Source organism: Pseudoalteromonas sp. Z9A5 (genome assembly GCF_011378875.1).
Lineage (GTDB): Bacteria > Pseudomonadota > Gammaproteobacteria > Enterobacterales > Alteromonadaceae > Pseudoalteromonas.
This window is the reverse complement of sequence record NZ_WTLC01000009.1, coordinates 1-56,486: the sequence shown is the minus strand read 5'-3', so window position 1 is coordinate 56,486 and position 56,486 is coordinate 1. Positions and strand designations below refer to the sequence as shown.

General features: G+C 38.4%; 65 protein-coding genes, 3 tRNA genes and 1 other RNA gene (1 of these 69 running past the window's edge). 34 read left to right on the top strand and 35 right to left on the bottom strand.

Going from position 1 to position 56,486, the window contains the following annotated elements:
• On the bottom strand, window positions 1-237 hold the beginning of the coding sequence (rsmH, locus tag GQR56_RS06735; RefSeq protein ID WP_024612661.1) for a 16S rRNA (cytosine(1402)-N(4))-methyltransferase RsmH. 702 nt of this gene lie to the left of the window's left edge; the window shows 237 of its 939 coding nt (coding positions 1-237); the start codon lies at window positions 235-237; its stop codon lies beyond the left edge, outside the window.
• Window positions 238-270: 33 nt separating this feature from the next.
• Window positions 271-729 carry a division/cell wall cluster transcriptional repressor MraZ gene (gene mraZ, locus GQR56_RS06730; RefSeq protein ID WP_166109675.1) on the bottom strand — a complete coding sequence of 153 codons (459 nt, stop codon included), beginning with the start codon at window positions 727-729 and terminating at the stop codon, window positions 271-273.
• Window positions 730-1,225: 496 nt separating this feature from the next.
• On the opposite strand from mraZ, the gene GQR56_RS06725 reads away from it, so the two are divergent.
• From GQR56_RS06725 to GQR56_RS06715, 3 genes are all read left to right on the top strand, one after another.
• Window positions 1,226-1,564: a hypothetical protein gene (locus tag GQR56_RS06725; RefSeq protein ID WP_024612659.1), complete on the top strand. Its 339-nt coding sequence runs from the start codon at window positions 1,226-1,228 to the stop codon at window positions 1,562-1,564.
• Between the two features lie 6 nt (window positions 1,565-1,570).
• A complete protein-coding gene (locus GQR56_RS06720) occupies window positions 1,571-2,017 on the top strand; it encodes a threonine/serine exporter (protein ID WP_166109672.1) in 447 nt (148 codons plus the stop codon).
• Between the two features lie 313 nt (window positions 2,018-2,330).
• Complete coding sequence (locus tag GQR56_RS06715; protein ID WP_024612657.1) at window positions 2,331-2,573, top strand: hypothetical protein; 243 nt, start codon at window positions 2,331-2,333, stop codon at window positions 2,571-2,573.
• Here GQR56_RS06715 and GQR56_RS06710 read toward each other — a convergent pair.
• Together GQR56_RS06710 and GQR56_RS06705 are read right to left on the bottom strand one after the other, a co-directional pair.
• Window positions 2,570-3,550, bottom strand: coding sequence for a glutathione S-transferase family protein (locus GQR56_RS06710; protein ID WP_166109669.1), 981 nt, complete (start codon window positions 3,548-3,550; stop codon window positions 2,570-2,572). The genes GQR56_RS06715 and GQR56_RS06710 overlap by 4 nt on opposite strands.
• A 21-nt stretch (window positions 3,551-3,571) precedes the next feature.
• A complete protein-coding gene (locus GQR56_RS06705; RefSeq protein WP_166109666.1) occupies window positions 3,572-4,414 on the bottom strand; it encodes a pirin family protein in 843 nt (280 codons plus the stop codon).
• A 199-nt stretch (window positions 4,415-4,613) separates the two neighbouring features.
• Here GQR56_RS06705 and GQR56_RS06700 point away from each other — a divergent pair, with 199 nt between their 5' ends.
• Both GQR56_RS06700 and GQR56_RS06695 read left to right on the top strand, forming a co-directional pair.
• On the top strand, window positions 4,614-7,718 hold the full coding sequence (locus GQR56_RS06700) for an EAL domain-containing protein (protein ID WP_166109757.1): 3,105 nt from the start codon (window positions 4,614-4,616) through the stop codon (window positions 7,716-7,718).
• 90 nt (window positions 7,719-7,808) lie between these two features.
• On the top strand, window positions 7,809-8,690 hold the full coding sequence (locus GQR56_RS06695; RefSeq protein ID WP_166109664.1) for a LysR family transcriptional regulator: 882 nt from the start codon (window positions 7,809-7,811) through the stop codon (window positions 8,688-8,690).
• A gap of 50 nt (window positions 8,691-8,740) precedes the next feature.
• Here the strand turns inward: GQR56_RS06695 and GQR56_RS06690 are convergent, their stop codons facing one another.
• On the bottom strand, window positions 8,741-9,694 hold the full coding sequence (locus GQR56_RS06690; protein ID WP_024612653.1) for a YihY/virulence factor BrkB family protein: 954 nt from the start codon (window positions 9,692-9,694) through the stop codon (window positions 8,741-8,743).
• Between the two features lie 120 nt (window positions 9,695-9,814).
• Between GQR56_RS06690 and GQR56_RS06685 the strand changes: the two genes are divergently transcribed.
• Window positions 9,815-10,894 carry a mechanosensitive ion channel family protein gene (locus GQR56_RS06685; RefSeq protein ID WP_166109661.1) on the top strand — a complete coding sequence of 360 codons (1,080 nt, stop codon included), beginning with the start codon at window positions 9,815-9,817 and terminating at the stop codon, window positions 10,892-10,894.
• Between the two features lie 91 nt (window positions 10,895-10,985).
• Here the strand turns inward: GQR56_RS06685 and rnpB are convergent.
• Window positions 10,986-11,350, bottom strand: an RNA gene (gene rnpB, locus GQR56_RS06680) — RNase P RNA component class A.
• Between the two features lie 42 nt (window positions 11,351-11,392).
• Window positions 11,393-12,250 carry a 16S rRNA (cytidine(1402)-2'-O)-methyltransferase gene (rsmI, locus tag GQR56_RS06675; RefSeq protein WP_024609473.1) on the bottom strand — a complete coding sequence of 286 codons (858 nt, stop codon included), beginning with the start codon at window positions 12,248-12,250 and terminating at the stop codon, window positions 11,393-11,395.
• A 61-nt stretch (window positions 12,251-12,311) separates the two neighbouring features.
• Between rsmI and GQR56_RS06670 the strand changes: the two genes are divergently transcribed.
• The 4 genes from GQR56_RS06670 to dolP are packed head-to-tail and all read left to right on the top strand — an operon-like array spanning window position 12,312 to window position 15,780.
• Window positions 12,312-14,189, top strand: coding sequence for a penicillin-binding protein activator (locus tag GQR56_RS06670; protein ID WP_166109656.1), 1,878 nt, complete (start codon window positions 12,312-12,314; stop codon window positions 14,187-14,189).
• Window positions 14,190-14,202: 13 nt separating this feature from the next.
• Window positions 14,203-14,574, top strand: coding sequence for a YraN family protein (locus GQR56_RS06665; RefSeq protein WP_166109653.1), 372 nt, complete (start codon window positions 14,203-14,205; stop codon window positions 14,572-14,574).
• Between the two features lie 53 nt (window positions 14,575-14,627).
• Window positions 14,628-15,221 carry an SIS domain-containing protein gene (locus GQR56_RS06660; RefSeq protein WP_024609470.1) on the top strand — a complete coding sequence of 198 codons (594 nt, stop codon included), beginning with the start codon at window positions 14,628-14,630 and terminating at the stop codon, window positions 15,219-15,221.
• Entirely contained in the window at window positions 15,214-15,780 is a 567-nt protein-coding gene (gene dolP, locus GQR56_RS06655) for a division/outer membrane stress-associated lipid-binding lipoprotein (protein ID WP_024609469.1), read from the top strand. Before GQR56_RS06660 ends, dolP begins: the two co-directional genes overlap by 8 nt.
• Window positions 15,781-15,908: 128 nt before the next feature.
• Here dolP and GQR56_RS06650 read toward each other — a convergent pair whose 3' ends face one another.
• The 8 genes from GQR56_RS06650 to zapE all read right to left on the bottom strand — a co-directional run bounded on the left by GQR56_RS06650 (window position 15,909) and on the right by zapE (window position 22,426).
• On the bottom strand, window positions 15,909-16,346 hold the full coding sequence (locus GQR56_RS06650) for a ClpXP protease specificity-enhancing factor (protein ID WP_024609468.1): 438 nt from the start codon (window positions 16,344-16,346) through the stop codon (window positions 15,909-15,911).
• Window positions 16,346-16,972: a stringent starvation protein SspA gene (gene sspA, locus GQR56_RS06645; protein WP_008172749.1), complete on the bottom strand. Its 627-nt coding sequence runs from the start codon at window positions 16,970-16,972 to the stop codon at window positions 16,346-16,348. Before sspA ends, GQR56_RS06650 begins: the two co-directional genes overlap by 1 nt.
• An 80-nt stretch (window positions 16,973-17,052) precedes the next feature.
• A complete protein-coding gene (locus GQR56_RS06640) occupies window positions 17,053-17,802 on the bottom strand; it encodes a cytochrome c1 (protein WP_166109650.1) in 750 nt (249 codons plus the stop codon).
• Window positions 17,799-19,064, bottom strand: coding sequence for a cytochrome b N-terminal domain-containing protein (locus tag GQR56_RS06635; RefSeq protein ID WP_024609466.1), 1,266 nt, complete (start codon window positions 19,062-19,064; stop codon window positions 17,799-17,801). Before GQR56_RS06635 ends, GQR56_RS06640 begins: the two co-directional genes overlap by 4 nt.
• Window positions 19,064-19,654 carry a ubiquinol-cytochrome c reductase iron-sulfur subunit gene (petA, locus tag GQR56_RS06630; RefSeq protein ID WP_007580333.1) on the bottom strand — a complete coding sequence of 197 codons (591 nt, stop codon included), beginning with the start codon at window positions 19,652-19,654 and terminating at the stop codon, window positions 19,064-19,066. Before petA ends, GQR56_RS06635 begins: the two co-directional genes overlap by 1 nt.
• A 582-nt stretch (window positions 19,655-20,236) precedes the next feature.
• Window positions 20,237-20,629, bottom strand: coding sequence for a 30S ribosomal protein S9 (rpsI, locus tag GQR56_RS06625; RefSeq protein WP_024599268.1), 393 nt, complete (start codon window positions 20,627-20,629; stop codon window positions 20,237-20,239).
• 8 nt (window positions 20,630-20,637) lie between these two features.
• On the bottom strand, window positions 20,638-21,066 hold the full coding sequence (gene rplM / locus GQR56_RS06620) for a 50S ribosomal protein L13 (protein ID WP_007378318.1): 429 nt from the start codon (window positions 21,064-21,066) through the stop codon (window positions 20,638-20,640).
• Between the two features lie 271 nt (window positions 21,067-21,337).
• Window positions 21,338-22,426 (bottom strand): cell division protein ZapE, encoded by a 1,089-nt coding sequence (gene zapE, locus GQR56_RS06615; protein WP_024609437.1) that lies wholly within the window; start codon window positions 22,424-22,426, stop codon window positions 21,338-21,340.
• A gap of 134 nt (window positions 22,427-22,560) precedes the next feature.
• Here zapE and GQR56_RS06610 point away from each other — a divergent pair, with 134 nt between their 5' ends.
• The 3 genes from GQR56_RS06610 (at window position 22,561) to GQR56_RS06600 (ending at window position 25,677) form a co-directional block, all read left to right on the top strand.
• Entirely contained in the window at window positions 22,561-23,004 is a 444-nt protein-coding gene (locus GQR56_RS06610) for a YhcB family protein (RefSeq protein ID WP_024609438.1), read from the top strand.
• A 135-nt stretch (window positions 23,005-23,139) separates the two neighbouring features.
• On the top strand, window positions 23,140-24,492 hold the full coding sequence (locus GQR56_RS06605; RefSeq protein ID WP_166109647.1) for a Do family serine endopeptidase: 1,353 nt from the start codon (window positions 23,140-23,142) through the stop codon (window positions 24,490-24,492).
• Between the two features lie 102 nt (window positions 24,493-24,594).
• A complete protein-coding gene (locus GQR56_RS06600) occupies window positions 24,595-25,677 on the top strand; it encodes a trypsin-like peptidase domain-containing protein (protein ID WP_024609440.1) in 1,083 nt (360 codons plus the stop codon).
• 148 nt (window positions 25,678-25,825) lie between these two features.
• Here GQR56_RS06600 and murA read toward each other — a convergent pair whose 3' ends face one another.
• The 7 genes from murA to GQR56_RS06565 are packed head-to-tail and all read right to left on the bottom strand — an operon-like array spanning window position 25,826 to window position 30,490.
• Window positions 25,826-27,085 carry a UDP-N-acetylglucosamine 1-carboxyvinyltransferase gene (murA, locus tag GQR56_RS06595; RefSeq protein ID WP_166109645.1) on the bottom strand — a complete coding sequence of 420 codons (1,260 nt, stop codon included), beginning with the start codon at window positions 27,083-27,085 and terminating at the stop codon, window positions 25,826-25,828.
• Window positions 27,086-27,098: 13 nt separating this feature from the next.
• Entirely contained in the window at window positions 27,099-27,356 is a 258-nt protein-coding gene (locus tag GQR56_RS06590; RefSeq protein WP_006792109.1) for a BolA family protein, read from the bottom strand.
• 5 nt (window positions 27,357-27,361) lie between these two features.
• Window positions 27,362-27,655, bottom strand: coding sequence for an STAS domain-containing protein (locus tag GQR56_RS06585; protein ID WP_024609442.1), 294 nt, complete (start codon window positions 27,653-27,655; stop codon window positions 27,362-27,364).
• The gene (locus GQR56_RS06580) at window positions 27,648-28,328 is read right to left on the bottom strand and encodes an ABC transporter substrate-binding protein (RefSeq protein ID WP_024609443.1); all 681 of its coding nucleotides are present in this window, start codon (window positions 28,326-28,328) and stop codon (window positions 27,648-27,650) included. Before GQR56_RS06580 ends, GQR56_RS06585 begins: the two co-directional genes overlap by 8 nt.
• Window positions 28,329-28,333: 5 nt before the next feature.
• On the bottom strand, window positions 28,334-28,882 hold the full coding sequence (gene mlaD / locus GQR56_RS06575; RefSeq protein ID WP_024609444.1) for an outer membrane lipid asymmetry maintenance protein MlaD: 549 nt from the start codon (window positions 28,880-28,882) through the stop codon (window positions 28,334-28,336).
• A 13-nt stretch (window positions 28,883-28,895) separates the two neighbouring features.
• Window positions 28,896-29,675 carry a lipid asymmetry maintenance ABC transporter permease subunit MlaE gene (mlaE, locus tag GQR56_RS06570; RefSeq protein WP_166109643.1) on the bottom strand — a complete coding sequence of 260 codons (780 nt, stop codon included), beginning with the start codon at window positions 29,673-29,675 and terminating at the stop codon, window positions 28,896-28,898.
• A complete protein-coding gene (locus GQR56_RS06565; protein ID WP_033024145.1) occupies window positions 29,675-30,490 on the bottom strand; it encodes an ATP-binding cassette domain-containing protein in 816 nt (271 codons plus the stop codon). Before GQR56_RS06565 ends, mlaE begins: the two co-directional genes overlap by 1 nt.
• Before the next feature lie 267 nt (window positions 30,491-30,757).
• Here GQR56_RS06565 and GQR56_RS06560 point away from each other — a divergent pair, with 267 nt between their 5' ends.
• From GQR56_RS06560 to GQR56_RS06500, 13 genes are all read left to right on the top strand, one after another.
• Complete coding sequence (locus GQR56_RS06560; RefSeq protein WP_166109641.1) at window positions 30,758-31,726, top strand: calcium/sodium antiporter; 969 nt, start codon at window positions 30,758-30,760, stop codon at window positions 31,724-31,726.
• A 3-nt stretch (window positions 31,727-31,729) separates the two neighbouring features.
• Window positions 31,730-32,701, top strand: a complete 972-nt coding sequence (locus GQR56_RS06555) for a KpsF/GutQ family sugar-phosphate isomerase (protein ID WP_166109639.1) — start codon at window positions 31,730-31,732, stop codon at window positions 32,699-32,701.
• Window positions 32,702-33,253: a 3-deoxy-manno-octulosonate-8-phosphatase KdsC gene (gene kdsC, locus GQR56_RS06550; protein WP_024609449.1), complete on the top strand. Its 552-nt coding sequence runs from the start codon at window positions 32,702-32,704 to the stop codon at window positions 33,251-33,253.
• Window positions 33,250-33,804 carry an LPS export ABC transporter periplasmic protein LptC gene (lptC, locus tag GQR56_RS06545; protein WP_166109637.1) on the top strand — a complete coding sequence of 185 codons (555 nt, stop codon included), beginning with the start codon at window positions 33,250-33,252 and terminating at the stop codon, window positions 33,802-33,804. The genes kdsC and lptC overlap by 4 nt, the downstream gene beginning before the upstream one ends.
• Window positions 33,794-34,339, top strand: coding sequence for a lipopolysaccharide transport periplasmic protein LptA (lptA, locus tag GQR56_RS06540; protein ID WP_024609451.1), 546 nt, complete (start codon window positions 33,794-33,796; stop codon window positions 34,337-34,339). Before lptC ends, lptA begins: the two co-directional genes overlap by 11 nt.
• Window positions 34,336-35,061: an LPS export ABC transporter ATP-binding protein gene (gene lptB, locus GQR56_RS06535; RefSeq protein WP_024609452.1), complete on the top strand. Its 726-nt coding sequence runs from the start codon at window positions 34,336-34,338 to the stop codon at window positions 35,059-35,061. Before lptA ends, lptB begins: the two co-directional genes overlap by 4 nt.
• 69 nt (window positions 35,062-35,130) lie before the next feature.
• Window positions 35,131-36,630: an RNA polymerase factor sigma-54 gene (locus GQR56_RS06530; protein WP_166109635.1), complete on the top strand. Its 1,500-nt coding sequence runs from the start codon at window positions 35,131-35,133 to the stop codon at window positions 36,628-36,630.
• Between the two features lie 27 nt (window positions 36,631-36,657).
• Window positions 36,658-36,945: a ribosome hibernation promoting factor gene (hpf, locus tag GQR56_RS06525; RefSeq protein WP_024609454.1), complete on the top strand. Its 288-nt coding sequence runs from the start codon at window positions 36,658-36,660 to the stop codon at window positions 36,943-36,945.
• A gap of 4 nt (window positions 36,946-36,949) precedes the next feature.
• Window positions 36,950-37,402 carry a PTS IIA-like nitrogen regulatory protein PtsN gene (ptsN, locus tag GQR56_RS06520; protein ID WP_166109754.1) on the top strand — a complete coding sequence of 151 codons (453 nt, stop codon included), beginning with the start codon at window positions 36,950-36,952 and terminating at the stop codon, window positions 37,400-37,402.
• Between the two features lie 19 nt (window positions 37,403-37,421).
• A complete protein-coding gene (gene rapZ / locus GQR56_RS06515) occupies window positions 37,422-38,270 on the top strand; it encodes an RNase adapter RapZ (protein ID WP_024609456.1) in 849 nt (282 codons plus the stop codon).
• 38 nt (window positions 38,271-38,308) lie between these two features.
• On the top strand, window positions 38,309-38,581 hold the full coding sequence (locus GQR56_RS06510; RefSeq protein ID WP_166109633.1) for an HPr family phosphocarrier protein: 273 nt from the start codon (window positions 38,309-38,311) through the stop codon (window positions 38,579-38,581).
• A gap of 88 nt (window positions 38,582-38,669) precedes the next feature.
• Window positions 38,670-40,028 (top strand): magnesium transporter, encoded by a 1,359-nt coding sequence (mgtE, locus tag GQR56_RS06505; protein WP_024609458.1) that lies wholly within the window; start codon window positions 38,670-38,672, stop codon window positions 40,026-40,028.
• 52 nt (window positions 40,029-40,080) lie between these two features.
• Window positions 40,081-40,410: a redoxin domain-containing protein gene (locus tag GQR56_RS06500; RefSeq protein WP_240920916.1), complete on the top strand. Its 330-nt coding sequence runs from the start codon at window positions 40,081-40,083 to the stop codon at window positions 40,408-40,410.
• A gap of 133 nt (window positions 40,411-40,543) precedes the next feature.
• Here GQR56_RS06500 and GQR56_RS06495 read toward each other — a convergent pair whose 3' ends face one another.
• A complete protein-coding gene (locus GQR56_RS06495) occupies window positions 40,544-42,721 on the bottom strand; it encodes a YgiQ family radical SAM protein (RefSeq protein WP_024609460.1) in 2,178 nt (725 codons plus the stop codon).
• A gap of 389 nt (window positions 42,722-43,110) precedes the next feature.
• Here GQR56_RS06495 and GQR56_RS06490 point away from each other — a divergent pair, with 389 nt between their 5' ends.
• Together GQR56_RS06490 and GQR56_RS06485 are read left to right on the top strand one after the other, a co-directional pair.
• Window positions 43,111-43,692: an SRPBCC family protein gene (locus GQR56_RS06490; protein WP_024609461.1), complete on the top strand. Its 582-nt coding sequence runs from the start codon at window positions 43,111-43,113 to the stop codon at window positions 43,690-43,692.
• A complete protein-coding gene (locus tag GQR56_RS06485) occupies window positions 43,661-44,548 on the top strand; it encodes a TIGR03899 family protein (RefSeq protein ID WP_166109631.1) in 888 nt (295 codons plus the stop codon). Before GQR56_RS06490 ends, GQR56_RS06485 begins: the two co-directional genes overlap by 32 nt.
• Before the next feature lie 37 nt (window positions 44,549-44,585).
• On the opposite strand, the gene GQR56_RS06480 is transcribed toward GQR56_RS06485, so the two are convergent.
• The 8 genes from GQR56_RS06480 to GQR56_RS06445 all read right to left on the bottom strand — a co-directional run bounded on the left by GQR56_RS06480 (window position 44,586) and on the right by GQR56_RS06445 (window position 50,195).
• Window positions 44,586-45,356: a TIGR04219 family outer membrane beta-barrel protein gene (locus GQR56_RS06480; protein WP_166109629.1), complete on the bottom strand. Its 771-nt coding sequence runs from the start codon at window positions 45,354-45,356 to the stop codon at window positions 44,586-44,588.
• 3 nt (window positions 45,357-45,359) lie between these two features.
• A complete protein-coding gene (locus GQR56_RS06475) occupies window positions 45,360-46,346 on the bottom strand; it encodes a DUF2333 family protein (RefSeq protein WP_024610640.1) in 987 nt (328 codons plus the stop codon).
• Window positions 46,347-46,354: 8 nt separating this feature from the next.
• Window positions 46,355-46,867: a copper chaperone PCu(A)C gene (locus GQR56_RS06470; RefSeq protein WP_166109627.1), complete on the bottom strand. Its 513-nt coding sequence runs from the start codon at window positions 46,865-46,867 to the stop codon at window positions 46,355-46,357.
• A 76-nt stretch (window positions 46,868-46,943) separates the two neighbouring features.
• A complete protein-coding gene (locus GQR56_RS06465) occupies window positions 46,944-47,213 on the bottom strand; it encodes a hypothetical protein (RefSeq protein WP_240920915.1) in 270 nt (89 codons plus the stop codon).
• 166 nt (window positions 47,214-47,379) lie between these two features.
• The gene (locus GQR56_RS06460) at window positions 47,380-47,586 is read right to left on the bottom strand and encodes a PspC domain-containing protein (protein WP_024610643.1); all 207 of its coding nucleotides are present in this window, start codon (window positions 47,584-47,586) and stop codon (window positions 47,380-47,382) included.
• Between the two features lie 9 nt (window positions 47,587-47,595).
• The gene (locus tag GQR56_RS06455) at window positions 47,596-48,276 is read right to left on the bottom strand and encodes a PspA/IM30 family protein (RefSeq protein WP_166109625.1); all 681 of its coding nucleotides are present in this window, start codon (window positions 48,274-48,276) and stop codon (window positions 47,596-47,598) included.
• A gap of 242 nt (window positions 48,277-48,518) precedes the next feature.
• Window positions 48,519-49,451 carry a tRNA dihydrouridine(20/20a) synthase DusA gene (gene dusA, locus GQR56_RS06450; protein WP_231613260.1) on the bottom strand — a complete coding sequence of 311 codons (933 nt, stop codon included), beginning with the start codon at window positions 49,449-49,451 and terminating at the stop codon, window positions 48,519-48,521.
• A 123-nt stretch (window positions 49,452-49,574) separates the two neighbouring features.
• Complete coding sequence (locus GQR56_RS06445; protein ID WP_024613046.1) at window positions 49,575-50,195, bottom strand: MarC family protein; 621 nt, start codon at window positions 50,193-50,195, stop codon at window positions 49,575-49,577.
• 94 nt (window positions 50,196-50,289) lie between these two features.
• On the opposite strand from GQR56_RS06445, the gene GQR56_RS06440 reads away from it, so the two are divergent.
• The 4 genes from GQR56_RS06440 to GQR56_RS06425 all read left to right on the top strand — a co-directional run bounded on the left by GQR56_RS06440 (window position 50,290) and on the right by GQR56_RS06425 (window position 52,762).
• Window positions 50,290-50,727, top strand: coding sequence for a transcriptional repressor (locus tag GQR56_RS06440; protein WP_024599240.1), 438 nt, complete (start codon window positions 50,290-50,292; stop codon window positions 50,725-50,727).
• A 75-nt stretch (window positions 50,728-50,802) separates the two neighbouring features.
• On the top strand, window positions 50,803-51,270 hold the full coding sequence (locus GQR56_RS06435) for a chemotaxis protein CheX (protein WP_024613047.1): 468 nt from the start codon (window positions 50,803-50,805) through the stop codon (window positions 51,268-51,270).
• A complete protein-coding gene (locus GQR56_RS06430; protein WP_166109621.1) occupies window positions 51,267-51,695 on the top strand; it encodes a secondary thiamine-phosphate synthase enzyme YjbQ in 429 nt (142 codons plus the stop codon). The genes GQR56_RS06435 and GQR56_RS06430 overlap by 4 nt, the downstream gene beginning before the upstream one ends.
• Before the next feature lie 359 nt (window positions 51,696-52,054).
• A complete protein-coding gene (locus tag GQR56_RS06425) occupies window positions 52,055-52,762 on the top strand; it encodes a metallophosphoesterase (RefSeq protein WP_166109619.1) in 708 nt (235 codons plus the stop codon).
• 154 nt (window positions 52,763-52,916) lie between these two features.
• Here GQR56_RS06425 and GQR56_RS06420 read toward each other — a convergent pair.
• The 4 genes from GQR56_RS06420 to orn form a co-directional block, all read right to left on the bottom strand.
• Window positions 52,917-52,992 (bottom strand) — tRNA-Gly (locus tag GQR56_RS06420).
• A gap of 51 nt (window positions 52,993-53,043) precedes the next feature.
• Window positions 53,044-53,119: transfer RNA gene (locus GQR56_RS06415), tRNA-Gly, on the bottom strand.
• 197 nt (window positions 53,120-53,316) lie between these two features.
• Window positions 53,317-53,392, bottom strand: a tRNA-Gly gene (locus GQR56_RS06410).
• Between the two features lie 259 nt (window positions 53,393-53,651).
• Window positions 53,652-54,197 carry an oligoribonuclease gene (orn, locus tag GQR56_RS06405; protein WP_024613049.1) on the bottom strand — a complete coding sequence of 182 codons (546 nt, stop codon included), beginning with the start codon at window positions 54,195-54,197 and terminating at the stop codon, window positions 53,652-53,654.
• 121 nt (window positions 54,198-54,318) lie between these two features.
• Here orn and rsgA point away from each other — a divergent pair, with 121 nt between their 5' ends.
• Both rsgA and asd read left to right on the top strand, forming a co-directional pair.
• Window positions 54,319-55,377 (top strand): small ribosomal subunit biogenesis GTPase RsgA, encoded by a 1,059-nt coding sequence (gene rsgA, locus GQR56_RS06400; RefSeq protein WP_024613050.1) that lies wholly within the window; start codon window positions 54,319-54,321, stop codon window positions 55,375-55,377.
• 14 nt (window positions 55,378-55,391) lie between these two features.
• Window positions 55,392-56,258, top strand: a complete 867-nt coding sequence (asd, locus tag GQR56_RS06395) for an archaetidylserine decarboxylase (RefSeq protein ID WP_346775749.1) — start codon at window positions 55,392-55,394, stop codon at window positions 56,256-56,258.
• Window positions 56,259-56,486: the final 228 nt, after the last annotated feature.

Below are 56,486 nucleotides of genomic sequence, written 5' to 3'. Positions count from 1 at the left end.
GCGAGAGTGTGCAATTGCAAAACGCGGGTCATCAGCAAACTTTTCAGCTGATTGAATAGCTTGTGGATCCTGATCTATTGCTTGCAGGCGTCCTTCGTCACCAAGGCGCGCTAAAATTTGGCCTGAATGACCACCACGTCCAAAAGTGCCATCCATGTATATGCCGTCTGGCTTAATTGCAAGGGCATCTATGGTCTCGTCCATCAAAACGGATACGTGTTCAAATTGCGCTGTCATTAGCTATTATTTGCCTTTTTATTGTGCTGTTAGTTAAAGTGTAAAGTTATCTAAAATTGGGTTTGGCTCAAAAGCACCAAGTCTTTCTAGCTCAGTATCTTGACGCATCTGTTCGCTCCAACGCGCCTCGTCCCATATTTCAAATTTATTCATCAAACCAACCAGCATGATTTTTTTGCCAAGTTCTGCATGTGCGCGCAATGAAGGCGCTAACAAAATTCGACCATTTTTATCAAGTTGATATTCAGTAGCATTCCCGAGCAACATACGCTGCATTCGACGGGCTCGTGGATCCATATTAGAAATTTTAGCTAAGCGATTCTCTATTTCTTGCCACTCAGCTAGTGGATATAACCATAAACAGGGCTCATTTAATGCAACGGTACAGATCACTGTTCCCTGATCTTCAGATAACAAGGATTCTCGGTACTTAGTGGGTACCGCAAAGCGTCCTTTATCATCCAAACTCAGCGAACTTGCGCCACGAAACATAAAAAGCCTATTTTAAAATTATTTTAATCAACATTCGATTAATTTGATCCAATTTGATCCACTAAAAACCACTTTTCACCACAGTGCTCCAGTTTATGGCTTGACAAGCCTTTTTGTCAAGTAAGCTGACCAGCTTTAACAAGTCCCAAAGCTAGAAAAAATAAGGGTTTAAGCAAAGCGATTGAATTACGTGGGAAAAAGTGGAATAACAACGCAGAAAAAACTTTTCTCGCTTTTGATAACTTCTTGTTTACAAGCTCTGCTTACTGAATAAACAGTGAATATTTATAAATTTTTAACCCTTTTTCACTATTTTGTAAAATTTACCCAGATAGGTAGTAATAGTTACGATTTATTTTTAATTACAAAATATAAAAAACGGGAAGTAAAAATAAAAACTAATATAATCAATAAACTAAAATTAAAAACATATTTGGATCAGTCATTGCATATCTAAAATCACTATTTAAATATTTTAATTTATTAAGGATTGATTATGGCTACTGCAACAAATACTAAATCGACTGTACCTACAGATGCGAAGTCTGAGATTAAGCAAACAAATAGTGAAGCACCTTTGACCGATAAGGCCACATCAGCTGCACACGATGCAGTGGATGCTCTATCTGGAAAAGCTGCAACAGCAGAAAGTAGTATGAGAAAAGGGGCGTCTAGTTCAGCTGAAGCATTAAGCGAAAAGCAACTTATTGCTCGTGAAAAGCTAAGTGAGTGTACAGCAAAAACACGCGCCTTTGCCTCTGAAAATCCATTAGCAACTGCAGGTATCGCCTTTGCTGCGGGCATGCTTATTACATCGTTATTTCGCCGTAAGTAACTTGTGATGGATAACTCGCAAACAAACGCAACCAAGGATGGTAACGCGCAAAACCAAACCACTGATCATGAAAGCCAAAAGGACGATTGGCAAGATCACATTGCAAAGCTTTTAGAATATTCAAAGCAACTCAAGGACGATTACCAAACTCAAGGAAAGATCACCCACCAGCTTGCTAAAGCTGAATGGAGGTTATCGCTTAGATCGCTTGCATTGATCACCATATTTTTGGGCTGTTTTGCCAGTGGTTTAGTTTTGTTGTGGGCGGGAGTTTTAGGTGCTGTTGGATATGGTATATACGATTTATTTGGATCGGTATGGCTTGGTATCGCAACAGCCACTTTATTGCAAGTCGCTTGCTTAGCATGGCTTTGGAAAAACACTGTTTATTTAAGTAACAAGATTGGTTTTAGTAAAACGCTAAAAAGCTTAAAGCAGCTACTTAATTTGTGAGAAGACTTGGATCTGTTGACCTCCCATGATTAAAATTCGTTCTCTCTAGAGGCAGTTTAATTGCGGCGCGAGGTTGTAACCTAGTGGGCTCGGTAACTCCTCTTGCGTTACCCTACTGGCTTTCATCCATGTAAGAACAAGTGAAAACCGAGTAAGTAACAAAGAGTAAATTGCCCAAAGGGCAGCGCACGTCTTGCCCTTATGCTGCGTTACTACCTATTTATGGGGAGCAACCACACTACATAGGCTCTGCCTTGCTTAATAACCAAACATGCTACTGTAAATTTAACCTCAAAAGATAAACGGGCCTATTGTGTTAGTAAATCATTTAATTAAAGCACCTAATGAGAATGTTCAACTTTTAAGTAAACAAATGGATGTGCGCAGCGAATTGAAACGACAGCATCATGCTGCATTTCAATATAGGCTAAAGCGTTTCGCTGCAACTAAAGTAGGATTAACCAGTGCATTTTTAGCTGGTGTAGCAGTTCAAGCGGGTAAAAACGAAACGGGGCTAGTCAAAAAATATGGCTGGCTTGTTAGGCTACTCGCTTAAAAGTAAATATTTCTACCGTGATCAGATAAATAATTTATTTCAGGACCACTCGGCACTACCTGCGTTGGGTTGATCATTGTGTGGCTAAAGTAGTAATGACGTTTAATATGATAAAAATCAACCGTTTCCGCTATCCCTTTAACCTGATATAACTCTCTAAGGTATCCGCTTAGTGCAGGGTAACTTTCAATCGTGCGCAAATTACATTTAAAATGACCAACGTACACGCTATCAAACCGAATTAGAGTAGTGAATAGTCGCCAATCTGCCTCTGTGAGTTCATTTGCGGCTAAATAACGCTGCTTACTCAGTATGTTTTCTATTTTATCGAGTGCTTTAAATACATCGTTAAATGCCTCTTCATAAGCATTCTGGGTTGTTGCGAAGCCCGTACGATAAACTCCATTATTGATATTTGGATAAATCAGCGCGTTTAATTCATCAATTTTTGGTTTTAATACATCAGGATAATAATCATCTTTGTTACCTGTTAATTCATCAAACGCACTGTTAAACATGCGTATGATGTCAGCAGACTCATTGCTCACAATTTTATTGAGCTTTTTATCCCACAATACAGGAACTGTCACTCGCCCTGAATACTCAGCATTATTTTTTGTATAAACCTGATGTAAGTAATTACTGTTAAATAAAGTATCGCCAGTACTGTTATTTTGAGTGTCAAACGCCCAACCACTATCAAGCATGTCAGGGCTAACAACCGACACGGTAATCAACTCTTCTAGTCCTTTTAATGTTCTAAATATAAGCGTTCTGTGCGCCCAAGGACATGCCAGCGATACGTATAAGTGGTATCTGTTAGCTTGGGCTTTAAACCCAGCATCACCAGTAACACCGGTTCTGCCATCCGCCGTTATCCAATTGCGTAACTGCGCAGCTTCACGTTCAAATTTACCATTACTTGAATCTGTGTCGTACCACTTATCTTGCCATTTGCCGTTAACTAATAATCCCATAAAATTCTCCTAAAAATATTGTTAAATATTACCAAAATCACCATTTTTATAATCGCGTACTGCTTGCTGTATTTCAGCTTGAGTAGTCATTACAAATGGACCCATATGAGCAATAGGCTGATTTAGTGGGTCACCTGCTAAAACCAAAATACCGGCACCTTGTAAAGAACTAATATTAATATCGCTGCCAGGTTCTAAAATAAGTAACTTACCTGCTGGTATTGTTTGATTATCGGCTGTGATCAACGAGCCACTGTGAATATAGATCATTACTTTTTGCTGGCTCAGAGATGCTAAATACATGCTTTTTTCTGCAGGTAATGTGATATCTGCAAGTGCAGCGTTAGCAGCTAAACTTTGCAAACTACTTGTAAGTATCTCATTTTCTAACTGCCACGATCCTGCAAGTGCTTTGAACGTCACGCCTTGTGTGTTTGTAAAGCTCGGGGCTGGATTTTGTGTAGTGTCTTGATAACGTGGATCACGCATTTTATCCAAACTTGGCATATTGATCCAAATTTGAAATCCATGCAGACCATCTAAAGTGTCTGCAAGTGGCATTTCACTGTGCATTACCCCCCTACCTGTACTCATCCATTGTACATCGCCTGATCTAATCGCTTTCTTGTTACCCATTTGATCTCGATGTTCAAAGCCTCCTTTTAGAATATAAGTAAATGTTTCAATTCCTCGGTGAGGATGCTCAGGAAAGCCTCCTATGTAATCTTTTTTATTATCTGATTTAAGTTCATCAATCATTAAAAACGGATCTAAATACTTTCCATCAAACCCTGGTATTCGACTAATATTTACCCCATCGCCATCTTGAGTTGCATAGGCTGTAAGTACTTTTAATATTTTCATTTTTAACTCACTTTAAAGAATAAGTTGATGGAGTTATTAAATCATCCATTAAACAAAACAACTATGTCTTTAAATCGAGCTTAACATTCTAAAAAATAGACTATAATGCTTTATTGGTTATATTTTCAACCTTATAATTACTATGGTTATTTGGAGCTAATTTAGTTACAATTCTTATTGCAAAATACAAAACTAAGGAATAGTTATTTTTACTTATTCTCTCAAACATCAGCTTTATCGCTTGTTAATATTACTTAGCATTCCGGGCACCGCTTTGATTGTTTTTACATTGCTGTTTGAACGTGCTCATTCAATAGAGCAAAGTGAAGACAAGGTAACAAGTATTGCAAAGCACTTCATTTCTCAGCAAAAAAACTTAATTGATGATATTGATCGTTTAGCTAGTTATTTAGCTAAAGAGGAAAGTAATAAAAATAACTTAGCAACAACCTGCCCAAACTACTTTAATCAATTTAGAGCTATTTATCCGCACGTTGCAAATATTGGTATTGTTAATCAACATGGCGTTGTTATTTGCACAACAAATGGATTAGCTAAAGCGATAAATGTTGCAGATCGCCCATACTTTCAAAATGCTTTAAAGAGTAACCAGTTATCTGTAGGTTACTTTCAACACGATAGAAGCCTAGAAAAAAACACGCTTAACTTTGCCCTGCCCATCACTAATAAAAATAATATAACCCAAGGTGTTATTGTTATAGTGGTAGCACTTGATTGGTGGAACAATGCTTTTAATGATATTGAACTACCAGTAGGCTCTATTGCAGCAATTGCTGATGCAAACGGTAAAATTTTAGCCCGCTATCCGCCAGATTCTGCTGCAGTGGGAGAAAATATTACCCAAACTTTACTGGCAACCGATTTCTCTGTAGATAATACAACATCAACAATAATAAATTCTAATGGTGGTGAAACTCGTATATTTCATCACTCTGTAATTTATAGCGATCCGAGTAATAATAGTTTAAACATACATATTGCACTCCCTATAACTAATGCTTTAAATCAGATAAATAATAATTTTTTTATAGCACTCGGTATATTTATTTTGTCATTGTTGGCAATGACCCTAATTGCACGTAAATTACTTAAAACCAGTATTATTGACCCTATTAACAACCTAACGAATGCAACCGATGTGTTAGCTAAAGGCGCAATGCCCGAGCAGCAAGTTCAGCCTAATAGCCCAGAACTAAACACACTTTATCAACGTTTTAAATCAATGGCGCAAACTCGACTCACCGCAGAGGCTAACTTAAAAAATAAGCACGATGAACTAACGAGCTTACTTAATACGCTACCAGATAGTTACGTTAAGATTAATAGTCAGGGTGATATTCTTAATATTACGGGTCAATTCAAGCCTCAAGTAAATCCAAACAGTATTGAAGTTCCTCACTTAACATCAATACTCTCACAAGCTAATGTTCACCTTTTATTGGCGCAGTTGCCTAAACTAGATGTGTCGAATAATTTAGAGTTTACGCTCGAAAAATCAGATCCAAAGCGTAGTTTTGAAGCACGTATTAGTGCAATGCAAAACAATAATGAGTACGTGGTTGTACTTCGCGATATAACACAGCGAAAAGCAAATGAAGAGGCGCTCCATCTTGCCTCATTAGTTTATAACAACAGCAGTGAAGGTATGGCAATAACCGATGCTAATGGCATTATTTACGATGTTAACCCTGCTTTTTGCAAAGCTACTTTATATAATAGAGAAGAAGTTGTTGGTCAATCGTCTGCTATTCTTTCATCGGGAAAACACGATAAGAGTTTTTATAATAAAATGTGGTCTGAACTAAAACAGACTGGTCGCTGGCAAGGCGAAGTTATTAACCGTAAAAAAAGCGGTAAGCTGTATACAGAATTACTCACTATCGATACGATTTACGATCAAAACAACATAGCAATTCGTCGTATCGCTATATTTACAGATCTAACAGAAAAAAAACAAGCTAACGAAACTATTTGGCGACAGGCACATTTTGATCATTTAACCGATCTACCTAACCGATTAGAATTAAAAGAGCGATTAAACAAACAACTTTTAAATGTAGATAGCAGTAATAACCAACTCGTTATTATGCTTTTAGATATTGATCACTTTAAAGATATTAATGACACTTTAGGTCATCATTACGGTGACAACTTACTAAAGTTAGTATCGCAGCGCATTGTGCAGTCGGCAAAAAATGCTGAATTTGTAGCGCGTATTGGTGGCGATGAATTTGTTATTGTGTTTAACCACATTAAAAGTACACGCCATATAAATCAAATAGCCAGTAACATTTTACTTAGCTTATCTTCAGCTTTACATATTGAAAAAGAAGAGTTTTTTATTAGTGCAAGTATAGGTATTGCATGTGCGCCTAACGATGGTGAAAATACCGAGCAACTTTTAAAAGCCGCCGATCAGGCAATGTATAAAGCAAAAAGCAACGGGCGTAACGGTTTTGAATTTTTCTCTGCTGATATGCGCGAACATGCACAAGCCCGTATGTTGCTATTAAAAGATTTAAGAAGTGCAATTGAGCAAGAGCAGTTTGAGTTATTTTACCAACCCATTGTTGCTTTAAATAACCTACAAATTCACAAAGCAGAGGGATTGATTCGTTGGCAACACCCAAACAAAGTCTTAATCAGCCCTATTGCTTTTATTCCACTTGCTGAGGAAACCAGACAAATAAATGCAATTGGTCAATTTGTGTTTGCTCAAGCCTTACAAACATTAAATGACATAAAAAAACTCACAGATAATACTTTTCAAATAAGTGTAAACGTATCTCCCGTACAACTATCAACCCCCGATAGCGGTATAGATGACTGGTACGCAATGCTAAAAGCAGCAAAACTACCCGCCTCTTCAATTGTGGCTGAAATAACCGAAGGTTTAATGGTTAACCCTGAAGCGTTAACGCAAAGACGCCTAAAAGAAATAGTAAAATCAGGAATGCAACTTGCTCTTGATGACTTTGGTACAGGGTACTCATCGCTTGCTTACTTACAAGAAATGGATACCGACTACTTAAAAATAGACAAGCGCTTTGTTGATAATATTCAAGTTGGTAGTCAAGAACTCGCGCTTTGTGAAGCAATTATAGTAATGGCGCATCAACTAGGTTTAAAAGTAATTGCTGAAGGTATTGAAACCAAATTACAAATGCAATTATTACTCGATGCAGGATGCGACTATGGTCAAGGTTACTTATTTTCTAAGCCTCTAAATAAAAGTGACTTTATGACACTTTTAACTGATAAAAAAGTTATTCGTTCTAAATAATTAGACAAAAAAAACACTGTTACGCAATAAATAGTCCATCTATGCGGTCAAGTAATGCAATCAGATAGAAAGTAGTGACAGGATTTTGAAATGGCAAAAGCAACATTAGAGCAATGGCGAATGTTTAAAGCGGTTGTAGACCACGGTGGGTTTGCAGGTGCAAGCGCTGCAGTACATAAAAGCCAATCAACCGTGCATCATGCTGTGCAAAAGCTCGAAGGCGCCTTGCAAGTAAAGTTGCTTGAAGTAAAAGGTCGTAAAGCATTTTTAACCGATAATGGTAAGCTCATTTTACGCCGTGCAGAGTTTTTAATTGAAGAAGCAAGTAAAATAGAGTCAGTAGCAAGTACCTTAAGTGAAGGTATTGAAAGCACATTAAAAATTGCGGTTGATGAAGTATTTCCGCATTCTATTTTATACCAAGCACTTGCTAAAACGAGCGAGCTTTATCCGCTGCTAAAAATTGATTTAATCGAAAGTGTGCTAACCGGTGCAAACGAGTTACTAAACAATGCTGTAGTTGACTTAGCTATCTCATCTATCCCTGTTTATGGCATTAGTTGCACCAAACTTTGTGATATTGAGTTTGTTGCCGTAGCTCATAAAGATCATCCATTGCACCAACGAGTGGAGCAATTAAATTTTCATGATTTAAAACTTCACAGGCAAATAGTAGTTAGAGATTCAGCAACTTACACCAGCCACAATGAAGGATGGCTTGGTGCCGATATGCGCTGGACAGTTAGCCACTTACGTAACTCTATTGATATGGTAAGCCAAAACTTAGGTTATGCATGGCTCCCCTATACACAAATATCGCACCTAATAGAAGATCAAACATTAAAAACGCTAAATTTAGAGCAAGGCACAACTCGCACTCTTAATTTATATTTAATGTGTAACGATATAGATAGACTAGGTCCTGCTGCCCAAGAGTTTAAAGAGCAATTAATTGCTTTAACTAATTCGTAATTAATACGCTAATTTAAATTAGCGTATTTTTTTACCTAATACGCTTTAAATTAATTATTTTTAACATCGAGATGATCGGCAACGTAAGCGCCTCTATGACCTCTTTCTTTAGATGGACCAATTGTGCTATCTATTGCAGTTTGCTGCTCTGTAGCAGCATTAGTAGAAGCACCTAGAATAACAATATAAGCACTTATATAAAGCCACATAAGCATAATAACAACACCACCTAGCGATCCGTAGGTTTCGTTGTAACTTGAAAAACGCGACACGTAAAATGAAAAACCAATCGAAGCAACAATCCAAAGCACGGTTGCAATAGACGATCCCATCGTGATCCAGCGCCACTTAGCTGGTTTACGATGTGGTGCATATCTGTATAAAAGTACTAATGCAAAATTAAAAGTAAATGCCAGCAATGGCCATGAAATAAGCTTTATAAGTAAATCAACTTCTTCTTGTAAACCTACCAAGTTGAGAACAATCGGTAAAATACCAATAATCAATAACGCAAAAATAGACACAACAATAGCGCCTACCGAAAACAAAAATCGAACCAATTGCGCTTGAAAAAAAGATCGCTTTTCATATTCACGGTAACTAATGTTACACGCAGTAATTAATGCTTGGCTTCCCTTTGAGCTACTCCAAATAGTTAATACTAATGTACCCAAAGCACTCATACTTAAGCTTGCGTTTGAACTTTGGGCAAGGCTCGAAACTTGCGATAAAATAAGCTCTCGTGTGCTATCGGGTAATAACGTAACAAATTGACTTAAGTGCTCATTTATATCAATAGGAGATGCAAAATAGGCATAAACTGATACTAATGCAGCAATTGCCGGAAAAATAGCAAGTAGAGCATAAAATGCCACACCTGCAGCAACAAGCGATAAATTGTCTTCATCCATTTGTTTAAAAATACGTTTAGCAATATCCCACCAACCCACAGCAGGAATACTTATAGGTTGTGTAGCTTGCTGCCCTCGCTTAGCTTCTTTCATTCTAAACCTCAAAATTTGTATTATGTTATTACAGCAAAATATTTGCCAAGTTAAATAAAGCGTTTGGTATCAAACTTGCTAACATTTAACTATAAGTGACTCTAACACGGAAGATAAGCCATGCTCACTACTCTACAAAGCAGCCTAGCACTAAATAATACAGCACCAACAACTGAAATAATTAGAGTTGACACACTTTCGTGGAATTTCTTTTATGATCAAGGCGTGCAATTACTTCACGCAATAGCGCAAATTTTACCCACACTTTTACTTGGTATAATACTTTTAGTACTCAGTTACTTAATTGCAGGACCACTTTCTCGATTACTTATTAAACCCATTGATTACATGACCGACAGTAAACTTGTTCATCTCGTTATAAGGCGCAGCATAAGCACCTTAATTATTTTATTAGGAGTGTATTTATTTTTACGTTTAGCAGGGCTTACTCAATTTGCTGTTGCCATTATGAGTGGGACTGGGTTAATCGGTTTAATACTCGGCTTTGCTTTTAGAGACATAGCAGAGAACTTCATCGCCAGTTTATTATTGAGTGTACAAAGACCTTTTAAAATTGACGATGTCATTGAAGTAGATGGCCGATTAGGTATTGTTAAAAAAGTAACCGCAAGAGCAACCACGCTTGTTGATTACGATGGCAATCATATTCAAATTCCTAACGCGACTGTGTATAAAAATACCATTAAAAACCTAACTGCCAATCCAAAAATGCGCGGTAAAGTAGTAATTGGTATAGGCTACGATAACGACATACGCAGCGCACAAACTCTCGCCCTCGATATTGCGAATCAACAAAACGCGGTGCTTATCGACCCGCCGGCACAAGTACTAATAAAAAACTTAGGCTCCTCAACAATTAACTTTGTTTTGTATTTTTGGGTTAATAGTGAACAGCACAGCCCATTAAAGGTAGGCTCACAACTTATGCGAGAGCTTGTGAATGAGTTTACAAAACAAAATATTAGTATGCCTGATGACGCACGAGAAAGAATTATACTCACAGCCCCTAACGACAGTATTTCTAGTTCAGAGCAAAAACAGCCATCTCAGAGCAAAAACAAAAAGAGTGAAACAATTGATCAAACTAAAACGCTTGATGATGTAAGCAGCGACACCGATGAAATACGCGAACAAGCAGAGCAATCACGCGATCCAGAACAAGGAAAAAATATTATTTAAGGATGGCTTAGATTATATATAACTAAAATTTAGACACAAAAATTTAGACACAAAAAAGCCCGCAGCGTTAACTGCGGGCTTTTTATTGAATGAGTGAGTCAGCCGTATAAGCCGGGTTTTGTCCTTTCCGAAGAAAGTGATAATCATTCGTCTAGGCCATAAATCGCTCTATGGCTCAAGCAACCTACCCGGTTCCAACGTGGGCCACGCCATAAGGAACCCTATTTGGTCTTGCTCCGAGTGGAGTTTACCTTGCAACCGACTATTACTAGCGGCCCGGTGCGCTCTTACCGCACCCTTTCACCCTTACCAATCCGAAGATTGGCGGTCTCCTCTCTGCTGCACTTGTCGTGGGCTCACGCCCCCCAGCCGTTAGCTGGCACTCTGCCCTATGGAGCCCGGACTTTCCTCCCCCTGATCATTTTCGTCACAGGCAGCGATCATCTTGGCTGACTCGGCGCGCAGTATACATGAGGCAAATGCCAAGCGCAGTAAGATTTACTCTTTTTCTTCAATAATTGTTTTATACAGGGCGTTTTTCTTCATTCCAAAGTAATCTGCAACAATACCGCAGGCTTTTTTCATTGGCATTTCGCTTTCAAGTAGCGTCAGCATTTTGCGTGCTTCAGGCGGTACATCATCGACTAACTTTGGTTTACCAGGCAACATGAGTACTATTTCACCGCGTTGCTTAGTCGGATCATTAGTTAAAAACTGCTTTAACTCACTGACACTGCCATTAAAAAATGTTTCAAAGGTTTTAGTTAGCTCTTTAGCAAACACAACTTGTTGATCGTCACCGAGTGCATTAGCTAAATCGTCAAGGCTTGCCATAATGCGATGCGTACTTTCGTACATAATACTCGTCATACTTGAATTAACGGCTTCAATAAAAAAGTCTTGGCGAGCTTTACTTTTAGCGGGTGTAAAACCTAAAAATTGAAAACGGTCAGTTGGTAAGCCAGAGCAACATACTGCAGTAATTGCAGCGCACGCACCAGGTACAGGAGTTACATGGGCACCTTGTTCGCGGCACAGGTTTACAACTGCATAACCAGGGTCACTAATTAATGGTGTACCAGCATCTGAAACCAAAGCAATATTTAAACCCTGATTGAGCTGATCAATAATTTGTTGTGCTTTTTGCTTCTCATTGTGGTCATGTAATGCAAAGGTTTTAGCCTTAATACCAAAATGGCTAAGTAGCTTGCCGGTATGGCGAGTATCTTCAGCAGCTATTAAGTCAACTTGCGATAATGTCGCGATTGCTCGCTGACTTAAGTCGTCATAATTGCCAATTGGGGTGGCTACAATGTAAAGAGTGCCAATTTTCTGTGAATTCTCCTCATTTAACATTGAGGTCTCCTGCGTCAGTCAGTAATATAAGCAAATCGCGTTAACGTATTGGGAAATCATTGTGCGACTTAAACTAGTTAGTCTATTAATTATATTGTCAGGGTTATCGGCTTGTAGCACAACCGAAAAACCAACTAAAAACAGCGATAACTTCAGTAACAGCGCTAATGCACTAAAAAATCAGGCAACCAGTGCAGAATCTATTTACTTATTAGCTCAAAATCGCCAAGGTGCCGATAAAATACAGTTATTGTATAGCGCACGTGATGCAGCTATAACAGAGCAAAACTGGTCATTATTAGAGCAGATAGGTAGTGAACTTGAGCTAACGGCAAGTGTTGATCAAATTCAAAACCGCCTTTATATTGCATTTGCACAAAAACAACAAAACAAAAATGACCAAGCATTAGTTATTTTGCAATCTTTAGATGGTCAACTTACTCAACCTGAACATTTTGCTTGGCACCAGTTTTTAACAGCAAGCATTTATGCATCACAAAATTTTCCGAAGAAAGCTGCGCCTTATTTTTTTAGAGCCTCTGAAACAGCAACTAAAAACAATATGGAAATACCACAACTTAATCAAAGTTTGTGGGACAACTTAAAGCAATTATCATCTTATGCACTTGAACGCTTTAATCGCGGAACGGTTATTCAGCAAGGTTGGGTAAACCTTGCTTTATATCAACAAGTTTATGCAAACAGTGGGGTTGAATTAGATCAAGCCATTAATAATTGGCGTCGCCGTTATGTAGGTCATCCGGCGCGTAGTATTTTGCCTAAACAAGATGAAGCACTGACTGAATTGGCCCCTATAAATATTGAACGTTTAGTTGTAATGTTTCCTCAGTCGGGCCCTAATGAGCGCTTAGGTGATGCACTTAAAGCAGGCGTGTTAGCCGCTCTTGATAAACAAAATATCAATGAAACTATTTTTATTGATGAAAACCTAAGTACAGAAGAAATTGCAGCGCAGCTTGAACAAATAAAACCTGACTTTGTTGTAGGTCCTTTATTAAAAGTTAATATAGATAAACTCGCTAATGCTAAAACATTAATAGATACTCCTGCCCTACATTTAAATACCTTTGATGGCGACCGGGTTTCTTTGCAGCATTACTTTTTTGCGCTTAATCCTGAGCACGAAGTAGAACAAGCTTTAGAGCATTTTTTAGCAATGGGTTATCAAAAACCAATGCTATTAGCACCTAATAATGCTAACGGGCAACGTCTTGTAGACTATTTTAATTTACAATGGCAACGTTACAGTCAGACTAAACCACAGATTGGTTTTTACGATGATAAAAAAGATATGCCCAATACAATTACTAGCCTATTAGAAGTTGATAAATCAAAAGAGCGTATAAAAACTGTAAAAGCATTATTTAGACAAGAAGTAGAAAATGAAACACGCTCTCGTGGTGATATAGATGTTATTTATATTTTAGGTGATGCAATTGAAACACGTTTAATTAAGCCTTTTCTTGATGTTAATGTAAGTACGTTTTCAGACCGCATTCCACTTTATGCAAGTTCAAAAAGTCATAGTAAGCAGATAGACCGCACAGACAAAGGCGATTTAGATGGCCTATACTTTACAGAACTACCATGGATGCTTAACTCACAAATAAAACAGCAAGATTTGCGAGAGCAATACAATTCACTATGGTCAGATCAAGCTGATATAAGTCAACGCTTGTTTGCTATGGCCTATGACGCGGTATCAGTGCTACACGATATTAGGCAGTTAAGTGTTATGCCTAGCAGCCAATTTAGTGGCTTGAGTGGCAAATTATCTGTTAACAGTAGTGGGCACATTGAACGCACACTCGACTGGGCACAATATTCAAACCGCCGTATTAAACCTGTGCAGTTAAAAACACAGCGTCCGGTGCCTTTGTTTATGCAAACAGCGAGTGAAATACAAACTATAAATTAAACAAGGGGGCGACATGTCGTGGTTTAAAGAGCTGTGGCAAAATAGTCGTGAAAAAGGTCAGTATTATGAGCTTCAAGCGCAAAAGTATTTAATTACTCAAGGGCTAACGCCTATTGAAAGAAATTATTACTGCCCCTTTGGAGAGCTTGATGTCATTATGAAAGATGGCAACACTCTTGTATTTATTGAAGTTAAATTTCGTAAAAATAATGCTCGTGGTGGCGCTAATTACGCTTTAGGTCCACAAAAGCAAGCTCGGCTGAAACGCAGTATATATCATTATTTAGCGGCTAAAAACTTAACCAATCAAGCGCTAAGAATTGATTATGTAGCCATCACAGGAGACTCATCTCCTAATATTAATTGGCTTAAAAACGTATTTTAGGCGTAAATAACCTGAACTTTAGTTAAAGACTAAGTATAAATTATTGGTATTCCATGCAAGATACAATTAAAGAAATTTTTACAGAAAGCATTCAAGTACAAATAGCCGCCGGCGAAGTTTTACCTAGCGCACTTGAATCAGCCGCATTTACTATTGCGCAAAGTATGATCAACGGAAACAAACTAATTTGTTGTGGTACTGCAAATTGCCATATGCTGGCGCAACATATGGCGGGTGTATTAGTTAATCATTATGAAACTGAACGCCCTTGCCTACCTGCTATTGCTTTATCTCAAGAAAATATAAACTTGGGACAAACAAACCAAAGCGATGACCATGAAACTTTTGCTCGTCAAGTAAGGGCTTTTGCCCAACAAGGTGACTTACTTTTAGTTTTGGCAATTAATGGTAATGAAAAGCATATTATTTCTGCCGTTGAAGCCGCACTAACTAAAGATATGAAGGTCATAGTTATGGTTGGTGATGATGGCGGCGAATTAGTAGGTTTACTTGGTCCTAACGACGTAGAAATTAGAACACCTTCAAAGCGCCCTAGTCGTATTATCGAATCGCATTTAGTTAACTTACATTGTTTAAGCGAACTGGTTGATTTAACGCTTTTCCCTCAGGATGAAAATTATGTTTAAACGCTCTCTTATTGTTTTAGGCACGGTTGTATTATTACAAGGTTGTGCAGCAGCAGTTGTTGCAGGTACGGCAAGTGCAGTAACGGCTGCAAACGATCGTCGTACCATTGGCTCACAAATTGACGATAACAACATTGAAATAAAAGCCAGCATTGCTCTTAGTGAAGTAGAACGTATCGAAAAATTCACCCATATAAACGCTGTAAGCGTTAATGGCATTGTTTTACTTGTTGGTCAGGTTCCAAACCAAGAAATGAAAGACGAAGCTCAGCGAACGATTGAAGACGTTTCGGGTATTCGTAAAATACACAATCAGATTCGTATTGGTTCAAATATTGGTATTACTACACAAACTCACGACTCTTGGCTGACTTCTAAAGTTAAAGGGCAGCTACTTACCGCTAAAGATATCAGCAGTAATAACATTAAAGTGGTTACCGAAAACGCGGAAGTATTTTTAATGGGTCTAGTATCAGAACAAGAATCAAACCAAGCCGTAAATATTGCTCGCAATGTATCTGGCGTAGAACGTGTAATTAAAGTTTTTGAATATATGTAACCTCACCAACTCAGGTGATAATTTATAGTTAAGACGATTAATTTTCTAATTTAATGACTATAAACTTTAATGAGTTATTACAGACATAAAAAAACCGCTAATTAGCGGTTTTTTTTGGCACTTACATATTATTTAATAACACGTAAATGGGAGCCTTTTTTCTTTTCAGGCTTTTCTGGTGGTGTTTCATCAGTAAATTCACTTGATGAATCAACACTTTCAAGCTCTGGAGCAAAGTTGTCTTCGTCCTCTAAAAACTCATCTGCTGTAAAGACTGTACCTTCGCCATTTTCACGCGCGTATATTGCTAGTACTGCACCTAAAGGCACATAAACTTGCATTGGCTGACCACCAAAGCGCGCACTAAAGCTAAGTTGGGTAAGGTCTAACGAAAACTGAGTTACTGCTGAAGGACTTATGTTTAAAACAATTTGTCCATCTTGAACAAATTGCGTTGGCACTTGTACATTCGCAAATCCAGCGTCTACCACTAAATGTGGTGTGCATTCGTTATCCACTATCCAATCAAAGAAAGCTCGTAATAAATAAGGACGATTAGGCGTCATTATAAACGAATCTCACGCTCAGCTTCAGTTAAAGAAGCTTGGAATGACTCACGTTCAAATAAACGGATCATGTATTCTTTAAGCTCTTTAGAACCAGCACCATTAAGCTCAATACCAAATTCTGGTAAACGCCATAGTAATGGAGCTAAGTAACAATCTACTAAGCTAAACTCTTCACTCATAAAGTAAGGTGCTTCGCTAAAGATAGGTGCTACAGCTAGTAAAGCCTCTGTTAACTCTTTACGAGCTTGAGCTGCATCTGATGTGTTATTGATGATTTTTTCAGCAAGGCTGTACCAATCAGTATCAATACGGTGCATCATTAAACGGCTACGACCACGCATTACCGGGTAAACAGGCATTAGTGGAGGATGAGGAAAACGTTCATCAAGGTATTCCATGATGATGTTTGCCTGATATAAACCAAGCTCACGGTCAATCAGTGTTGGCACTGTACCGTAAGGGTTAATTTCGTGAAGTGCTTCTGGCAAGTTATCTTTTTCAGCCAAATGAATATCTACACTTACACCTTTTTCCGCAAGTACAATACGTACTTGGTGGCTATACATACAGTTAGCACCAGAAAAAAGGGTCATTACAGGGCGCTTATTGGCAGCTACGGCCATGCCTATACCTCCATTAAATAACTAAAACAGCAAAAGGGGCTTAAGCCCCTATTGCAAAATTACCTTTAAAAATGTTCAACTTAATGAACATCTCTCCAGTATTCTTTCTTAAGCATAAATGCCAAGATAAATAGGATAATTAAAAACCCTATTACCTTAATACCTAGCGCTTCCGATTCAAGACGTGAAGGTTCACCCACGTATTCAAGGAAGTTCGTTAAATCACGAGCCGCTTGGTCGTATTCATCTACGCTTAATTCACCCGTACCATCTGTTTCAGTAGCAATAACTTTAGTCACAGTGTGACCATGCTCTTCTACATCTTTAGTTATAGGCGTTGGTAAACCTTGTAGCTCTTGAAGAACGTGAGGCATACCTACCGATGGGAAAACAATGTTGTTAACCCCAAACGGGCGAGATTCATCTTTATAAAACGATTTTAAGTACGTGTAAATATAATCTGGTGATTTTACACGAGCAATTAGCGTTAAGTCCGGCGGAGCCGCACCAAACCAGTTTGCTGCATCGTCTTTTTTAATCGCATTTGTAATATGGCTACCTACTTTAGAACCGTCAAAAATCAACTGCTCTAAACCAACTTCTGTTGGGATACCGATATCACGAAAAGTACGTTCATAACGTTGATACTGCATTTGGTGACAACCAAGACAGTAGTTCATGAACAACTTTGCACCGCGTTGTAAAGATGGTTGATCAGTAAGGTCATTATTCGCTTCCATTAAAGGAACCGACGGACCTGCTGCCATAACCATGTTAGGCAACAAGTTTACTGATAAAGCAAATAAACCAATAATAAGCTTTTTCATCATTTCGTTAACCTCTCTGGCAATGGCTTAGTTTTTTCATTCTTACTGTATACAAACAACAGTACGAAGAACATAAAGTAAGTCACAGTACAGATTTGAGAAATAATCGTTTTCAAGTCAGTTTGTGGAGTTGCACCCACCCAACCTAAAAGAACGAAAGTAACTACAAAACCTGCAATGTTCCATTTATGAAAACCACAACGGTAACGAACCGATTTAACTCTACCGCGGTCTACCCAAGGTAATAACGCAAGTACCACAATCGATGCACCCATCGCCGCAACACCGATAAGCTTATCAGGGATTGCACGTAAGATTGCATAGAATGGCGTAAAGTACCAAACTGGGAAAATATGCTCAGGTGTTTTAAGTGGGTTAGCTGCCTCGAAGTTTGGACCTTCTAAAAAGAAGCCATTCATCGCTGGCATAAAGAACACAACCCAACAAAACAAGATTAAGAAGCCAACCACACCCACAATATCTTTAACTGTGTAGTAAGGGTGGAACGGTATCGCATCAACAATATCTTTTTTGTCAGTGTAATACTCATGAAATTTAAATTTAGGCTTATCTTTTTCAGCTACAGAGCCTTTCTTACGCTTAATCTCAATACCTTCAGGATTGTTTGAACCCACTTCGTGTAGAGCAACAATGTGTAAGAAAACTAAGATTACAATAACCAGTGGTAGTGCAATTACATGTAATGCAAAGAAGCGGTTAAGCGTTGCACCAGATATTACATAGTCACCACGGATCCAAAGTGTTAAGTCATCACCAATAACCGGAATAGCACCGAATAATGAAATGATTACCTGCGCACCCCAGAATGACATTTGACCCCATGGTAATAAGTACCCCATGAATGCTTCTGCCATTAATGCTAAGAAGATAAACATACCAAACAACCACAATAACTCACGAGGCTTTTGATAAGAACCGTAGATCATGCCACGGAACATATGCATATATACAACGATGAAAAACGCTGATGCACCTGTTGAGTGCAAGTAACGTAGTAACCAGCCATATGGTACATCACGCATGATGTACTCTACTGAGGCGAATGCGCCCTCAGAAGATGGAACAAAGTTCATCGTCAACCAAATACCAGTTAGTATTTGGTTTACTAGTACTAACATGGCTAATGAGCCAAAAAAGTACCAGAAGTTAAAGTTTTTAGGTGCTGGATACTGTGCAATATGCATGTTCCAAACACGTGTCATTGGGATACGGTCGTCTATCCAACCAATAATCTTACCAAACATTATGCTGCCCCTTTTTCTTCGCCCACTAAAATAGTGGTCTCATCAAGAAAAGTATAAGGTGGTATTTCTAAGTTTAATGGAGCAGGTACCGATTGAAATACACGGCCTGCCATATCAAATTTAGAACCATGACACGGGCAGTAGAAGCCATCATCGGTTCCTTCAACTTTTTCACTAAAATTACCTTGGAAAAAGCCAGGTGAACACCCTAAATGCGTACAAATACCTACAGCCAAAAATATCTCTGGACGTAATGAACGGTAATCATTTGTTGATGATTCTAATTGTTGTGGCTCTTGCGAATGCGGATCACGAAGTTGACCTTCATGTTCTTTCATTTGCTCAAGCATTTTTGGGGTCCGTGATACAACCCATACAGGTTTACCACGCCACTCGACACGTATTAATTGTCCCGGTTCAAGTTTGCTGATATCTACTTCTACAGGCGCACCCGCAGATTTAGCTCGCTCACTTGGATTCCAAGACGCAATAAAAGGAACAGCAGCCCCAGCCGCACCAACACCACCAACAACAGAGGTAGCTATGGTTAAAAAGCGACGTCGGCCATTGTCTACAGGCGCATTGCTCATCCACTTATCTCCACTTATGATTCTCAACACTTGCTATATTGAGAACATCAGTTACAGCAGGTTAATTATTCGAAATTTTTAAAATAAAAGCGATCATAATTAAAACCCTTGATTAAAACAAGGTTATTCACTGTCCCATACTTAAAGAACCTAACTTGACCAATGGTTTGGTTAAGCAAGCCCGAGTATAAAACTGAATAATTATAATACCGCTTTTGTAAAAACTATATACTGACCGAGATCAACTTCACTAAGAGGAAACAGTAAATAACTGTACATAGTGTTGTTAACCCGCTCATTTTACTTACCGGACAATTGTAGCAAAAAAATCCATCAATTAACTGAAGGATTTACACTAATTGCGATAATTATTTAACTTTTTTGCAGCTATCTGAGTATTTTTTAACTTTCGTTCGATTAATACGCAGTTATTAGTAAACTTGATCACCATGAATTGCTGTAATCATCAAGCCAGACCTCAGTCATTAACCAATTTATATTAAGTTGCAAATGTAAACTTTTTGATTTAAAAACAAAAAACCCAGCATAAGCTGGGTTTTTGAATTCTTGATAACGTATAGATTAACGTTTTGAGAACTGTGGACGCTTACGCGCTTTCTTAAGACCCACTTTCTTACGTTCAACTTTACGTGCATCACGTGTAACAAAACCTGCTTTACGAAGTTGTGGACGTAGTGACTCGTCAAACTCCATAAGTGCACGAGTGATACCGTGACGGATAGCACCAGCTTGACCAGTTGTACCACCACCGGCAACGGTGATGTAAAGGTCAAATTTTTCAGTCATATCAACTAGCTCAAGAGCTTGATGAACAACCATGCGTGCTGTTTCGCGACCAAAATACTCTTCTAGAGAGCGTTTGTTGATTACGATGTTACCAGTGCCTGGGCGTAAGAATACGCGAGCACTTGAACTTTTACGACGACCTGTACCGTAGTATTGATTTGCCATGATGGTGCTCCTTAAATGTCTAGAACCTGAGGCTGTTGTGCAGCATGGTTGTGCTCAGTACCTGTGTAAACTTTAAGTTTACGGTACATAGCGCGGCCTAAAGGACCACGTGGCAACATGCCCTTAACAGCCTTCTCGATGATCATTTCAGGCTTTGCAGCTTGAAGTTTATCAAAAGTAGTAGACTTAAGACCACCTGGAAAACCAGAGTGTGAATAGTACACTTTGTTTTTGAATTTGTTACCAGTTACAGTAACTTTTTCAGCGTTGATAACGATGATATAATCACCAGTATCTACGTGCGGTGTATATTCAACTTTATGCTTACCGCGTAGGCGATGAGCGATTTCAGTAGCGATGCGACCTAAAGTTTTACCTTCAGCGTCAACTACGTACCAGTCACGTTTTACTGTTTCTGGTTTAGCAACAAACGTTTTCATTTATAAAAATCCAATGTTTTTCAATTAAAACCACAAGTAGTTAATATTAACTACTGCTCTAAGTTTGCTATAACCCCTTCGAGTTTTAGACTTTTGCGCCGCTCACAAGTGGCTAGACTATATGATGGCATAGAACGCAACGTGGCAGACGCGGGAGTATACCAGCACTTAAACAACATTGCTACCAAGCGCCTGTTTTTTCCACAAGAAATTTCATTAAAATATTTATAGCAAGCACATGATTAGTTTATCTACTTACTATAAATAAAAATTACACCAAATGTTCTTTCGCTAAATACTCTAATGACTGCATTTCTTGCAAGCGACTTATACAGCGTTTAAATTCAAAATTAAGATTGCCTTGCGTATAAAGGTCGGTGATAGGTTTTTCAGCTGAAATAATTAAAGTTACATGGCGCTCATAAAATTCATCTACCAAAGCAATAAAGCGCCTTGCTGCATCATCGTTGGTTTGACCTAGTTGTTTTACGTTAGATATAATAACCGTATTATATAGTCGGCTAATTTCCATGTAATCCACTTGGCTACGCGCTGTTTCGCATAATTCACTAAATTCAAACATCACAACGCTTTTAGCTACTTTACGCGTTTTAATTAAACGCCCTTCTATTTTTATAGGCCCGTTCAGTTGCCCTGGTTCTGTCGACAGCTTATCAAAGTACTCAAATAAGTTTTTATCCGCATCTTCATCTAATGGGCTATGAAAAATCTCGGCTTGCTCTAATGTACGTAATCGATAATCAATCCCAGAATCTACATTAACTATTTCAGTGTTTTCTTTAACAAGCTCAATTGCTGGCACAAAACGCGCTCGCTGTAAGCCATTTCTATAAAGTTCGTCAGGCACTATATTAGATGTTGCAACAAGTACAATTCCGCGTGCAAATAATGCCTCCATTAACCCACCGAGCAACATGGCATCGGTAATGTCTTGAACAAAAAATTCATCAAAACATATTATGTCGGTCTCAGCTTTAAAAATATCGGCTATTGTTTCTAACGGATTTGCTGTGTTGTTTAATTTTTTAAGCTCTTCATGTACTCGGTGCATAAAACGATGAAAATGTACGCGCATTTTTCGTTTTCCCGGAAGAGCTTCATAAAAGGTGTCAACTAAATAGGTTTTACCCCGACCTACACCACCCCAAAAATATAAACCTTTTATAGGAGCTGGTTCATCTTTATTAAATAGTTTTGCAAAAAAGCCTTTTTGTTTGGGCTTTATTTGAATTAGGTCATCGTATAAACGTTGTAAATGACGCACTGCATTTTCTTGCGCTGCATCGTATACAAAGTCATCTCGCTTAAGATCTTGCTGGTATGTTTGCCAAGGAGTCATATCTATTTACAGTTAAAACGCAGTTTAATTTGCCTAACATATTAACACGCATCATAACTCGGGGTATATTACCCTTAGTATGATTTATAATTGAATCGGCATTTGTTAGTTATTTTCCCAAAGGGGTAGATTTTATGGGCACAGTTATGTGGGTAGGTTTAGTTGTTATTGTTGCTGTTGTAGCATTTTTTATTGGTGCAATTGTTACCAAAAAACAATTTAAGCAAGATGAATTGAAAGAACAAGCTGAGCAAGCTCAGAGTACTCTAGAGCAATATCGTCAAGATGTAGCCGATCATTTAGCAAACACTGGTAAGCTAGTGAATAAAATGAAAGAAAACTACGATCAACTACTTAGTCATGTTGAAGAGACCAATCAACTATTATTAGAAGACAAAAAGAAAACGCCAGCCGAACCTTTCTTTTCTAAAGAAACAACAGAGCAACTACAAGCGTCTTTAAAAGAACGTCAATGCGATCGTTCTTCAGCCGCAGCTCAACCTGCGGATTATGTATCGGGCGAATCAGGTTTATTTGTAGGGGAAAACAAAGTTTCAGAACATTCTAAAGCATCTTGATGAACTTTTTTTTGACCCCATAGTCTTTAGATATAACAGCTTTGTTGTTTTATCTTTCCAATAAACCAAAAAGGGCTGCTTTAAAGTAGCCCTTTTTGGTTTTTTGTTTTTCTCTACGTGGAGTTAACCCTGACTATGAAAATGAAATTATCACTTATCAGTGCAGCTATTTTATCTACCAGCTTATTATTAAGCCCGGTAACGTCTTATGCAAAAATGCCAATTGCAGTGAATGGTCAACAATTACCAACTCTTGCGCCAATGCTTGAAAAAATCACTCCTGGCGTTGTAAGTATTCAGGTTTCAGGTTCTAAAGAAGTACGCCGTCGTGCAGACCCCTTAGAATACTTTTTTGGTAATCAACAACCTCGCAGCCAAAAACGTCAATTTAGCGGCTTAGGCTCAGGTGTTATTATTAACGCTGATGAAGGTTATGTGATTACTAATAACCATGTAATTCAAGATGCCGAAAAAATGGTTGTGACCCTAGAGGATGGACGAGAGTTTGAAGCAACTAAAGTCGGTGCAGATAAAGAATCAGATATTGCTTTATTACAAATTGATGCCGACGATTTAACAGAACTAAAACTAGCAAACTCAGATAATTTACGCGTAGGTGACTTTGCTGTTGCTATTGGTAACCCATTTGGTTTAAGCCATACAGTTACGTCTGGAATTGTAAGTGCACTTGGTCGCAGTGGTTTAAACATTGAAGGATATGAAGATTTCATTCAAACCGACGCAGCTATTAACCAAGGTAACTCTGGCGGTGCATTAGTTAATCTTAACGGTGAATTGATTGGTATTAATACGGCTATTTTAGGTGCTTCTGGTGGCAACGTGGGTATTGGATTTGCCATTCCATCGAATATGATGAAAAACCTTGTTGATCAAATTATTGAACACGGTGAAGTACGTCGGGGTTCATTAGGTATATCTGGTCGCCCTCTTGATGCAGGACTCGCCAAAGCACAGCAACTTGATGTAAAGCAAGGCGCTTACGTTATGCAAGTAATGGACGATACAGCGGCAAGTAAAGCAGGTATTGAAGCTGGTGACGTTATTGTTAGTATTAACGGTGGTGATATTAGTGGTTTCCATGAGCTGCGCAGTAAAATTGCTACGCTAGGTGAAGGTCGCGAAATAAAACTCGGTATTTACCGCGACGGCAAAATTAAAACAGTAAAAGTAACGCTTGATGGTGCATCCGGTGTGACAGCTACAGGCGAAGAACTACACCCTGCATTCCAAGGTGCCGAGCTTGAAAACGTGCAAAAAAATAGTAATAAAGGAATAGAGGTTACATCAGTAGACCCTCGCTCTCCTTCTGCACGAGTTGGTCTTGAAGAAGGCGACATAATAATGCAAGTGAATCGTCAACGAGTTGAAACGATTCGTGATATGAATAAAATCATCGATAGTACAAAAGGTAATATCGTACTTGGTGTTAAACGTGGTCGTGAGTCTATATTTATTTTAATTCAATAATAAATAACACGATTAATGTAATAAAAATAACAGTGGCACTTGCCGCTGTTATTTTTTTTATGTCATCATAAAGAGATTGCTCACTTAAATAATAAGAAACTCGTGCTGAAACTAATAAAATTTGTTCTCCCCCCTTTATTTGCAGGGCTCAGTATTGCTTTTTTAGTGGTTTTTTTCAGCCCTAATATGCGAGCGGCCTTACTTCCTAACGTTCCTTTACCAAGTGCTATGAGCGCTAGTCATTTAAGTTTTTCGGATGCCGTTAAACGTGCAGCTCCTTCTGTGGTTACTATTTTCTCAGAGAGTATTTCTAAAGAACCACGTTATAAAAGAAAAAACACCGTACAAGAGCTAGGATCGGGCGTAATCATGTCGCAAGACGGTTACATTTTAACTAATTACCATGTTGTTAATAATGCAGATCAGATTATGGTTATTTTAACCGATGGCAGACGTTTTTTTGATGTGCAACTTATTGGTTTTGACACTATTACCGACTTAGCATTACTTAAAATCAATGCAGACCACCTGCCTGTAATCCCTATAAATGATGACTATGCGTCTAGTGTAGGTGATGTAGTACTTGCAATAGGTAATCCACTTAATTTAGGGCAAACAATTACCCAAGGAATTATTAGCGCAACCGGTAAGCAAAAAATTACTGATAGCCCTTACAACAATTTACTGCAAATGGACGCGGCTATTAATGTTGGTAATTCTGGCGGTGCATTAGTTAATTCTAATGGCGACTTAGTAGGTATTACCTCAGCGCAATTTAAAACGCGCGAAAACTTAAATATTCAGGGAATATTTTTTGCAGTTCCCTATTCTCTAGCAAAAGAAGTAATGGGTAAATTAATTCGCCATGGTCGTGTTGTACGTGGCTACTTAGGCTTTGAAGGCACCGCAGTTGATAGCACTGGCAAAGAAGTTAACGATAGCCTTACACCGGTTTCTGGTATGCGTATTACAAACTTAGACCCTCTAGGCCCGGCATGGCAAGCTGGCATTGAGGAGCAAGATATTGTTATTAAAATTGCAGGGCTTTCTGTAGCTAATCCACAAAGTGTACTAAAAGAAATAGGTAATACAGAGCCAGGTAAAGAAATAGAATTTGAGCTTTACAGAGATGGGAAAATAGAAAAAATTATGGTGACTGTTGCTGAACTTGAGACAAAACTATAAATTAAAGATAATAACCTTTATTAACTTTACAGCTATTTATTTTTAGTAGATAAAGCAAAAAGGCGTAGTGTCAGCACTACGCCTTTTTATTTACTAAAGATAACCATTAACTAAAAGCGCATAGCACTAAGCTAGAAGTAAAAAATTATTAACTACTTCTTCGTTTAATATTTGCACCTAGCGCACTAAGCTTATCTTCAATACGTTGATAACCTCTATCAACATGATAAATACGGTCAACTATTGTCTCACCTTGTGCCACTATGCCAGTTAAAATTAAACTCGCTGAAGCACGTAAATCAGTTGCCATTACCTGAGCGCCACTTAAGCTTTTTGTGTCACCACAAATTGCTGTATTGCCCTCTAAGCGAATATTAGCACCCATACGTTGCAGCTCTGGTACATGCATAAAACGATTTTCAAAAATTGTTTCTGTTATTGTTGCACTGCCATTTGCCACTACATTCAAAGCTGTAAACTGAGCTTGCATATCAGTAGGGAAACCAGGATGCGGCGCTGTTTTAATATTAACGGCTTTAAGTTCACGACCACGCATATCTAAATAAATACTGTTTTCATGTACTTCAAGATGCGCATTCGTTGCACGTAGCTTTTCAATTACGGGCTCTAGTGAATGGAAATCGGTATTTTTACAAAGTACCTCACCGCCAGCCATTGCTGCTGCAACTAAAAATGTACCGGTTTCAATTCGATCAGGTAAAATACTATGTTCGCATCCAGCTAAACGCTCAACACCTTCAACTTCAATACGGCTAGTGCCCGCACCAATAATTTTAGCGCCCATTGCAATTAAGCAATTGGCTAAATCGATAATTTCTGGTTCACGTGCAGCGTTATCAAGTACCGTTTTACCATCAGCAAGTGCTGCTGCCATCAATAGGTTTTCGGTAGCGCCAACGCTTACCATTTCCATAAAGATCTCAGCGCCTTTTAAACGACCATTTACCTTGGCATTAATATAGCCGTTTTCGACGTCAATTTGGGCGCCCATGCGCTCTAAGCCCTGAATATGAATATCAACAGGACGAGCACCAATAGCACAACCGCCAGGTAACGACACTTGGGCTTCGCCAAAACGCGCAACCAAAGGACCTAAGGCAAGTACAGATGCGCGCATTTGCTTAACTAAGTCGTATGGCGCTAATGTTTTATTGACCGTTGCACCGTCAATTACTAACGTATCGCCATGCCAATTAACATCTGCACCTAGGGTTTTTAATAATGCTTCGGTGGTCACTATATCGCGAAGACGGGGTACATTAGAAAATGTACTTTTACCATCAGCTAGTAGAGAAGCAAATAAAATAGGAAGTGCGGCATTTTTAGCGCCAGAAATAGTAACTTCACCCGCAAGTGAAGTGCCACCTTGAATTACAAATTGATCCATTAGGGAGCCCTATTTATTGCGGTAAAATAAATTTTTGTTCACGTTTCCACTCTGTTGGAGTAAAAGCACGAATTGATACTGCGTGAATTGTGCCATCTGAAATTGTATTCATTAATGGACCATAAACTAGCTGCTGCTTTTTAACTCGGCTTAAACCATCAAAGCATTCACCTACGGCAACAACTTCATAATGGCTACCATTGGCTTTCACATGCACTTCAGCTAATTGAAGTTCTTCGCGTAATAATGTTTCGACTTGGCTAGTTTCCATAACTCTCACTCAAATAGGGTTGTAACTTGACCCAACTGCATTAAATTTTGCAATTGTTCAGGTGGATTTTGCAACTCGAGGCGTACGCCTTGTTGCTTTAATTCTGCAAAAGAGTGAATTAACCAAGCTAAGCCCGCTGTGTCAACCCTAGATACCTCACTAAGGTCAAAATAGACGATTTTATGCTTAGTTAATAACTTGTTGTTCAGAAGTTGTTCATCGCCAATTGAATTTCGAGTGAGTTCACCACTCACTCGAAAATGTTGTTCATCAACATGGCTTATCGCCAGTTTAGTCATTCGCACCATTACCTCTAAACTGTACTGGTAACTGACTCTTTTGCTCTAAAAGGTTACTTACGTTATCGATACCTTGCTGGCGTAAAATACCTTGTAGTTCACTTTGTTTTGCATCTAATAAGCTAATACCTTCAGCAATCATATCGTAAGCGCGCCATTCACCGTCACGGTCTTCGCGTACTTTAAAATCGATTTTAATGTCAGGCTTACCATCTTCAACAATTTTAGTCTTAACAACAACGACATCTTTGCCTTTAAATGCTTGCTCAGCACCAAATTCAACTTTTTGATTTGTATACTGTGTAAATACACCAGCATAAGTTGCAACTAAGTATTCTCTAAACACAACAATAAAGCGTTGAATATCTTTAATTGCTTTTGCTTTTTCAGCATCATCGGTAATAGCGCGTACTTTAGATACTTCGCTACCTAATACGCGAAGTGCTGCATATTTATAATCGATATAAGGCATTAATTCTTCTTCAACAATAACGCGAAGATGCTCACTATCTTTAACAATTAATGGTTGGTCTTTTTTAATACGCGCAAATGTGTTGTCTGCTACTTGGCGAACCATTTTGTTCGGATCGACCAGTTTAACGTCTGCGGCACTAACGCTTTGCGTTAATGTCATTGTACCTAGTGCTACAATAGCTAAAAACTTTTTCAACATAATAATTACTCACTACCTTGGTTGAATAAAAACTGCCCAATTAATTCTTCAAGTACTATGGCAGACTTAGTATCTGTAATTGAATCGCCATCACCTAGTGCTTTACTCTCTACACCAAATAAATCATCAATCGCTTCGTCTTGTTTATTTTCAGTTACGGTTTGTCCTAAACAGCGTTGCTCTGCTGAATTTGGAGAAATAACCGGATGTATTCCTAAATATTGCTCACCTAGAATCCCTGAAGTTAAAATAGATATTGAGCTTGTATCTGAAAAACGACACAAATACTGTGCATCAATAGTCATATTAACAACAGGTAAAAACTCTTGTGGGTGAACGTAAATAGAATCAACACGACCAATAACTACACCACCCACTTTTACTGGTGCACGTGCTTTTAATGATCCGATGTTTTCAAACTTTGCATTTAGTGTGTATGTTTCACCAGAACCACTAATACCTGAATTGGCAACTTTAAGCGCTAACATTGCAAAAGCTAAAATGCCAAGTGCGACAAAAAAGCCAACTAAAATTTCTAATTTCCGTGAATTCATTATCTATACCCTATTAGCTGGTAAACATTACCGCTGTCAAAATAAAGTCAAAACCTAAAACTGCCAATGACGAATGAACAACCGTTTCGGTGGTTGCTTTACTGATCCCTTCAGAAGTCGGTACACAGTCATAGCCCTTATAAAGCGCTATCCAGGTCACTACAATGGCAAATACAAAACTCTTAATAATACCGTTTAATATATCTTGCTGAAACGACACTTGAGATTGCATTATTGACCAAAAGCTACCTGTATCTACACCAAGCCAATCAACACCAACCAAATGAGCGCCTATAATTGCTACGGCTGAAAATATTAGTGCTAGCAATGGCATACTGATAAAACCAGCCCAAAAGCGTGGTGCTATAATACGTTTTAGCGGATCAATTGCCATCATCTCGAGTGATGAAAGCTGCTCAGTTGCTTTCATTAAACCTATTTCAGCAGTAAGTGCACTACCTGCACGCCCAGCAAAAAGTAATGCAGTAACAACCGGACCCAGTTCTCGCAATAAACTCAGTGCAACTAACGGCCCTAAACTATCCTCAGCGCCATAACCAACTAACACGGTATAACCTTGTAACGCTAATACCATGCCGATAAATAAACCCGACACCATAATAATGAGTAACGATTGCGAACCCACCATATAAAGTTGACGAATAAGCAGTGGCGAACCTTTTTTAAAATTAGGAACATGCGCCAATGCACTAAATAGCATATAAGCTGACCGCCCAAGAGCCGCAAAACGACCTAGCGTTTTATGTCCTAGCCTTTGAAATAAATCCAACATTATGCTTTTTCTCCAAGCAGTTCATCTGCATAAGCTTGAGCCGGAAAATGAAATGGTACTGGGCCATCCGACAAGCCTTTTAAAAACTGTTGAACTAAAGGAGATTCATGATTTCGCATTTCATCTGGAGTACCGCAACCAATTACGCCCTGATCGGCAATAATAATAACGTGATCGGCAATACTCATTACCTCTGTCACATCGTGCGTTACAATTAAAGACGACAAACCAAGCACTTCATTAAGCGACTTAATTAGCTTAACCAATACGCCCATCGAAATAGGATCTTGTCCTGCAAATGGTTCATCATACATGATTAACTCTGGATCTAATGCAATCGCACGTGCAAGTGCAGCACGTCTTGCCATACCACCTGAAAGCTCTGAAGGCATTAAATCTTTAGCACCACGTAATCCAACAGCCTGTAATTTCATTAATACCACTAACCGAATTAAATCTTCACTCAGTTTAGTGTGCTCCCTTATAGGAAAAGCAATATTATCGAATACCGACATATCAGTGAATAACGCACCACTTTGAAATAGCATGCTCATTTTAGTTCGCGCTTCGTATAATTCTTTGCGCGTCATTTTTGGAATGCTGCCGCCTTCAAATAAAATATCACCTGAGTCAGGTTTAAGCTGACCACCAATTAAACGCAGCATAGTTGTTTTACCAATGCCACTTGGTCCCATAATCGCAGTGATTTTACCTTTAGGAACGCTAAAGCTCATATTTTTATATATGCTTCGATTGCCCCTCGAAAAGCTAACATCCTTTACTTCTACTATTGATTGCGACAAGTCGCTCTCCATAAAAATGTTCACTAGTTCTCCTATTTTAAGGCTTTTTCACCCAAGATGGAAAAAACAATTCGTAAGATTTTGTAATACACCTGCGAAATGGATCGTAAGGCTCGCTTAAAACGGCTTAACCCCGGCTTAAGCTTTGAATAAAAGCGCTTAAAACATTTATAAAACAAGTGCTACACAACAAGTAGACCTTACTCTTTTATTTATACTTTCATGTTGGCTTTTGTTACTATTCGCACAATATATATTTTGAATAACTGGCTTAACGCAATGGTTACCTCGTTTGTTATTTTAATTCTTGGTTTTACAGCTTTAGTTTGGAGTGCAGACAGGTTTGTTTATGGCGCTGCGGCGCTTGCAAAAAACGTTGGCGTTTCTACCTTAATTATAGGTTTAACTGTTGTTGCTATGGGCTCTTCTGCTCCAGAAATGATGGTTTCGGTCTCTGCAGCATTAGCTAACAAAACAGACACAGCGGTAGGCAATGTTATTGGCTCAAACATAACAAATATTTTACTTGTATTGGGTGTTACAGCCTTATTTCGCCCTCTCAATGTTTCATCAGGTACATTGAAACGCGAAATACCGCTTGTGCTAATAATATCGTTTGTTACTTGGTATATTTTTTCAGATAACTACTTTTCATTAACTGAAGGTATCGCACTTCTAATTGGCTTTGTGGTGTTTATTAGCGGATTGATTATCGTATCATTACGTTCGAAAAATAAAAATGATCCGTTGGTAGTAGAAGCTTGTGACGATGTTCCTAATAACGTATCCACTAAAAAAGCGCTATTTTGGTTAGTGATAGGTATAGTTTTATTACCGGTAAGCTCATATTTTTTAATCGGCTCAGCAGTCGATATTGCAAAATATTTTGGTCTGAGTGACTTGGTTATCGGTTTAACTATTATTGCTATTGGCACTAGCCTACCAGAGCTTGCAGCTTCAATTGCTGGTGTGCTTAAAAATGAAGATGATTTAGCCTTAGGTAACATTATTGGTTCAAACATTTTTAATATTTTAGCCGTGTTACCGCTTGCTGGTATTATTAATCCATCAATGATCGACCCATCGGTAGCTAGTCGCGATATACTCATCATGATTGGCGCAACCATCGCCCTTATTGTTATGTCATTGAACTTTAGAGGTTCTCAACGTATCAATAGAGTAGAAGGTGGTTTATTGCTAGTCGCATTTTTGAGCTACCAAGGGTACATTTTTAGTCAAGTAGGGTAAATCATGACAAAACTGAATTTTATAAAACAAGGTCTGCGCGTTCTTGATATAGAACGTCAAGCACTTAGTGATATTACTCAATATGTAGATGAAAACTTCAATCAAGCATGCCAGTTAATGTTTGATTGCAAAGGACGTATTATAGTTATTGGCATGGGGAAGTCTGGTCATATAGGCACTAAAATAGCAGCAACTCTTGCTAGCACAGGTAGCCCTGCTTTTTTTGTACATCCAGGTGAAGCAAGTCACGGCGATTTAGGGATGATCACTTCAAGTGACGTAGTAATACTTATCTCCAACTCAGGGGAGACCAGCGAAGTATTAAATATTATTCCGGTTTTAAAACGCCTTGGTGCAAAAATAATAGCCATGTCGGGTAATACAGAATCTACAATGGCAATACTTGCTAACGTACATGTATGCATTAAAGTAGAAAAAGAAGCTTGCCCTTTAGGGTTAGCGCCAACAGCAAGTACAACGGCAACACTCGCCATGGGAGATGCTATGGCTGTCGCGCTTTTAGAAGCTCGTGGATTTACTGCCGATGATTTTGCTCTTTCTCACCCTGGTGGAAGTTTAGGCAAACGTTTATTGCTTACTTTAAAAGATGTTATGCACAGCGGTACAAACACGCCTATTATTAGTATTTCACAAACCGTAAAAGATGCACTTATTGAAATGTCTGCAAAAGGCTTAGGCATGACGACTATTGTTGACGAAAACCAGCAATTGGCCGGATTATTTACTGATGGCGACCTACGTCGTATTTTAGAGCAACGCATAGATATCCATTCAACACCTATAGATGTTGTAATGACCAAATCATGCACTACGGCAACTCAAGGTATGCTTGCAGCCGAAGCGCTTAATATAATGGAACACAAACGCATTAATGGTTTAATCGTTGTAAATGAGTTAAACCAGCCTATTGGCGCACTGAATATGCAAGATTTATTAAAAGCAGGAGTATTATAAATGCAATTTGAAGAACTCTATCAACCGCTGAGCGATGACGCAAAAGCGCGCGCTAAAAAAGTAAAACTGCTTATATGCGATATTGATGGTGTATTTTCTGATGGGCGTATTTACCTTGGAAACCAAGGCGAAGAGCTAAAAGCGTTTAATACAAAAGATGGGTTTGGTATAAAAGCACTTATTAATAGCGGGTTTGAAGTTGCTGTTATTACAGGGCGTCATTCGCATATAGTGCAACAACGTATGAGCAGCTTAACCGTTCAACATATTTATCAAGGTCAAGAAAACAAACTTATTGCCTACCAAGAGCTAAAAAATAAGCTCAACTTAAGCGATGAACAAATTGCCTATATAGGTGACGATGGTCCTGATATGCCAGTAATGGAATTAGTCGGTTTTGCAGTAGCTGTTAACGATGCGCATCCACTAATTAAGCGTTTATCGCACTACACTACACAAATGCCAGGCGGTTTTGGTGCTGTAAGAGAACTAACCGATTTACTAATGCTTGAAAACGATAAGCCATTAACTACTCAAGGTACAAGTTCATGAATGCAGCGCGCATAATACTAAGCGTTTTATTCATCAGCTGTATGGTTTGGCTTTGGTACCCTTATTTTACACAAACAAATATTGCAACGCAGGTAGAGCAAGAAGTTGTAGCTAAACCTGATTATATCGCCATAGAATTAAAGCAAACGGCGTATGATGAGAATGGTAAAATTAGCCATAAAGTAACAGCTGCAAAAATGGAGCTGTATCAACAGTTAGGCTTTACCTTTTTTGAAAAACCTATTTTCACTTTATATAACGAAAAGCAAACATGGCGCATCAATGCGGATGAAGCAACGTTGTATGAAGGTAAACAGTTAATTTTAGAGGGCAACGTAGTCGCTAAAAATCTAACTGACAACGCAATGATTGATAAGATCAATGCCGATAATATTCAAGTAGATATAAAGCAACTGACGATGCGCTCCGAACAGCCTGTCATTGTGACTGGACCTAACTTAAAAATCACCGGTAAAGGCCTCGAAGCCGATTTAAAAACTGAAGTGATAAAACTCATTAACCATACGCGAACCATATACTATGACCAATAAAATATTAAAATCACTTATTATTCCTACACTTATACTAGCCTTTAATAGTAATGCAGCAGAACAAAGTACACAACCTGCCGCTAATCAAATATCAATTAGTGCCGACAAACAAGAAGGCCAACTAAAAGCTAATGTAGGTATTTTTGAAAAAAATGTTGAAATTATTCATGGTAACCGTCGCATTACGGCTGACCGCCTCGAAGTGCATAAGCGTGACGAATTAGGTGATAATAAACAGTTATTAATTGCCACTGGCAGCCCTGCGTACTTTGAAGAAAAGCAAGATGACGGCACAATAATGAGCGCAAGTGCGAACGAAGTTCGTTACGATGTAGCTAAGCGTTTTTTAACACTTGTTGGCGATGCACAAGTATCGCAAGCTGGACAAAAAATTAACGCAAAAAGCATTACTTACGATATGCAGCAACAGCTTATTAGTGCTGAAAAAGACGAAAACTCTACCGATCGCGTTCATACTATTTTAGTGCCTATTGAAGCTACAAAAAGTAAAAAAAGCGATAAAGGTCAACCATGAGCACATTAAAAGCAGAGCTGTTAGCAAAAAGCTATAAAGGTCGTGAAGTTGTTAAAAATGTAGGTCTTGAGGTTAAGGCTGGCAGTATTGTTGGTTTACTTGGACCTAATGGTGCAGGTAAAACTACAACGTTTTATATGATTGTAGGACTTGTACCTAGCGACAAAGGTAAAATATCTATCGACGATAACGATATTACTCTTTTACCTATGCATAGTCGTGCTAGATTAGGCATAGGGTATTTACCACAAGAATCGTCAATATTTAGAAAACTGACTGTTTACCAAAATTTAATGGCTATTTTAGAAACGCGTAAATCGCTAAATAAACAAGCCCGAGAAGACACATTAAATAATCTATTGGATGAATTTAGCATTCAGCATATTCGTGATAGCCAAGGTATGGCTTTATCCGGTGGTGAACGTCGTCGTGTAGAAATAGCACGTGCACTTGCCGCCGATCCTAAGTTTATATTGCTAGATGAACCTTTTGCTGGTGTAGACCCAATTTCAGTATTAGATATTAAGAAAATAATAGAACATCTTAAAAACCGTGGGATTGGTGTATTAATTACCGATCATAACGTAAGAGAAACCCTTGATGTTTGTGAAAAAGCCTACATTGTTTCTCATGGGGAGCTAATTGCATCTGGCACTCCTGAACACGTATTAAACGATAAAACAGTACGCGATGTTTACTTAGGCGAGCAATTTAGGCTGTAACATTAACGCCATGTCTTTGAGCATCTGCTAGTATTAATTATAACAACATAAAAGGATTGTTAGAGATAAATGAGGCAATCATTACAGCTGCGCATGGGCCAGCAACTTACAATGACACCACAGCTGCAACAAGCAATTCGTTTGTTGCAACTCAGTACATTGGATCTCCAGCAAGAAATACAAGAAGCTCTTGATAGCAACCCGCTGCTAGAAGTTGAAGAAAACGACTACGCAGAAGATTCTGCTGGCAAAAATGAGCAAAAAGCTGATAACGATGACGTTACTGTTAGCGCATCTGCAGATGATGCTCCTAGCGAATACGAACAAGATAGTGGTGAAGCACTTGCTAAAGATACAGTAAGTGACGACATGGCTATGGATGTTAGCTGGGATGAGTACATGAGTGCTGCGCCTGCATCGTCATCAGGACCAATGCCTGAGGACGAGTCAATATACCAAGGTGCTTCAACCGAAACACTTCATGAGTACCTAATGTGGCAGTTACAATTAACGCCTTTTAGCCCTACTGATGAAGCTATTGCAATCGCTATTGTTGAAGCCGTAGATGATTCTGGTATTTTAACACTTAGCTGTGAAGAAATTTTAGAGAGCTTCAATCAAGAAAACGAAGATGATAACGAAGTCGAACTTGACGAAATTGAAGCCGTTTTAAAGCGTATCCAACTGTTTGATCCGGTCGGTATTGCTGCACGTAGTTTACAAGAATGTTTGTGTATTCAGCTTAACCAGTTTGATAAAGAAACACCTTACATTAATGAAACAAAAATGATCTTAACCGAGCATATTGATTTATTAGCTGCTCGTGACTATCGTACATTAATGAAAAAAACTAAGCTCAAAGAAGAAGAGCTTAAAGAAGTAATGACACTAATACATACTCTCAGCCCTAAACCCGCTGATACGATTGTTAGAGAAGAGTCTGAGTATGTTATTCCTGATGTGTCGGTTAAAAAAATTAAAGGTCGCTGGGTTGTAGAATTAAACCCAGATAGCATGCCTAAAATAAGAGTAAACAGCCAATATGCTGCAATGTCTCGTACCGTTAAATCGAGTGGTGATAGCCAATTTATTCGCTCACACTTACAAGAAGCAAAATGGTTTATTAAAAGCCTAGAAAGCAGAAACGACACATTGTTAAAAGTAACAAATTGTATTGTTAAGCAACAACAAGGCTTTTTTGAACACGGTCCAGAAGCCATGAAACCAATGGTTTTAAATGATGTTGCTGAAATGGTAGAAATGCACGAGTCGACTATTTCTCGCGTAACAACCCAAAAGTATATGCACACGCCACGTGGAATCTTTGAGTTAAAATACTTTTTCTCAAGCCATGTAAGCACCGAAAATGGTGGCGAATGTTCATCTACGGCAATACGCGCTCTGATTAGAAAATTAATCGCAGCAGAAAACTCAGCAAAACCATTGAGTGATAGCAAGATAGCGGATATATTGGCTGAGCAAGGAATTAAAGTAGCTAGACGCACGATCGCAAAGTACCGCGAATCTCTGGCTATTCCACCGTCAAATCAGCGAAAAAGTCTGATTTAAGACGCAAAAACAAAGAGGGTAACGCTTATGCAACTAAACTTAACTGGTCGTCACGTAGAAGTAACCGATTCACTAAAAGACTATGTAAACACTAAATTTGCGAAGCTAGAAAGACACTCTGATCATATTAATAATGTTCATGTCATTCTCGATGTAGAAAAATTAAACCAAAAAGCAGAAGCAACAATTCATGTCAGTGGTGCGGAATTATTTGCCTCTACTGAACATCAAGATATGTATGCCGCCATTGACTCGTTGATTGACAAGCTCGATCGACAAGTTATCAAACACAAAGAGAAGCTTGCTCGACACTAATATTATGAAACTAAGTTCACTTATATGTCAGGACTGCAGCAAAGCTGCGGTCCTTTTTAATAGTAAAAAAAGAATTTTAGAGTTTATTAGCGAACTTGCTCACAACAAGCTTCCTTACTTATCTCAACAAGATATTCTTAGCGCTTTACTAAGCAGAGAAAAACTAGGTAGTACAGGCATTGGTAAAGGTATTGCAATACCTCACGGACGAATGAGTGGCGTAGAAGAACCTTTAGCTTTAGTACTTGTTAGCGAAACACCTATTAACTTTGATGCGATAGATAACCGCCCTGTAGATATTTTTGTTGCACTCATCGTACCAGATGGTGATAACCAACAGCACTTAAAGACTCTAGCAACCATTGCTGATAAACTAAACGACAAAGAATTTTGTAAGCAGTTACGCTGTGCAAAATCAGATACAGAGCTATACCAAGTTATTGTTGATCAATCATAATTAATAAAAAAGGTGTTAAATGGAATTAATTATCATAAGTGGCCGATCAGGTTCTGGAAAATCGGTAGCTTTACGCGTAGTTGAAGACTTAGGTTATTATTGCGTAGATAATATTCCACTAAACCTGCTGCCTTCTTTAGTGCGAAGTGTCTCTGACAACTACGACAAAATAGCAGTGAGTATTGATGTTCGAAACTTGCCAAAAGAACAAGAACAGTTCAATGATATTTTTGAGTATTTACCTGGTTTTGCTAAACCAACGCTGTTTTATTTAGACAGCGAAGATCAAGTATTAATAAAACGTTTTTCTGAAACGCGACGACTACACCCTCTTTCTGTCGACTCATTGCCACTTGATTTAGCTATAAAAAAAGAAAAAGAATTACTTGATGTGCTAACAACCAGAGCTGATTTTATGATTGATACCAGCGAGTTAAGTGTTCACCAACTCGCTGAATCTATCAGAGAAAAAATACTTGGTAAAAAAGACAAACAGCTTATTGTTACTTTTGAATCATTTGGCTTTAAATACGGAATACCTAAAGAAGCAGATTATGTTTTTGATGCACGTTTTTTACCAAACCCACATTGGGAGCCCGAATTAAAACCTTTAACAGGATTAGATCAGCCCGTTAAAGACTACCTAGCTAATCATAGTATTGTGCAAAAGTTTACATGGCAAATTCAAACCTTTGTGCAAACGTGGTTACCTCATTTAGAACGAAATAATCGTAGCTACTTAACCATTGCTATTGGTTGTACCGGTGGGCAGCATCGTTCAGTGTATTTAGCACAAACGATTGGTGAAAGCTTTTCGATGACTCACCCAAATGTAAAAATTCGTCATCGTGAACAAGAAAATAAATAATTTAAATAATCACCTGTTCAGCTTAGGTAGAGTAACTTATGCGTTTAGAAGACACGTTTTTAATAAAAAACAAATTAGGCTTACACGCTAGAGCTGCAACGGTGCTTGCACAATTAGCCGTACAATTCGACGCTTCAATTACTATATTTCAAGATGGCAAAGAAGCTGCCGGTGATAGTGTTTTAGGCTTAATGCTACTAGAGAGTAGCCAAGGAAAAGAAGTTAAAGTGGTATGTAAAGGACCCGATGCAGAGCAAGCTTTGCACGCTGTTGGTCAGTTAATAGCGCAACGATTTAACGAACAAGAATAGTCAGCAATAAAGAATCAAAAATTAGATAAACCAAAAAAGTTAGTAACCTCCCCTACCAAAGTAATATTAAAATTAATTAAGGACGCCAATGCCCGAAGCTTTTGAACAAGACTACCCACTACAACAATTAAAACAAGTGACAAAGTCGCTTAACAGTGGTCAATTTGTTCAAGTTAGGCGCATGTTAGCTAAAACCGCTCCTTGTGATACTGCATTATTATTAGAGTCGTCGCCGCATAAAATCCGCCGACTGCTTTGGCAATTGGTCGACCCAGATGTACAGGGCGATGTACTTGAAGAGCTTTCTGAAGATGTACGTTTGGGCATTATTGCTCAAATGGAACCTAAGCACATTGCTGCAGCCACTGAAGATATGGGGCACGATGACCTAGGAGAAGTATTACGTAGCCTGCCGGATACCGTCTACAAAGACGTTGTTAGCGCTATGGATATTCAAGACCGTGAACGTGCCACGCAAGCTCTTTCTTATCAAGAGCGCTCTGCTGGTGCGTTAATGAATACCGATACGGTAACCATTCGCCCTGACGTAACTCTTGATGTTGTTTTGCGCTATATTAGGCTGCGTGGTGAGCTCCCTGAAGGTACCGATGACTTATATGTAGTAGATAAACATAACTGCTTCATAGGCGCTTTGTCATTAAGCACATTACTGACTAATCCACCTGAAAAAATTGTCCTCGATTTAATGGATGAAGATTGCGAATCTATTCCAATTTCTATGGATGAAAGTGAGGTTGCGCAATTATTTGAACGTCATAACTGGATATCAGCCCCTGTTGTAGATGATAACGATCAGCTACTTGGCCGTGTAACAATCGATGATATTGTTGACGTAATACGAGAAGATGCAGAGCATAGCTTACTTAGTTTAGCCGGTCTTGATGATGAAGAAGACACCTTTGCTCCCGTTTTAAAAAGCTCGAAAAAACGCTCAGTCTGGTTAGGTGTTAACTTGTTAACAGCCCTTGCTGCTGCTTTTGTAGCTAGCTTTTTTGAAGGTACTTTAGATGTTTTACCTATTTTAGCTGTACTTAACGGTATTGTTCCTTCAATGGGCGGTGTTGCAGGTAGCCAATCGCTAACTCTCGTTATTCGCGGTATTGCAGTGGGTCATATTAATCAAACTAACCAACGCTTTTTAATGATGAAAGAACTTGCCATTGGCGCGTTAAACGGTGTTTTGTGGTCGTTGTTAATTGCAGGTGTTATCGCGCTATGGCAATGGGACTTTATGCTTGGTGGCGTACTTGCCTTTGCTATGTTTATGAATCTGGTTGTGGCCGGCGTTGCTGGTGCGAGTATCCCTATTATTCTTAAAAAGATGAATATAGATCCCGCGCTTGCAGGTAGTGTAGTTTTAACTACAATCACAGATATTGTGGGTATATTCGCCTTTTTAGGCACCGCAACATGGCTGCTGATATAAGTTTAAAATGTAAATTTTTGAAGTTAACGTATTTAGAGAAAAAGCAGCTATTATGACAACTAATACCAAAAATAAAAAAGACACACCTAAAAAAACGCCAAAACAAAAAGGCTTATCAATATTAAAGAGTGTGTTGATATATGGCTTCATATTTTTCGTAATTTATAATGCTGTAAATTGGTGGCGACAACCTGTTATGCCAGCAAATCCTCAATTACAATTAATAGATTATAAAGGGCACAACATTGATCTAGCAGCAATGAGCCAAGACAAACCAACGCTTGTGTATTTTTGGGGAACTTGGTGCCCTATTTGTAGTGTTACCTCCCCTTCAATAAACGAACTCGCAAACGAGAATATATACACTAGAGGGAGCTTCTAAAAACCCACTCTTTATCACCTAAAATGATATAGCCAATAAAGAGCAAGTTTCACTTAATTTACGTATTATGCGAGCTTAAACAACAGTAACGCAGTTAAAACTAATCTACTAATTTAATTAGTAGATTTAATCACTAACGTGTACTTTGACGATTACCGCCTACTTTTGGTTTAGTGTTTGCCTTTTTAAATTGGCTAAAACCAGTATGTCGCGTTAATGCAGGACGTCCGCCTTTACTATCACCTTTACCTGATTTCTCATCTCGCCCTTCTTCAGGCACTAAACAGTTAGGTCCTTTACCAATTAAATTAGCTTTACCCATTTTACGCAGTGCTTCACGTATCATCGGCCAACCTGCTGCATCATGGTAACGTAAAATTGCTTTATGCAATCTACGCTGGCGTGCACCTTTAGGTACTGGAACAACTTCTGTATTATTTTTTATATTACGTAAAGAGTTCATCTCTGTGTGGTAAATAGTCGTCGCATTAGCCATTGGTGATGGGTAAAAGTTTTGCACCTGATCCAGCTTAAAGTCATTCGATTTAAGCCATAAAGCCATGTTTACCATGTCTTCATCTTTTGTGCCTGGATGAGCAGAAATAAAGTAAGGAATTAAATACTGCTTTTTACCTGCTTCTTTAGAGTACTTATCAAATAATTCTTTAAATTGATCGTACGCCCCCATGCCTGGTTTCATCATTTTTGATAATGGACCGTCTTCGGTATGCTCTGGCGCTATTTTTAAGTAACCGCCTACGTGATGAGTTACTAACTCTTTAACATAACGCGGGTCGCGTACAGCTAAGTCGTAACGTACACCAGAAGCAATCAATACCTTTTTAATACCCTTAACTTCACGTGCTTTTTTGTACAAGTCTATTGTTGGCGTATGATCTGTATCCATGTGCTTACAAATTTCAGGATACACACATGATAAACGTCTACAGGTACTTTCTGCCTTTTTGCTAGTACAACGCAGTTTATACATATTTGCCGTTGGACCACCTAAATCAGAAATAACACCAGTAAAGCCTGGTACTTTATCTCTAATCTGTTCAATTTCTTCAATGATAGATTCTTGCGAACGACTTTGAATAATACGCCCTTCATGCTCCGTAATTGAGCAAAATGAGCAACCACCAAAACAGCCACGCATAATATTTACAGACGTTTTTATCATGTCATAAGCTGGTATTTTAGCATCGCCATAACTTGGGTGAGGAATACGCTGATACGGCAAACCAAATACAGCATCCATTTCATGTGTTTCTAATGGATATGCTGGCGGGTTAACCCAAATAGAGCGTTCGCCATGTCGTTGAAACAGCGCTCTTGCACAACCAGGGTTTGTTTCTTGATGTAAAATACGCGAAGCATGGGCATATAAAGGTTTGTTAACACTTACTTGCTCATAAGCAGGTAACTTAACGTAAGTTTTTTCCCATGGTTTAGGTCGCGCAGGCTGAACCATAATTGGTTTTGCAGCTTCTGCCTTTAAATCTATACCGGCTTGTTTAAATTCAGATTTACTACAGCCAACATCATCAGCGCCGTATGGATTTGGAATAGGGTCAATTTTACCAATTTTATCTATAGCGGTAGAGTCACTACCACGCCAACCTGGTAAAGGTTCTTTTCTAATAACAGCCGTGCCGCGAATATCTTGAATAGTATCCATTGTTTCACCCGCAGCGATACGGTGTGCAACTTCAACTAACGGACGCTCTGCGTTACCGTAAATTAAAATATCAGCTTTTGCATCAAACAAAATACTACGGCGTACTTTTTCTTGCCAATAGTCGTAATGAGCAATACGACGAAGACTCGCTTCAATACCACCAATAACTATTGGTATTCCTTTGTATGCTTCACGGCATTTTTGAGAGTAAATCATTACGGCGCGATCTGGACGTTTACCACCTACGTTATCTGGCGTATATGCATCATCATGGCGCATACGTTTTTCAGCTGTATAACGGTTAATCATCGAATCCATGTTGCCGGCTGTTACACCAAAAAATAAGTTGGGTCTGCCCAGCTCCATAAATGCATCTTTAGAGTCCCATTCTGGCTGCGCAATAATACCCACTCTAAAGCCTTGCTCTTCAAGGACTCGACCAATTACCGCCATACCAAAACTAGGATGATCGACGTAAGCATCACCACTAATTATTATTATGTCGCAGCTGTCCCAGCCAAGTGCATCCATTTCTTTTCGTGTAGTAGGTAAAAATGGTGCTGTGCCGTAACACTCAGCCCAGTATTTTGGGTAAGAGAATAAGGCGCGCTTAGCTTTGAGTGTGCTCATAAATTTGACCGTGGAATAACAAAGGGCGCGAATTATACCCTACTAAATTGTTTATATATACAACGCTTTTACAGCGCATAGGACCTTTACTTCTAAATAATTCTTTATATTAAGTAATCTTTTTTGAAACCTGATTATGAACTAGAGCAATTCATTGTTAGGTACTTTTATATATTTTAATAACGAGTTACAACATAGTTTTGTTTAAAAAATAAAATTAAAAGCGCTGCTCTCATTTTGATTCTTTTGCGTATTACAATAAAATACAACTCATATTTATAACGATTTTATTATATGGTCAATAAAATATAGTTTTGGTTTATAGCCTAAATCGTACTATAGTCGATTAATAAAAAGTTTTATATTTCAAGCTAAATACTAGTTAAGGCGTGCTTATTAAACTGTTAAAATTATTCTTACAATCCCTTTTTCTTTTATTACTCGTAGCCGTAGTGATTGGGCTAACGCTTCCTCAAAATTATAGTGTTGATAAAAAAATTGAGATAAACGCCAACACTCGCACAATCAAATCATTAGTAACCGACTTTAATCAATGGCATAAATGGTCACCTTGGCAGCAGGTCGATCCATCAATTAAATTTACGGTAAATGAGCCAAGTTTAGGTGTAGGTGCTCATCAATCATGGGTAAGTAAATGGGGTTATGGCGAAATGACTATTACCTCTATAAGCCAAAATAAAATGAGCTTTAATATGCTACTGGATGATGAAAACATAGTGCAAGGTACTCTCGCATTTATTGAAGAAAACCAATCTGTAACAGTCATATGCCATATTGAAGGGCAAGCCAATACAATACTTATTTCAGGCTATATGGCTATACTTAGTGAGTACGTGTTGGGTAACACTGTAGCACTTGGGTTAAATAACTTAAAAACGGTTGCTCAATTAAGTGATATGCAAAGCATAATGGAAAGTCATGACAGTCAAAACAGCACAAGCCCGAATTAATCTTGCAAATACAATAGAGTCGCTACTTGGCTATTCAATAACAAAGGTTGGAAGCAATGGAGTACTTCCTGTTAATGAGCAAGGTTATGATCCGCAAGGAAAAATAAAACCGCTTTATCATATCAATAGTGATAACTCTATTTTAGCTCGCGCTCAAAAAAGGCAAAATCTACTACTCATTAAACAACAGCAAAATATAGAAACAATTTTAGCTATGGCAATGAGCTTTTGCCCCGATGTAACCAGTAGTAAACGACCAGATGCTGACTGGGTAGAGCATTTCATTGCTCTATGTGAAGACACTTCAAATGAATCGATGCAAACTCTATGGGCAAAAATTTTAACGGGAGAGACACTAAATCCGGGTACTTTTTCAATTAAAAGCTTACAAACCCTAAAGCATATGACCCAGCGCGAAGCTGATTCTCTACAAAAGTGTGTATCGCTTTCTGGTTACAATGAAAAAGATGATAGCCACTTTATTTTACTTGGTTTTTATAAAAAACCATCCTTATTTGATTTGCTACGTAAAGGCAATAAAGTATCTTTAAACTTAGGAAAAACAGGCATTAGCTTTCCAGATATTTTAACGCTCATGGATCTTAATTTACTGTACAGAAAAGAAATAGAATCAGCAGTTTTAAAAGTGGGACAAGAACTCACGCTCTCATTTTTATCTCAAAAAGTAACGTTAAAAGCAAAAAGTAACGACTTAGTACTGAGTTATTATAAGTTTACCCAAACAGGTGATGAGCTATCTAAACTTATAAAATTCCCCGTAAATAAAGTGTATAAGCAGCTAATAAATAATGCGCTAGAGGTGGAGTTTGATTTAATGTGGCATGCTATAAAATAACACGCCACACTTTATTTAATTAGACAGAGATAGCTAATTAAAAATGAACCTGAAGACCCACAAACGGACCAGATGCATCAATATCAGTTGTAACATCATCTACATCATCAAGCTCTAATACCATTGAACGGTAACCTGCTTTAACAGCAACATCAACAGCTAGGTTGTCAATTAATTCCCAAGCAACACCTACTTGGTAATCTTGTACTTTGCTATCGTCGATTGCCAAAAAGCTACCTTCAAAAAACACACTCAAGCCAGTAAATGGTAAGCCTGCTTCAGCACGACCATAAGCTAATGGAACAAAACCAGAGAAGTTTTTTGTTTCTACTTGAGAAACATCTCGTTCATCATCATCATACTTTACTGTAATTTCTCCATCGAACTGCTTAGCGTTTAAACCCAAGTCAATCGAGATTAAATCGTTATCAAAAATTTCGTAGTAAAGAATATAATCAATATGTGATAAATCACTAACCGTATTTACTTTTCTGTTTGTATCGAAGGTACTGCCATTAAAACTAAACGTTTCACCAATAACCGCATCACCATTTAACTCAAGCTCTGTATACTTTAACTTAATGTTTGGTACTAGAGGCACTGGGTGCTCAAGCGCAGCGTAATAACTTACAAAAGTCTCATCTTCAAAATCAAAATCTTGAGGTGCATTATTTTTGTAAGAAAACTGACCATCATTATCTGATTTCCACCCATCAACACCTACGTATAAACCTAGTAGAGTGTCAGCTTGCGCTGCGGGTGCTAAACATGCCATTGAAAGGGCTGCTGCTAAACAATACTTTTTCATTTTTTATCCTTGAGCTAGTAGTTCGCTGAGTTCGATTAAAGCCGCATTGGCTCTAGAAATATAATTCGCCATAACTAAAGAGTGGTTAGCCACATAGCCAAAACCATTCCCGTTTAAAATAAGTGGGCTCCACACTACCTCTTGAGTAGCCTCAAGCTCACGTATAATTTGCTGAACACTTACACGTGCATTTTTCTTTTCAAGCACATCATTAAAGTCATACTCTATCGCTTGTAAAAAGTGCAGTAACGCCCAAGTAGCACCACGCGATTCATAAAACACATCGTCAATTTCTAACCACGGTGTTCTTACTTGCTGCTGTAGAGGAGCAAGAGTTGCTTGTTTATTAGATGAATTACCCGCTAAATCGGTATTCACTTTTTCCTGACCTACACTGGCACTTAAACGCTGGCTTAAGCTACCCAAACGTTTTTCAGCTTCTTTAAGCCAACTACGTAAGTTATCTGCTCGTGCGTAAAATTGACTATCACGCTCATGCTGGTTTGCAATTTGCGAACGATAAACGACTAGATAATCAATCCCTTTTTGATACTCACCTTCGGCACTTGGCCAAGCCCATGCTTCAGAGCTTATATTAAACTGAGGCTGTGCTTTTTTAAGCGCTTCATGCTCTGTTGATTGTGATTGCGAACGGCTAAAGTCTTTTCGCATAGAAAGCGATAAATCACGTACCATTTCTAACGCACCGTACTCCCATGCAGGCATATCATCCATAATAATACTTGGCGGCATTACATCATTTGATAAGTAACCACCTGGTTTATCAAGTAAAGTACTGGCAACGGTAATAAGTGTTGATGTAGTTGTGTAGCCAATCACCATTTGTTCACTTCTAAGCTCTGCTTGTTCTTTTGCATTTGCAACAACATCAAACCGTGAAGGCTCTGTGCTCCAATAAACAGCAATGGCGTAAAATATAATAAGCAGTAAAATAACTATTCCTGCTATTTTCCCTTTATGTTGCGACATATATACTCCTAGTGGTGAGAATGTTGAGTTGATGGTTTTGACTGTTCAGCTTGCGCTTCAAGTGAGACAACTTGAGCATTAGTAAACAAACGGTTACCGTCACTAAAATATAGCGTGAGTTTTCGTTCTTGCCCTATTTTTAATGGTTCTTGCGGCTCAAATACCATTAAATGATAGCCACCAGGTTGAAAGCTTACACTTTTGTGCGCTTTAATTACTACCGATTCAACCTTTTGCATTTTCATCATGCCATTAGCGTGTGAATGCTCATGTATTTCTACACGACCTAACCCATCAATACTTGCCTTTGTTAAGGTAGCGGCATTACCACTATGATTAGTAATGGTTAAGTAACCTACGCTTGATGTACTTGCAGGCAAAAACTCTCTAACTTGGGCATTACTAACTTCAAGTTCGACTACATCAGTACCGTGTTCATGCCCTGAATGCGCTGACAACGATGACGAAAAAAAACTAAACATTAATGCAGAAGCCATCGAAAAACATAGTTTCGTCATCATACTCATCCTTATTAAAACATAAAATAGCATGCTAAATTTAACATAGTTAACTTATAATAGTCAGTAAAATTAAGGATTAAGGAGCCACTTTTTTGTTACCGATAACTAACCAACACAATACAGCAACAAATAGTAACGACCATGTAATCATTGCTGTTCCAAATAAAAGAGCTAAAACAGTACCTACAAGTGCAACTATACCTACACCAACTAATCCCATAGCCATTAACGCAACAACAGCGACTACAGAAACAATTGCCACTAAAGCACCAACTAACTCAAGCCCCACCCAGCTAATATCTGCAATCCAAAGCGGAAACTGCCAAGTATCAAAATGTATAAACAATATAAAATCAGTAAAAAATAATAAATAATAAATAAACCAATACACATACAGCCAAGGTTTTCATTTTATCACTCCTTAATTCGGGTTAATAAATCACTTATAGGTAGCAATTACAAAATAAGTTGCGCTAAATTGACTTAGCAAAATCATATAACCCGAGTACATATTAATACGCTTTTTCTTCAAGACAACAATGCGCTATAAAATAACCTAGCGCTATTACAAATGGAAAACTCAAAAATAACAAAACGGTTACCAAACGCGTTGCCCATACAGGAAAATCTAACCTATGAGCCAACCCACTACATACGCCTGATATTTTTTTGTTAAGCGTGTTTTTATACCAATTACGTTGATGATTAAAATTACTCATAACAACCTCCTAAGCGGTCTTCTGTAAATTAGTTTTTAAACTTGCTTTTAAACTAGCTAGCTCGGCATCAACTTTTTCATTTTTAACTAACAATTCAATTTGAACTGCAGTAGTTCTCGCTGTGTCAGTTAAATCATAAGCCTCTATTTGAGATTCAATACCCTCAACACGTTGCTCTATTTGCTCAAAGCGAGATAATGCATGTGCAACCTTATCGCTTTGTAATTGCGTACTAATTCGCTTTCTAGCAATTACTATATTATGACGTTGCATTAGTTGAGTTTGTTTTGATTTAGCCTGAACCATTTTTTGTTGAAGTCGCTCACAATCAGCTTTAATTTTTAAAATAGACTCTTGCAATGTTTTTAGTTGCGCTTGCTTACTAGCAATACTTTCGCTAACACGTTGCTTTTCGAGTAATGCGGATTTAGCTAAGTTATCACGACTTTTTTCTACTGCTAACTCTGCTTTTAATTGCCAATGAGCTAACTCACCTTCTTTATTTTCAATTTGACGAGTAATTATTTTCTCTTCGCATAGTAAAGCGGCAGCTGTGGTTCGACACTCGTTTAACGCATCTTGCATGTCGTTAAGCATTAAATTAAGTAACTTCTCAGGATCTTCAGCCTTATCCAGCATAGCTACAATGTTTGATTGAATTACATCACTTACCCGGTTAAATATTCCCACGGTCTTCTCCTGTTAATTTCAAATTGATTACAACAAGGGGATTCCAAGAGTTGTGCCAAGTTCATAAAAACAAAAATAAAACGTTTAATATCAAACAATTAAATAGTTAAGCATTAAATTTTTAATGACTTCAAACTGAACAAAGCAGAGTGTAATTAACCAATAAACTATATTTTTGACTAAATTGTGGGATCAAAAAAGCCACTCGAAAGTGGCTTAATATTTAATGTTTTAATCTAAATTCATTCAGGTACAAAGCTTAATGCTTTATCCATTACCGACAAGTCGGCTTGCTTCCCATGACCATTTTCTGATAAATGTCGTCTAAATCCACGTGCACCAGGTTGCCCCTGAAAAATACCTAACATGTGGCGTGCTACATGCCAAAAATTAGCACCAAGGCGCATTTCTTCTTCAATATAAGTATACATAGAACGCACAACATCATGACGAGATTGCATATTAGCAACATCTCCATAAATTTTTTCATCTACTTCATTTAATATAAATGGATTGCTGTAAGCTTCTCGTCCAATCATTACACCATCAATATGTTGCAAATGTTCTAGGCTCTGCTCAATCGTTTTAACACCACCGTTAAGGCTTAGATCTAGCTGTGGGTAATCTTTTTTAAGCTGATAAACTCGCGGATAATCAAGAGGAGGAACTTCACGATTCTCTTTCGGGCTCAAACCTTTTAACCACGCTTTGCGAGCATGGATAATAAAATCGTCACACCCTACTTTATGTGATGCTTCAATAAGTGCACATAAAAACTCATACGAGTCTTGCTCATCAATACCAATGCGCGTTTTGACAGTAACTGGAATATTTACTTCACTTTTCATTGCCGCAACACAGTCAGCAACTAACTGAGGCTCGCCCATTAAACAAGCGCCAAAACGGCCATTTTGAACTCGGTCTGACGGGCAACCTACATTTAAATTTATTTCATCGTAGCCACGTTCACCCGCTAACTTTGCACATTGCGCAAGCGCTTTAGGGTCAGAGCCACCAAGTTGCAGTGCAACAGGACCTTCGTGCTTATTAAAATGCAAGTAATCACCTCGACCAAATAAAATAGCCCCCGTGGTTATCATTTCGGTGTAAAGCACAGTATGTTTAGTCATTTTGCGATGAAAAGTACGACAATGGCGATCAGTCCAATCAAGCATTGGGGCCACAGAAAAGCGTCTATCCAAAGTACATTTATTCAAAGCAAACCTCAGGGTATTAAAGTTATTAAGCACAGCTTAAAAGGCGCTGCATATTACACAAAAGCCTAACGGGCATCAATGTTAAGAATACACCTGCAAGCCAAAATAATGGGCTATGCCATTTAAAATATTGGTAACCGCAACCGAGCTTAAAATAAGCCCCATTATTCTACTTATTATACTTGCACCACTGTCACCAATTAATTTATGTACATGGGTTGCAAGCAATAATAAAACTAATACAACAGCCAGTACAGCAAGCATCATCGATGATGTCATTAACTGCTCAACCCAGGTATATTCTTCATTTCTGGTCATCAATACAGCACCTAACATAGCGCCGGGGCTGGCGATAGATGGAATAGCTAGCGGAAAAATGGCAGTCTCCATACTATCGCGTACACTTTTAATTTCAGTTTCTGGTTTACTTTCACCAAATATCATTGAAAGTGCAAAAATAAGTAATATGATACCGCCGGCTATTTGAAAAGCCGAAAGTGGAATTTCAATTGCGTTAAGTAGTTGCTCCCCCGCGAGCACAAAAAACAAGAGTACCAATGCAGACACGCCTACCGCTTTTAATATAACTTTACGTTTAAATTTTTCATCCTCACCACGTGTAACTGCAATAAATACAGGTACAGTGCCAATTGGGTCTATAACCGCAAAAAAGAATATAAATATAGCTAATAGTTCATGCATTACTGGGTTTCCTAGGTAAAAAGCGCTTAATAAAAACGCTGCAACTACAACACAGTATGTTAGTATATCACGGTAGCATAAGGATGAGAGAATGATGAATATAGAATCACTCGTAAGTAAAGCAAAACAAGTATGTGACAACCGTGGTGCACGTTTTACGCCAATCCGCGAGAAAGTATTTCGCTTACTCGCCAGTGCACAAGGTGGTGTAGGTGCATACGATCTACTCGAACAATTAAAAGTAACAGAGACAGGTGCCAAACCTGCCACTATATATCGTGCATTAGATTTTTTGGCTGAACTAGGCTTTATTCACAAAATTGAAAGCACTAATGCATTTATGCTGTGTCACCATTTTGATCATATTCATCCGGTACAACTATTAATTTGTGATACATGCGGTTTTGTTAAAGAGTTACATTCAACTGTTATCTCACACGAGCTAAATAATTTAGCTGCCGAAGGTGGATTTGTTGTTTCGGGACAAACTATCGAAGCTCATGGAAAATGTGAGTCTTGTAGAGCATCGTAATCCCCAAAGTTTTTCTCAATGGCTATACTCATATAGTTGTAGCCATTTAATAGCACCAATTTAAGAGTAAACAATATGAATGTAGAGTTCATCAATCCGTTTTTATCCTCTTTGATCAATGTATTAAGTACAATGGCTCAGACTCAATTAAAGCCAGGTAAACCTCGTATTAAAACGGACGAAATCGCCTGTGGTGATGTATCAGGTCTGATTGGTATGGTGGGCCCTCAAACTCGTGGATCGTTTTCAATTACTTTTGATGAAGAATTAGCGCTAACAATCATGGAACGCATGCTTGGCGACCGTCCAGATACAATAGATGAAGAAGTCACCGATATGGTTGGCGAAATAACCAACATGGTAACTGGTGGTGCTAAAAATTTACTTGGCGAGAAAGGTTTCGACTTTGATATGGCAACGCCTATTGTGGTATCGGGTAAAGGTCATACAATTACTCATAAAAGCCAAGGTAAAAAAATCATCATGCCATTTAGCTGCGATGCAGGAAATGCAAACATCGAAGTTAGTTTCGATAAACTATGAGTTGGCAGCAAAAGCAAATTATATTAAAGCCTCGCCAGCGAGGTTTTCATATAGTTGATGACGAAATATTATCTCAACTTCCTGAACTGGCGAGTTACAAAATAGGCTTGTTACATTTATTTATTCAGCATACCTCAGCGAGCCTTACAATAAACGAAAATGCAGATCCCACTGTTCGTATGGACATGGAAAGCCATTTCAATAAATTCGTTCCTGAGCGTCAACCTTATTATCGCCACGATTATGAAGGTGACGACGACATGCCTGCACACATAAAAACCAGTACGTTAGGCTGCGAGCTAAGTATTCCTATTTCAAATGGTTATTTAGCGTTAGGTACATGGCAAGGCATTTATTTAGGTGAACATCGTGATTCTGGTGGTTCTAGACGTATTGTAGTAACAATTCAAGGTGAAACAATTTAAGCTTTATTTTTACTGACTACCTAAAGTTTACTCACACTAGAAGTGCTCACTTCTAGTTTATAAATTTACCTTTCGCTTAATTAAGACCAACAAACTGTACGTTTCAAATTTAATTAAAATAAAAAGTTTAAATCATACTTACCTATACCTCGGTCGCTTCCTATCGATTTTGGGCAAATATCAGCCAGACAGTTCTCTATATATTCATAAAACAGATATAGCATTATAAAACTATAATTTACATATTCAGTTAAATTTTCTTTAAAAAACAACCGAATTCATAAAATATGGTTTTTTATATTTAACGGGTACAATGCAAATAAAGTAACACCTACATAACCAAATCGGTAATATTATTTATGATCGCTAAATTCAGTGAAAACCTCTTAGGTAATGATTATATTTGTTCTGATATTCACGGTCATTTCTCTCTTCTTCAATCAAAATTAAATGACGTAGGCTTTAATGAAGCTAAGGATAGACTTTTCAGCTTAGGCGATCTAATTGATAGAGGTGATGAATCTGAGCAGGCACTATTGTGGCTGGATAAGCCGTGGTTTTATGCTATTCAAGGCAATCATGAGCGAATGTTAATTCATTCTGTAAGTGAAAGTTCAGAGCAATGGTGGAAACGCTGGATCCGCTCTGGAGGAGCTTGGGCTAAAGACCTATCAGAAGAGCAATTGGCTACTTTTTGTAAACGATTTATCGAATTACCAGTGGCAATTGAGTTAAGTCTACCTTCAGGTAAAAAAGTAGGTTTAGTTCATGCTGAGTTGCCATTTAGTTGTGATTGGTTTGACGTTGTGGAATTACTAAATACAGTTAATCCTAATGAACTAGATGATGTATTAGAGACTAAACGAATGATGTGGAGAAAACGTCAGTCACTTCGAATGGAAATAGATCTTGAGGAAATAGAGTTAGTTGAAAACATAGATCATGTTTTTCATGGTCACGCGATTGTTGGTCAATATGTCACTATTGGTAATCGGACTTTTATGGATTTAGGAAGTTATCAAACAGGAAGAATAGGTTTAATTGAACCCAGTAAGTTTTTAGACTAACCTGCTAATTTTGATCTAATTCTCATTTTAAAAAAATTAAAAAGCATAATCTTTATCAGCTTTATAGAACTAAAAAGATAAATAAAATATAGAAAATATAGAAAATATAGAAAATAAATTTAATAGGATTATTAGAGGTTTTAAAATAAGAGATTGGAGCGGTACACGAGGCTCGAACTCGTGACCTCGACCTTGGCAAGGTCGCGCTCTACCAACTGAGCTAGTACCGCATATAAAATTTCTAGTTATATAAATAACTTCAATTTCTTTTGGTTAGAAATTGGAGCGGTACACGAGGCTCGAACTCGTGACCTCGACCTTGGCAAGGTCGCGCTCTACCAACTGAGCTAGTACCGCATTTTTATTTCTTCAGTTATTTTACGTTGGTGCGCGACGGGTCGCGTTCAACATTCTAGCAACTGAGCTAGTACCGCATTTTTACTTCTTCAGTTATTTTACGTTGGTGCGCGACGGGTCGCGTTCAACATTCTAGCAACTGAGCTAGTACCGCATTACTAAATTTACTATCACTACAATTTCTTTTGGTTAGAAATTGGAGCGGTACACGAGGCTCGAACTCGTGACCTCGACCTTGGCAAGGTCGCGCTCTACCAACTGAGCTAGTACCGCATTTTTATTTCTTCAGTTATTTTACGTTGGTGCGCGACAGGTCGCGTTCAACATTCTAGCAACTGAGCTAGTACCGCACTTTTATTTCTTCAGTTATTTTACGTTGGTGCGCGACGGGTCGCGTTCAACATTCTAGCAACTGAGCTAGTACCGTATTTATTGATGGTAATTCAATCACTCAAACACACTAACCCCGCGTGGGTTATCGTCTTGAGCGGGGCAGGATTCTACAATAATGAGCTCTATTTGCAAGTGTTTTTTATAAATTAAAAAACTTTTCTCTGTAGACCTTCAATTCCATAATCGAATCGATAATATCATCCAAAGCAAGATGTGAGCCTTTTTTGTTCACTTGAGCAAGAACCTCAGGCTTCCAACGGCGCGCTAATTCTTTAATAGTACTTACATCGAGATTTCGATAATGAAAAAAGTCTTCAAGTTCGCGCATATACTTATTCATAAAGCGTCTATCTTGCCCAATAGAGTTACCACACATTGGCGAAGCGCCAGCTGGTACCCATAGCTTTAAAAACGCTAAAGTTTGCTCTACAGCATAGGCTTCATCAAAGGTACTTGCCTTACAACGAGCAGTTAAACCTGACTTACCGTGCTGAGTGGTACACCACTCGTCCATACCATTTAGTAATTCATCACTTTGATGAATAGCTATAGTTGGTCCTTCGGCTAATATATTCAAATCTGCGTCAGTGACAACAGTCGCAATTTCGAGTATTTTATCGGTCTCGGGTTCGAGCCCTGTCATTTCAAGGTCGAGCCAAATTAAATTTGATTTATTAATAGTCATAATTACCTAAGCGGTGCTTTCCTTTAGATCCAACGCATTTCGATATATCATATTAGCATCATACGTCGAGCTAAAGCTTTTTTTAGGAAAGTCGACATTTAACTAAGGTTATAGGCCTCCAGTGGCAAAACAGAAAAAATTAAGTAAAGGTCAATCTCGTCAGATTAAGGCCAACCATCAAAAGCGTATTAACAGCGCAGATGCAAAACCGGCTAAAAAAGGGGCGCAAGAGTGGCAAACCGATAATTTAGGTCAAGTAGAAAGCGCCGTTGTAATTAGTCGTTTTGGTCAGCATGCCGATGTCGAAACTGAAAATGGCGATGTACTTCGCTGTAATATACGCCGTACTGTGTCTAATTTAGTGTGTGGCGATGAAGTATTATTTCGTCGTGCAAAAGTAAGCGAAGGTGATTTAGCTGGTGTAATTGAAGCCACGCAAGAGCGTCGCTCACAACTTACCCGCCCTGATTTTTACGATGGCGTAAAAGTAATTGCAGCAAATATAGACCAAATATTAATGGTATCGGCTGTATTACCTGAATTTACCCCTAGCATTATCGATCGTTATTTAATTGCCTGTGAAGATATGGGCATTGAGCCAATTTTAGTGCTCAATAAAATTGATTTGATTGATGCTGAAGGTCTTGCCGCAATAGATAAAATCCTCGATATATATCGTAAGCTCGACTACAAGGTATTACTTGTTAGTAATATATCGAGCGAAGGTATAAACGAATTAAAAGAAGTACTTGTTGGAAAAAATAATATTTTTGTTGGGCAAAGTGGCGTAGGTAAATCTACCCTAGTTAATACCGTACTACCCGATGCAGCAATATTAACTAAAGAAGTATCTGAAAACAGTGGCTTAGGGCAGCACACTACAACTGTATCGCGCCTCCACCACTTACCAAGTGGCGGTAACTTAATCGATTCACCAGGAATTCGTGAGTTTGGGTTATGGCACTTAGATGTTGAGCGTGTAACGTGGTGCTTTAAAGAATTCAGAGAATTTATAGGCGGATGCCGTTTTAGAGACTGTAAACATTTAAACGATCCGGGCTGTATAGTTAAAGAAGCTGTCGCTGATGGAAAAATTTCGCAATTGCGTTTTGACAGCTACCACCGAATTTTAGAAACAATGGCTGATGGTCGTGCAGGCTCTCGCGCGCCTCGCGTATAATTTAGGAAAAAACTGTGAGTTTAGACAAATTTAAAATCGCAATGCAGTATGCAATGCCAAAACATTTTATTTCACGCGTGGTGGGTAAATTAGCCGCAGCTAAAGCGGGTGCGTTAACCACCACGTTAATTAAACTATTTATTAAGCAATACAAAGTAGATATGAGTGAAGCGCAATATCCAGATCCCGCTCATTATAAAAGCTTTAATGAATTTTTTACTCGTCCTTTAAAAGACGGCATGCGTCCAATGGTCGAAGATAGCAATATTATTATTCATCCAGTGGATGGCGCAATCAGCCAGCTAGGCGATATTGTTGACGGACAGCTAATACAAGCTAAAGGTCACGATTACAGCTTACAAGCGCTATTGGGCGGCTCACAAGACGACACTATACCGTTTTTAGGCGGTAAGTTTGCGACTATTTATTTAGCACCAAAAGATTACCACCGTATTCATATGCCAGTTGATGGTACGCTAAGTAAAATGATTTACGTACCCGGTGATTTATTTTCAGTGAATCCGCTTACAGCGCAAAACGTGCCTAACTTGTTTGCACGTAACGAACGTGTAGTAGCAATTTTTGAAACTGAAATTGGTCCGCTTGCTATGGTGCTTGTTGGCGCAACAATAGTGGCAAGTATAGAAACTATTTGGGCAGGTACAGTAACGCCACCAGCAGGTAGTGATGTATTTAGTTGGAAATACCCAACCACTGGCGATAACGCTATCACGCTTAAAAAGGGTGAAGAGATGGGTCGCTTTAAATTAGGCTCTACTGTGGTACTTGCATGGGGTGCTGATAAAGCTGAAATACTGGACGATCAATTACCAGAAGTGGTGACTCGCTTAGGTACTGCGTTTGCAAAAATTAACGACTAAAATCAATCGTTAATTAGAAATCAAAAAAACCGCGTTTAATTAACGCGGTTTTTTGTTGTAAACGTAGCCCATCACGCCAGCAACCTGTGCGTCTACGGTGTTTATTACATCGAACTTGACGTGAAACGCTGTGTTGTAGATACCATCTCTCATTTTAAGCTTCAAGGTCGTATTTAACTTTCTTGGAGCTTAAACGCTTCTTGGTTTTTTATTACACCAAAACATATA

Bases quoted from the DNA above. Each gene is read 5' to 3' on its own strand.
- lptB (WP_024609452.1), top strand. From the start codon at position 34,336: ATGAGCACATTAAAAGCAGAGCTGTTAGCAAAAAGCTATAAAGGTCGT.
- GQR56_RS06695 (WP_166109664.1), top strand. From the start codon at position 7,809: ATGGCAAAAGCAACATTAGAGCAATGGCGAATGTTTAAAGCGGTTGTA.
- GQR56_RS06560 (WP_166109641.1), top strand. From the start codon at position 30,758: ATGGTTACCTCGTTTGTTATTTTAATTCTTGGTTTTACAGCTTTAGTT.
- GQR56_RS06665 (WP_166109653.1), top strand. From the start codon at position 14,203: ATGTCGTGGTTTAAAGAGCTGTGGCAAAATAGTCGTGAAAAAGGTCAG.
- GQR56_RS06580 (WP_024609443.1), bottom strand. From the start codon at position 28,328: ATGTTGAAAAAGTTTTTAGCTATTGTAGCACTAGGTACAATGACATTA.
- GQR56_RS06720 (WP_166109672.1), top strand. From the start codon at position 1,571: ATGGATAACTCGCAAACAAACGCAACCAAGGATGGTAACGCGCAAAAC.
- GQR56_RS06435 (WP_024613047.1), top strand. From the start codon at position 50,803: ATGAATGTAGAGTTCATCAATCCGTTTTTATCCTCTTTGATCAATGTA.
- GQR56_RS06530 (WP_166109635.1), top strand. From the start codon at position 35,131: ATGAGGCAATCATTACAGCTGCGCATGGGCCAGCAACTTACAATGACA.
- mraZ (WP_166109675.1), bottom strand. From the start codon at position 729: ATGTTTCGTGGCGCAAGTTCGCTGAGTTTGGATGATAAAGGACGCTTT.
- GQR56_RS06565 (WP_033024145.1), bottom strand. From the start codon at position 30,490: ATGGAGAGCGACTTGTCGCAATCAATAGTAGAAGTAAAGGATGTTAGC.
- GQR56_RS06590 (WP_006792109.1), bottom strand. From the start codon at position 27,356: ATGGAAACTAGCCAAGTCGAAACATTATTACGCGAAGAACTTCAATTA.
- GQR56_RS06440 (WP_024599240.1), top strand. From the start codon at position 50,290: ATGAATATAGAATCACTCGTAAGTAAAGCAAAACAAGTATGTGACAAC.
- GQR56_RS06460 (WP_024610643.1), bottom strand. From the start codon at position 47,586: ATGAGTAATTTTAATCATCAACGTAATTGGTATAAAAACACGCTTAAC.
- sspA (WP_008172749.1), bottom strand. From the start codon at position 16,972: ATGGCCGTAGCTGCCAATAAGCGCCCTGTAATGACCCTTTTTTCTGGT.
- GQR56_RS06635 (WP_024609466.1), bottom strand. From the start codon at position 19,064: ATGTTTGGTAAGATTATTGGTTGGATAGACGACCGTATCCCAATGACA.
- rapZ (WP_024609456.1), top strand. From the start codon at position 37,422: ATGGAATTAATTATCATAAGTGGCCGATCAGGTTCTGGAAAATCGGTA.
- GQR56_RS06495 (WP_024609460.1), bottom strand. From the start codon at position 42,721: ATGAGCACACTCAAAGCTAAGCGCGCCTTATTCTCTTACCCAAAATAC.
- murA (WP_166109645.1), bottom strand. From the start codon at position 27,085: ATGGATCAATTTGTAATTCAAGGTGGCACTTCACTTGCGGGTGAAGTT.
- rsmI (WP_024609473.1), bottom strand. From the start codon at position 12,250: ATGTTAAATGAGGAGAATTCACAGAAAATTGGCACTCTTTACATTGTA.
- dusA (WP_231613260.1), bottom strand. From the start codon at position 49,451: ATGCTTGATTGGACTGATCGCCATTGTCGTACTTTTCATCGCAAAATG.
- mlaD (WP_024609444.1), bottom strand. From the start codon at position 28,882: ATGAATTCACGGAAATTAGAAATTTTAGTTGGCTTTTTTGTCGCACTT.
- lptA (WP_024609451.1), top strand. From the start codon at position 33,794: ATGACCAATAAAATATTAAAATCACTTATTATTCCTACACTTATACTA.
- petA (WP_007580333.1), bottom strand. From the start codon at position 19,654: ATGAGCAATGCGCCTGTAGACAATGGCCGACGTCGCTTTTTAACCATA.
- GQR56_RS06470 (WP_166109627.1), bottom strand. From the start codon at position 46,867: ATGATGACGAAACTATGTTTTTCGATGGCTTCTGCATTAATGTTTAGT.
- GQR56_RS06610 (WP_024609438.1), top strand. From the start codon at position 22,561: ATGGGCACAGTTATGTGGGTAGGTTTAGTTGTTATTGTTGCTGTTGTA.
- kdsC (WP_024609449.1), top strand. From the start codon at position 32,702: ATGCAATTTGAAGAACTCTATCAACCGCTGAGCGATGACGCAAAAGCG.
- orn (WP_024613049.1), bottom strand. From the start codon at position 54,197: ATGACTATTAATAAATCAAATTTAATTTGGCTCGACCTTGAAATGACA.
- GQR56_RS06480 (WP_166109629.1), bottom strand. From the start codon at position 45,356: ATGAAAAAGTATTGTTTAGCAGCAGCCCTTTCAATGGCATGTTTAGCA.
- GQR56_RS06640 (WP_166109650.1), bottom strand. From the start codon at position 17,802: ATGATGAAAAAGCTTATTATTGGTTTATTTGCTTTATCAGTAAACTTG.
- GQR56_RS06650 (WP_024609468.1), bottom strand. From the start codon at position 16,346: ATGACGCCTAATCGTCCTTATTTATTACGAGCTTTCTTTGATTGGATA.
- GQR56_RS06685 (WP_166109661.1), top strand. From the start codon at position 9,815: ATGCTCACTACTCTACAAAGCAGCCTAGCACTAAATAATACAGCACCA.
- mlaE (WP_166109643.1), bottom strand. From the start codon at position 29,675: ATGTTGGATTTATTTCAAAGGCTAGGACATAAAACGCTAGGTCGTTTT.
- rplM (WP_007378318.1), bottom strand. From the start codon at position 21,066: ATGAAAACGTTTGTTGCTAAACCAGAAACAGTAAAACGTGACTGGTAC.
- GQR56_RS06605 (WP_166109647.1), top strand. From the start codon at position 23,140: ATGAAAATGAAATTATCACTTATCAGTGCAGCTATTTTATCTACCAGC.
- GQR56_RS06705 (WP_166109666.1), bottom strand. From the start codon at position 4,414: ATGAAAATATTAAAAGTACTTACAGCCTATGCAACTCAAGATGGCGAT.
- GQR56_RS06425 (WP_166109619.1), top strand. From the start codon at position 52,055: ATGATCGCTAAATTCAGTGAAAACCTCTTAGGTAATGATTATATTTGT.
- GQR56_RS06555 (WP_166109639.1), top strand. From the start codon at position 31,730: ATGACAAAACTGAATTTTATAAAACAAGGTCTGCGCGTTCTTGATATA.
- hpf (WP_024609454.1), top strand. From the start codon at position 36,658: ATGCAACTAAACTTAACTGGTCGTCACGTAGAAGTAACCGATTCACTA.
- GQR56_RS06585 (WP_024609442.1), bottom strand. From the start codon at position 27,655: ATGACTAAACTGGCGATAAGCCATGTTGATGAACAACATTTTCGAGTG.
- GQR56_RS06500 (WP_240920916.1), top strand. From the start codon at position 40,081: ATGACAACTAATACCAAAAATAAAAAAGACACACCTAAAAAAACGCCA.
- mgtE (WP_024609458.1), top strand. From the start codon at position 38,670: ATGCCCGAAGCTTTTGAACAAGACTACCCACTACAACAATTAAAACAA.
- GQR56_RS06485 (WP_166109631.1), top strand. From the start codon at position 43,661: ATGACAGTCAAAACAGCACAAGCCCGAATTAATCTTGCAAATACAATA.
- GQR56_RS06710 (WP_166109669.1), bottom strand. From the start codon at position 3,550: ATGGGATTATTAGTTAACGGCAAATGGCAAGATAAGTGGTACGACACA.
- GQR56_RS06510 (WP_166109633.1), top strand. From the start codon at position 38,309: ATGCGTTTAGAAGACACGTTTTTAATAAAAAACAAATTAGGCTTACAC.
- ptsN (WP_166109754.1), top strand. From the start codon at position 36,950: ATGAAACTAAGTTCACTTATATGTCAGGACTGCAGCAAAGCTGCGGTC.
- GQR56_RS06690 (WP_024612653.1), bottom strand. From the start codon at position 9,694: ATGAAAGAAGCTAAGCGAGGGCAGCAAGCTACACAACCTATAAGTATT.
- GQR56_RS06725 (WP_024612659.1), top strand. From the start codon at position 1,226: ATGGCTACTGCAACAAATACTAAATCGACTGTACCTACAGATGCGAAG.
- GQR56_RS06445 (WP_024613046.1), bottom strand. From the start codon at position 50,195: ATGCATGAACTATTAGCTATATTTATATTCTTTTTTGCGGTTATAGAC.
- lptC (WP_166109637.1), top strand. From the start codon at position 33,250: ATGAATGCAGCGCGCATAATACTAAGCGTTTTATTCATCAGCTGTATG.
- zapE (WP_024609437.1), bottom strand. From the start codon at position 22,426: ATGACTCCTTGGCAAACATACCAGCAAGATCTTAAGCGAGATGACTTT.
- dolP (WP_024609469.1), top strand. From the start codon at position 15,214: ATGTTTAAACGCTCTCTTATTGTTTTAGGCACGGTTGTATTATTACAA.
- GQR56_RS06430 (WP_166109621.1), top strand. From the start codon at position 51,267: ATGAGTTGGCAGCAAAAGCAAATTATATTAAAGCCTCGCCAGCGAGGT.
- GQR56_RS06475 (WP_024610640.1), bottom strand. From the start codon at position 46,346: ATGTCGCAACATAAAGGGAAAATAGCAGGAATAGTTATTTTACTGCTT.
- GQR56_RS06660 (WP_024609470.1), top strand. From the start codon at position 14,628: ATGCAAGATACAATTAAAGAAATTTTTACAGAAAGCATTCAAGTACAA.